Here is a 57,671-nt window from a genome sequence, read left to right on the forward strand (position 1 = left end):
AGCAGTGCCGCTTCGCTTTTTCTCAGCGGCGCGGGGTGTGCATAATACGCTTTCCCGCTTCAGAGTCAAGCATTTATTTTTGCTTTTCTCTGTGGGTATTCATCGCTGAATCCCGCTGACCCGGCGGCTTGCGTGCCGTTGTTCCGTGTCAGTGGAGGCGCATTATAGGGAGTTATTTCGGGCTGACAAGTCAAAAATACAAAAAACTTATCAACTGCTCACTTTCCAGGCAAATCACTCTATAAACCGCCATTTTAGCCTGGTTTTTAAACAAAAATGGGCTCCGAAGAGCCCATTTATTATTCCATCAAGAATTACTGTACTGCGACAATCCGATCGCCGTTGGCTTCAAGGCGTATCGTTTTACCTGGAATTAACTCTCCAGACAGAATTTGCTGCGCCAGCGGGTTCTCAATCTGTTGCTGGATTGCACGTTTCAACGGACGAGCCCCATACACCGGATCATAACCATTGGCACTAAGCAGTTTCAGCGCTTCATCAGAGATGTGGATTTCATAACCACGTTCTTCCAGACGTTTGTACAGCCGCTGCAGTTGGATCTGCGCAATAGACGCGATGTGTTGTTCACCCAACGGATGGAATACCACAACCTCATCTATACGGTTGATGAATTCCGGGCGGAAATTGTGACTCACCACACCTAACACCAGATCTTTCATATGGCTGTAGTCGAGATCGCCGAAGCGTTCCTGAATCAAATCGGAACCCAGGTTAGAGGTCATAATGACCACCGTATTACGGAAGTCGACCGTTCTCCCCTGTCCATCGGTCAGACGACCATCATCCAGTACCTGCAGAAGAATGTTGAACACATCAGGATGCGCTTTCTCAACTTCATCAAGCAGAATAACGGAATAAGGACGACGACGAACCGCTTCGGTCAGATAACCGCCTTCTTCATAACCGACATATCCCGGAGGCGCCCCTACCAGGCGAGACACAGAGTGTTTCTCCATAAACTCGGACATGTCGATACGCACCATCGCGTCGTCGCTATCAAACATAAAGTTTGCCAGCGCCTTACACAGTTCGGTTTTACCGACCCCGGTTGGACCGAGGAACAGGAACGATCCAATCGGACGGTTTGGATCGGCAAGACCGGCACGGCTACGACGAATCGCGTTCGATACGGCCTCGACCGCTTCATTCTGCCCGATCACGCGACTATGTAACTCTTGCTCCATACGCAACAGTTTTTCGCGCTCGCCTTCCAGCATTCTCGCGACCGGGATACCGGTCCAGCGCGCCAGCACTTCGGCAATTTCCGCATCCGTCACTTTATTACGCAACAGACGCATGGTTTTACCTTCCGACTGTGTCGCGGCTTCCAGCTGTTTTTCCAGCTCAGGAATTTTGCCGTACTGCAGTTCGGACATCCGCGCCAGGTCGCCCACACGACGCGCCTGTTCAATAGCAATCTTCGCCTGTTCCAGCTCGGCTTTGATCGTTTGTGTTCCGGAGAGCGACGCTTTTTCCGCTTTCCACTCTTCTTCTAATTCAGAGTACTGACGCTCTTTGTCGTCCAGCTCTTCATTAAGCATATCGAGACGTTTTTTACTCGCCTCATCAGACTCTTTCATCAACGCCTGCTGCTCCAGTTTGAGCTGGATAATGCGGCGGTCGAGTCTGTCCAGCTCTTCCGGCTTAGAGTCAATCTGCATACGGATGCTGGATGCCGCTTCATCGATCAGGTCGATAGCTTTATCCGGCAACTGGCGATCGGCAATGTAACGATGAGACAGCGTGGCTGCCGCGACGATTGCCGGGTCAGTAATCTGCACATGGTGATGCAATTCATAACGTTCTTTCAGACCACGCAGTATCGCAATGGTATCTTCCACTGACGGTTCAGCCACGAACACTTTCTGGAAACGACGTTCCAGCGCCGCATCTTTTTCGATGTACTGGCGATACTCGTCGAGCGTTGTCGCCCCGACGCAGTGCAGCTCCCCACGCGCCAGCGCCGGTTTCAGCATGTTCCCGGCATCCATTGCCCCATCGGCTTTACCTGCGCCCACCATAGTGTGCAGTTCGTCGATGAACAGGATGACATTACCTTCCTGTTTCGCGAGATCGTTGAGTACGCCTTTTAAGCGCTCTTCAAATTCACCGCGATATTTTGCCCCAGCCACCAGCGCGCCCATATCCAGCGCCAGTACACGGCGGCCTTTTAAGCCTTCCGGGACCTCTCCATTAATGATTCGCTGTGCCAGCCCTTCAACAATCGCCGTTTTACCCACGCCAGGCTCACCAATTAACACCGGATTGTTTTTAGTACGGCGCTGCAGTACCTGAATAGTACGGCGAATCTCTTCATCACGGCCGATAACCGGGTCAAGTTTGCCCTGTTCGGCACGCTCGGTCAGATCGACGGTATATTTTTTCAAGGCCTGACGTTGGTCTTCAGCCCCTTGATCGTTCACGCTTTCACCTCCACGCATTTGTTCAATTGCCTGAGTAATATTGGCGGTCGTTGCGCCAGCCGATTTCAGCAAATCGGGCAATGTCCCGCGAGACTCAAGCGCCGCCAGAACGAACAGTTCTGACGAAATAAAGTTGTCCCCTCGTTTTTGCGCCAGCTTGTCGCAAAGATTCAATACACGCACCAGATCCTGAGACGGCTGTACGTCGCCACCGGTGCCTTCCACCTGCGGTAAACGACTCAGCGCCTGATCGATGGCGGTGCGTAGCTGCTCGGCATTAATGCCAGCAGAGGTTAATAAAGGACGTACCGATCCCCCTTCCTGATTCAGCAAGGCGCTCATTAAATGAAGAGGTTCGATGAATTGGTTGTCGTGCCCCAGTGCGAGTGACTGGGCATCGGCAAGAGCAAGCTGGAATTTGTTAGTAAGACGATCCAGACGCATAACTCCTCCCATAACAGGTCAAATTTGCTACTGGAGATTAAATGAGGTCATCCCTCAATTATTCAAGGTTAATGACCTGAATTATGTGAAAAGAAAATCACGCGTACCGGATCGTCTTGATTCTTTAGGTTATATCAGCCAAATAAAACTTGCCATACGCCCCGTGGTCTTGTCGCGACGATAAGAGAAGAAAGTCTCATTTTCACTAAAAGTACAGTGGTCGCCGCCATAAATTTGCTCAACGCCGACATTAGCCAGGCGCTGACGCGCAAGCTGATAAATATTCGCCAGATATTTTTCGCCGTGAGACTCAAAGGCTTCATGCGCATTAGCGTCTTTGTCGATAAACGCCTCACGCACTTCAGGTCCGACTTCAAAGGCCGCAGGACCAATCGCCGGGCCTAACCAGGCAAGAATATTTTCAGGCTTATCCGCAAAGCAGGCCACCGTCTCTTCCAGTACGCCTTCACATAATCCACGCCAGCCCGCATGGGCTGCCGCTACCTCCGTTCCCGCCCGATTACAAAAGAGTACGGGCAGACAGTCTGCCGTCATTACCGCACAAACGGTACCCGGCGTATTACTGTATGACGCATCCGCCCGTTTCGAGGCGTAAGGCTCGCCGGTCAGCTTCAGGACGTCTTTCCCATGTACCTGTTCCAGCCAGACCGGTTTTGAAGGCAGATTGCCCGCAGCAAACAGGCGTCTGCGGTTCTCTTCGACATGCTCTGGATTATCGCCACAGTGGGCCCCCAGATTTAAGGCATCATACGGCGGCAAACTCACACCGCCGGTACGGGTCGAACTGCAGGCCGCCACGCCATTTGGCAGAGGCCACTGCGGGACAATAAGCTTACTCATAGCCAGGCCACGTCATCCTTATGCTCTTCGAAATCCGCACGCATCGCGTCAATCAGTTCAACCATATCCTGCGGGATCGGCGCATGCCATTCCATTTCGATACCGGAAATTGGGTGATACAGACGCAGCATGGTGGCATGCAGCGCCTGACGGTCGAATTTACGCAATGTCGAGATAAATGCCTCCGACGCGCCTTTCGGCGGACGTGGACGGCCACCGTACACTTGATCGCCCACCAGCGGATGGGTGATATGCGCCATGTGCACGCGGATCTGGTGCGTACGCCCGGTTTCCAGACGCAGCCGCAGACGCGTGTGCACACGGAAGTGTTCCATAATGCGATAGTGCGTAACCGCCGGTTTCCCCATCGGATGCACCGCCATATGGGTACGCTTTGTCGGGTGACGACTGATAGGTTCTTCTACCGTGCCCCCCGCTGTCATATGACCGATCGCCACCGCTTCGTATTCGCGGGTGATTTCACGCAACTGCAGTGCCTCAACCAGGCGCGTCTGCGCCGGAACGGTTTTCGCAACCACCATTAATCCGGTGGTGTCTTTATCCAGACGATGGACAATACCCGCGCGCGGAACATCCGCAATTGGCGGATAATAATGCAGTAACGCATTCAAAACCGTGCCGTCCGGGTTGCCCGCGCCAGGATGAACAACCAGATCGCGTGGCTTGTTGATAACAATAATGTCATCATCTTCATAAACGATATCCAGTGGGATATCCTGAGGTTCGAAGCGGATTTCTTCATCGATTTCAGCATCGATGGCGACCTGTTCTCCGCCTAGCACTTTTTCTTTTGGTTTGTCGCAAATTTTACCGTTGACCAGCACGCGCTGATCGAGAATCCAATCTTTTATGCGCGATCGCGAATAATCAGGGAACATTTCGGCCAAAGCTTGATCTAAGCGTTGACCGAGTTGATTTTCGGAGACCGTTGCGGTGAGTTGTACTCGTTGTGCCATATACAGCTTCTTCGTTTAACGTTGGGTTTTACGGCTTTGCCGTTTAATATAGTGTGCTATTGTAGCTGGTCTTAACCGGGAGCAGGAACAGAGAATCTCCCGTAAAACATTTTGAGGAAAGTCAAAACGTCATGACGCGCATGAAATATCTGGTGGCAGCAGCCACGTTGAGCCTGTTTTTGGCGGGTTGCTCTGGTTCAAAGGAAGAGGTGCCCGATAATCCGCCTAATGAAATCTACGCGACTGCTCAGCAAAAGCTGCAGGACGGTAACTGGAAACAGGCAATAACGCAATTGGAAGCGTTGGATAACCGCTATCCATTTGGTCCCTATTCTCAGCAGGTGCAGTTAGATCTCATCTACGCCTACTACAAAAACGCCGATCTACCGCTTGCTCAGGCTGCCATCGATCGCTTTATCCGCCTGAACCCAACTCATCCTAACATTGATTATGTCATGTATATGCGTGGCCTGACCAATATGGCGTTAGATGACAGCGCATTACAAGGGTTCTTTGGTGTCGATCGTAGCGACCGTGACCCTCAGCATGCGCGAGCTGCGTTCAATGACTTTTCGAAACTGGTTCGCGGCTATCCGAACAGCCAGTACACCACAGACGCCACCAAACGTCTGGTGTTCCTGAAAGATCGTCTGGCGAAATATGAGTACTCCGTTGCGGATTACTACACCAAACGCGGCGCATGGGTGGCCGTGGTTAACCGTGTAGAAGGCATGCTGCGTGATTACCCGGATACGCAGGCAACGCGAGACGCCCTGCCGCTGATGGAAAATGCCTATCGCGAAATGCAGATGACGGCACAGGCTGACAAAGTGGCGAAGATTATTGCCGCCAACAGCAGCAACACCTGACCCCATTTTCAAATGCAGAACGGCAGCCCGCAGGCTGCCGTTTTTTTATCCGTTTTACGTCATGTTCCAGTACACTTTCCTATAACGCAACTCATCAACTATGGCCTGCTTTCGGGCTTTCCTCAAGTTAAAAATCACCTCTTCCTGCGATAACTCACAAAAAGGTTCCCTTGACAAAAAGTGACAAAATAATGTGATTTGAATCACACATTTTGACATTAGGAACGGTATGCTGGATTCACCAAGACGGGAAAGACAAGAGGTAAAATTTATGACAATGAACATTACCAGCAAACAAATGGAAATTACTCCGGCCATTCGCCAACATGTCGCAGACCGTCTCGCCAAACTCGAAAAATGGCAAACCCATCTTATTAATCCACATATCATTCTGTCTAAGGAGCCACAGGGTTTCGTCGCTGATGCCACCATCAATACACCAAACGGACATCTGGTCGCCAGCGCAAAACACGAAGATATGTACACCGCTATTAACGATTTGATCAACAAGCTGGAACGGCAGCTCAATAAAGTGCAGCACAAAGGCGAAGCCCGTCGTGCAACAACTTCAGTAAAAGACGCCAACTTCGTCGAAGCAGAAGAAGAGTAGTCCCTTACATTGAGTGTATCGCCAACGCGCCTTCGGGCGCGTTTTTTGTTGACAGGGTGAAAACAGTACGGGTACTTTACTGACATCACTTAAGGAAACTGACATGCAACTTACCCCGTTTTTCTTCGCATTCTTTTTTACCTTCCCCTGAACGGGAGGCTTTCGTCGTGTGAAAAAGAATGCGAAGACGAACAATAAGGCCTCCCACACCGGGGGGCCTTTTTTATTGATAACAATAAAGGCAACACTATGACATCGGAAAACCCCTTACTGGCGCTGCGCGATAAAATCAGCACGCTGGATGCAAAATTGCTGGCGTTACTGGCCGAGCGACGTGGGCTGGCAGTTGAAGTCGGCAAAGCTAAACTCGAATCCCATCGTCCGGTGCGGGATATCGACCGGGAGCGCGATCTGCTGGACAGACTGATTACCCTTGGCAAAGCGCATCATCTTGATGCGCATTACATCACCCGCCTTTTTCAGCTCATTATTGAAGATTCTGTTCTCACCCAGCAGGCGCTGCTTCAGCAGCATCTGAATAAAATCAATCCGCATTCCGCACGCGTGGCGTTCCTGGGGCCAAAAGGCTCTTACTCACATCTTGCGGCACGTCAGTACGCCGCACGCCACTTCGAACAGTTTATTGAGAGCGGGTGCGCCAGGTTTGCTGATATTTTTAATCAGGTTGAAACCGGTCAGGCCGATTACGCAGTTGTACCAATTGAAAACACCAGCTCCGGCGGGATTAACGATGTCTACGATCTGCTACAGCACACCAGTCTGTCGATTGTGGGCGAGATGACGGTGACTATCGACCATTGCGTACTGGTTTTGGGAACAACAGACCTCGACACCATCGAAACGGTTTACAGCCATCCGCAGCCGTTCCAGCAGTGCAGCAAGTTCCTCAGTCGTTATCCACACTGGAAAATTGAGTACACCGAAAGTACATCCGCCGCAATGGAAAAAGTCGCGCAGGCAAACTCTCCAGGCGTTGCCGCACTCGGCAGTGAAGCCGGAGGCGTGCTGCATGGTTTACAGGTCCTGGAACGTATCGAAGCGAACCAGACGCAGAACATCACTCGCTTCATCGTGCTGGCGCGTAAAGCGATCAACGTCTCCGATCAGGTCCCGGCCAAAACTACCCTGCTGATGGCGACAGGACAGCAGGCGGGTGCCCTGGTTGAAGCACTGCTGGTGCTGCGCAACCATAATCTGATCATGACTAAGCTGGAATCCCGTCCGATACACGGCAATCCGTGGGAAGAGATGTTTTATCTCGATATCCAGGCCAATCTGGAATCGTTGCAGATGCAGAAAGCGCTCAAGGAGTTGGGCGAGATCACCCGCTCAATGAAGGTGTTGGGCTGTTATCCGAGTGAGAACGTAGTGCCGGTTGATCCGAGCTAACATGCAACAAGGCCGGAGGGCGCTATGCCTGTCCGGCCTGCTGTTTATGTTGCGCAAACCGGATAAGACGCTTTAGCGTCGCCATCCGGCATAATCCTGCCATTACTGTCGACTGTCATTCGCCTGGCGTAACAGCGTACGACTTTCGCTCTGGAAGCGCTTCGCGTAGTCACCGAACCAGTGCTCTACTTTGCGAAAGCTGTCGATAAACGCCTGTTTATCCCCTTGCTCCAGCAGGCTAATCGCGTCGCCAAAACGTTTGTAGTAGCGCTTAATCAGCGCCAGATTGCTCTCCGACGACATAATGATATCAGCGTAAAGCTGCGGGTCCTGAGCAAACAGTCGCCCCACCATCGCCAGTTCAAGACGATAAATCGGCGAAGAGAGCGCCAGCAACTGTTCAAGCTGCACGTTTTCTTCTGCCAGGTGCAGACCATAAGCAAACGTCGCAAAGTGACGCAGCGCCTGAATGAACGCCATGTTCTGATCGTGCTCGACGGCGCTAATGCGGTGCAGCCGTGCGCCCCAGACCTGAATTTGCTCCAGAAACCACTGATAGGCTTCAGGATTACGCCCGTCGCACCAGACCACCACCTGTTTTGCCAGGCTACCGCTGTCCGGACCGAACATCGGGTGCAGACCGAGCACCGGGCCAGCGTGCGCCGCCAGCATCGCCTGTAAAGGACCGTTTTTCACCGACGCCAGATCGACCAGGATGCAGTCGGCGGGCAGCGGCGGTAATTGCGCAATCACCTGTTCCGTCAGATGGATAGGCACACTCACGATCACCATGCCAGCATCCGCAACGATCTCCTGCGCGCGATCCCAGTCATGCTGCTCAAGGATCCGCACCTGATAACCCGACAGCAGGAGCATTTTCTCGAACAACCGGCCCATCTGCCCGCCGCCGCCGACAATCACTACCGGGCGCAGGGAAGGACAAAGCGTCTTAAACCCTTTGTCATTCTCACTGGAATAAGACTCACGCATCACCCGACGCAGTACGTCTTCAATCAGATCCGGTGGTACACCAAGCGCTTCCGCTTCGGCACGGCGCGAAGCCAGCATCGAGGCTTCACGCTCTGGTACGTAAATCGGCAGACCAAAGCGGCTTTTGACTTCACCGACCTCAGCCACCAGTTCCAGACGGCGCGCCAGCAAATCCAGCAACGCTTTATCGACTTCATCAATTTGATCGCGTAACGCGGTCAACTCAGCAACCATAACGAACCTCTTAAGCCTGGCGCGCCGCCAACTGGCCGTTCAAGTCTTTGTTAATTTCACGCAGCAACGCGTCCGTCATTTCCCAGCTAATGCAGGCGTCGGTAACGGACACGCCGTACTTCATTTCGCTGCGCGGTTGCTCGGAGGACTGGTTGCCTTCATGAATATTACTTTCAATCATCAGGCCGATGATTGAGCGGTTGCCATCTTTAATTTGAGCAACCACCGACTCTGCCACGGCAGGCTGACGACGGTAATCTTTATTGGAGTTACCATGACTGCAATCTACCATCAGTGACGGCCGCAGTCCCGCCTGCTCCATCTCTTTTTCGCACTGAGCGACGTCTGCCGGGCTGTAGTTAGGCGCTTTGCCGCCGCGCAGGATCACATGTCCGTCCGGGTTACCCTGGGTTTGCAGTAACGCAACTTGCCCAGCCTGGTTAATACCGACAAAACGGTGCGACTGCGCCGCAGCGCGCATAGCGTTGATCGCCGTCGCCAGGCTGCCGTCGGTGCCGTTTTTGAACCCCACCGGCATCGACAGACCCGACGCCATTTCACGATGTGTTTGTGATTCCGTGGTGCGGGCGCCAATCGCCGACCAGCTAAACAGATCGCCCAGGTATTGAGGACTGTTCGGATCCAGCGCCTCTGTCGCCAGCGGCAGTCCCATGTTGACCAGTTCAAGCAGCAGTTGACGCGCAATTTTCAGACCCGCTTCCACGTCAAAAGAGCCGTCCATGTGAGGATCGTTAATTAACCCTTTCCAGCCAACGGTGGTACGGGGTTTTTCAAAATAGACGCGCATCACCAGATAGAGGCTATCGCTGACCTCTGCGGCAAGGGCTTTAAATCGACGAGCATATTCCAGGGCCGTTTCAGGATCGTGAATGGAGCACGGACCACACACCACCAACAGACGCGGATCGCGTCCGGCAATGATGTCAGAAATGGTTTTACGCGACTGGGCGATTTGCGCCTCTTGCGCCAGGCTCAGCGGGAATTCCGCTTTCAGTTGTTCCGGGGTCATCAGAACCTGTTCGTCGGTAATATGTACGTTGTTCAGCGCGTCTTTTTGCATGATGGCGATCCTGTTTTTGCTCGTTTGCGATAGTTTTCCTCACTGAGGATGACGTAACGATAACACAACGAGTAAAGATATCAATCCAAAATACGTAAACATTACGTTACATCAGTGAAATTAACTCGATTTAGCGCAAGATAATTTGTACGCAATAGTTTACACAAACTTATTTTGAGATCCGCTATGCTTTGAAAAAACAGGAGAACAGGCAATGACGAAAATAGTCGGTATCGCAGTGATTTTGCTGCTTAGTGGCTGTCAGATCGATCCTTACACTCACGCGCCAACGTGGACCAGCACCGACTGGTATGACGCCGGGATTGAAGATGCAATTGCCGGCATGGCGGTTAAAGATAATGAAACACTGGCCGATACCTTTAATGACCCGGAGGTGGATCGTTCGCAATACCTTAAAGGCTACGCAGAAGGCCAACGTAAAACCTGCCAGCAAAATTTTGCCTATGCCAGAGGCGTAACGGGGAAAACCTTCCCTGCCAGTTGCGATACGGTAGAAAATGCCAGCCTGTTGCGTGAGGCATGGCAACAAGGTGCCGATGAAAATGCCGCTTCAATACGTCTGAATTAATATTTAGTCAGATTTAGCTTAAACCGCATACGTTAATCTACAAGGTATAATGACGCTCCGCAAAAATAATGTTATTTTGCTTTAAACAAAACATGGATGTATTTTGATGACGGATAAAAGATGCTGGTGAGGAAATCGTTATGTTCGCTTCTCACCGATGCCTGATGCTGTTAATGCTATTACTGCTGGGATTGCCAGTACATGCTCAGGATTTCCCTGATGTGGCGAAAAATGTTCGTGCAATGGTCTCTGGCATCGTCAGCTATACGCACTGGCCAGCCCTCTCAGGGCCGCCCAGACTGTGCATTTTCTCGTCTTCCCGGTTCGCCAGCGTCCTGGAGGACAGCAGTGATATACCGCTGCCTTATCAACCCGTCATTATTCACACCGCCCAGGAAGCATTAACTGCGCGCTGTGATGGTGTTTATTTCGGCAGTGAATCTCCCACTGCTCAGGTTGAATTAACAAATAATTATCCGTCTAAGGCGTTGTTATTAATTGCAGAACAGAATGACGAATGCATTATAGGCAGCGCCTTTTGTTTGATTATTAACAATAATGATGTCAGATTCGCCGTTAATCTGGATTCTTTGTCGCGCAGTGGCGTAAGGGTCAATCCGGATGTATTGATGCTCGCCCGGAATAAAAAGCATGGATAAGGCTCATTCCTCTTCCCCCCGTCCAACGTTTAAGCGAGCGTTGCGACGCATCAACATGACAAGCGTGATCGTGACCATGACGCTGATCTGGCTGCTGCTGTGTGTTGCCTCAATAGTGACGTTAAAACAGTACGCGCAAAAAAACCTCGAGCTCACTGCGGCGACAATGACCCACAGTCTGGAAGCCGCGCTGGTATTCACCGATGATGCAGCCGCCGCAGAAACGCTGGCCGCACTCGGCCAACAGGGGCAATTTTCCGCCGCTGAGGTTCGCGACAACAATCAGAACGTAATTGCCTCCTGGCGCTATAACGAGCAGGAGAATGACGATAAGCTGGGCGATTTTATCAGCCACTGGCTCTTCCCCTTCCCCATCGCCCAGCCCGTCTGGCACAGTGGTGAGATTATTGGTGAAGTTCGACTTACCGCGCGTGACAGCCTTATCAGCCACTTTATCTGGCTTTCTCTGGCCGTGCTCACCGGGTCACTTCTGTTGGCTTCCGGTATCGCCATTTTGCTGACGCGTCATCTGCATCGTGGCATGGTTGAGGCACTACAAAACATCACCGAGGTGGTGCACGATGTGCGTACGAATCGTAATTTCTCCCGCCGCGTCTCTGAAGAACGAATTGAAGAGTTCCACAATTTTGCCCAGGACTTCAACAGCCTGCTGGATGAAATGGAGGAGTGGCAACTGCGTTTGCAGGCCAAAAATGCGCAATTACTGCGAACGGCACTGCACGATCCGCTGACGGGTCTGGCAAACCGGGCAGCATTTCGTAGCAGCATCAGCGCTCTGATGAACGACAATTCCGCCCGTAGCAGCTCCGCGCTTTTATTCCTGGATGGCGATAACTTCAAATTCGTGAATGACACCTGGGGGCATGCCGCAGGCGATCGCGTGTTGATTGAAGTCGCCAGGCGACTGGCTGAATTCGGTGGCAACCGCCATATTCCTTATCGCCTCGGCGGTGATGAGTTTGCCGTCGTGCTTTACGGCGTCCATTCAGACTATGAAGTCCAGCGAATCAGCGCCGCGCTGTCACAAGAGTTTAATCGTCCTTTTGACCTGCATAACGGGCATTTAGTCAGTATGACGCTGAGTATGGGTTACGCGCTGACCTGGGAGCACGCTTCCGCCGAGAAATTACAAGAACTGGCCGATCGCAATATGTATCGGGCTAAACATCAGCGCAGCGAGCGCTTGATAAAATAAAAAAGGAATGCACACATGCTTAAGCGTCTTTTATCCCCACTCATTCTTGCCACGCTATTGCTGGCAGGCTGCCAGACTCCACAGGGCAAGTTCACCCCTGCGCAAGTGGCGGCCATGCAATCGTACGGATTTACACAATCTGCGGGTGACTGGTCCCTGGGGCTTTCTGACACCATTCTGTTTGATAAGAATGACTACAAGCTGCGTGCGGAAAGTCAGCAACATATCCAGTCGATGGCAGCCCGTCTCGCCTCAGTGGGGCTGAACCATGCGCGCATGGATGGGCATACCGATAACTACGGCGAGGATAGCTACAATGAGGCGCTATCGCTCAAGCGCGCCAATGTCGTGGCGGACGCCTGGTCAGAAGGCGCAAAGATTCCGCGCGCCAATCTCACCACGCAAGGACTAGGGAAAAAATACCCGATCGCCAGTAACCAGTCGGCGAAAGGTCGCGCGGAAAATCGCCGCGTCGCCGTGGTCATCAGCGCGCCTTAAATTGCACTGCGCTCTGAAGCGTCTACCTAAAATACAGATGTCGCGGCAATAGCGACCAATATGAGGATAAAAAAAGGGCCAGCCAACTGGCCAGCCCTTCTAACAGGATGTCGCCTGAGCGATATCTTAGTTAAGACGCTCTTTGATACGAGCAGCCTTACCAGTACGCTCACGCAGGTAGTACAGTTTAGCTTTACGAACGGCACCACGACGTTTAACAGCAATGCTGTCAACAACCGGAGAGTGAGTCTGGAAGACACGCTCAACGCCTTCGCCGTTGGAAATTTTACGAACAGTGAATGCAGAGTGCAGACCGCGGTTACGAATAGCGATAACCACGCCCTCGAATGCCTGCAGACGTTTTTTGGAACCTTCAACAACCCATACTTTCACTTCCACGGTATCACCCGGACGGAAGGAAGGTACGTCCTGCTTCATCTGCTCTTGTTCAAGTTGCTTAATAATGCTGCTCATAATTTAATCTCTTATCCTGGGTAAACTGATAATCGGGGGCTTACGCCATCCCATCATGTTTATGTTGCTGTTGCGCGTGTTCCGTTTTGAACTCCGCCAGCAACCTTGCTTGCTCTTCAGTCAGAGCCAGGTTTTCCAGAAGTTCAGGTCTTCTAAGCCAGGTGCGACCCAGCGACTGTTTCAAGCGCCAGCGACGTATCTCAGCATGGTTTCCTGACAGTAACACTGCCGGGACGTCCATCTCTTCTAACACTTCAGGTCGGGTATAGTGCGGGCAGTCCAGCAATCCATCCGCAAAGGAATCTTCCGTTGCCGATGCCTCATGACCCAGAACCCCCGGAATGAACCGGGATACGGAGTCAATCAGTACCATTGCCGGTAACTCTCCACCGCTGAGAACGTAATCGCCGATTGACCATTCTTCGTCAATTTCGGTTTGGATCACGCGCTCATCTATGCCTTCGTAGCGACCACATACCAGAATCAACTTTTGATTCGTGGCCAGTTCGCTGACGCCCGCTTGATCAAGCTTGCGTCCCTGAGGTGACAGATAAATCACCTTAGCGCCTTCACCCGCCGCGCTTTTTGCTGCATGAATGGCATCCCGTAAGGGTTGAACCATCATTAACATCCCCGGTCCGCCGCCGTAAGGACGATCGTCCACGGTACGGTGCCGGTCATGCGTGAAGTCGCGAGGACTCCAGCTCTGGATGTTCAGCAGGCCATTTTTAACAGCCCGGCCAGTTACCCCGTAATCGGTAATTGCACGAAACATTTCTGGAAACAGGCTAACGATACCTATAAACACAAGCCAATCCCCATCACGCCGTCATTTACCGCTTATCCGGTGGTTTAAAAACCAGGATCCCAATCTACTTCGATAATTCGCGTAGTGAGATCGACTTTCTTGATAACCTGCCCATCGAGGAACGGCACGAGGCGTTCCTTGATACCAAACGCATCTTTCAGGTTTGCCTTAATGACGATGACGTCATTCGATCCGGTTTCCATCATATCGACGACTTTACCGAGATCGTAGCCTTCCGTGGTCACTACCTGGCAGCCCATCAGGTCTTTCCAGTAGTAGTCACCCTCTTCCAGTTTTGGCAGTTGCGTCGAATCCACGACAATTTCGCAATTAGTCAACAGATTCGCAGCATCCCGATCTTCAATGCCTTTCAGCTTGATGATCAGATCCTGATTGTGGTGCTTCCAGCTTTCCAGCTGTACTTGCTGCCACTGACCCGCCTTCTGGATAAACCAGGGCTGATAGTCAAAAATGCTTTCGGCGTCTTCAGTGGAAGAAAACACTCTGAGCCAACCACGAATACCGTAAGACGATCCCATTTTCCCTAAGACAATCGGGTCCACGGGTGCTTGCGCAGTGAGTTGCTTGCTCATCATGACCACCGTGACAGATTAAGCTGCTTTGCTTACTTCTTTGATCAGCGTAGCAACGCGATCAGAAATGGTCGCGCCCTGGCCAACCCAGTGAGCGATGCGATCCAGATCCAGGCGAGTGCCTTCTTCTTTTTCGCTAGCGATTGGGTTAAAGAAGCCAACGCGCTCAATGAAGCGACCGTTACGTGCGTTACGGCTGTCAGTAACAACAACCTGGTAGAACGGACGCTTTTTAGCGCCGTGACGAGCTAAACGAATAGTTACCATAACATCCTCTTGTGTGAATAAAACAACCGGGCCCCATCGAGGAACGGAGCCCGGTGTCATATTAAAAGCCCGAAAATTTTACTGATTTCTGGGGAAATTGCAATCAGCAGTTAAGAACTCTGCGGCAAAAGGCCGTCGGCGATGCGGTCAGTTCGGTGCCGGCGTGCGCACAGCCACCGGAGCGTACACGTAGTACGTGAGGATGGCGAGCACACCCCGGTGCCGAAATGACAAATAAGCCAGGCCTGTAAAGATCAGCGACCGGGGAATCCTGGCGGCATCATCCCCTTCATACTGCGCATCATTTTGGCCATCCCGCCCTTCTTCATCTTCTTCATCATGCGTTGCATGTCGTCGAACTGTTTCAGAAGGCGGTTAACGTCCTGCACCTGCATACCGCAGCCTTGTGCGATACGGCGTTTACGGGAGCCTTTGATGATTTCCGGCTTCGCACGTTCTTTCAGCGTCATCGAGTTGATGATCGCCTCCATGCGCACCAGCACTTTGTCATCCATCTGCGACTTCACGTTGTCCGGGATCTGCCCCATACCCGGCAGCTTGCCCATCAGGCTCGCCATGCCGCCCATGTTTTTCATCTGGCGCAACTGTTCCAGGAAGTCGGTCAGATCAAAACCGTCGCCCTTTTTCAGTTTGGTCGCCAGCTTCTCTGCCTGCGCGCGGTCAACCTTACTTTCGATATCCTCGATCAGCGACAGCACGTCGCCCATGCCGAGGATACGTGACGCGATGCGATCCGGATGGAACGGCTCCAGCGCCTCGGTTTTCTCGCCAACGCCGAGGAATTTGATCGGTTTGCCGGTGATGTGACGAATAGAGAGCGCGGCACCGCCACGGGCATCACCATCGACTTTGGTCAGCACCACGCCGGTCAGCGGCAGCGCTTCGTTAAACGCCTTCGCGGTATTCGCCGCATCCTGACCGGTCATTGCATCGACCACAAACAGGGTTTCCACCGGGTTGATAGACGCATGAACCTGTTTGATTTCGTCCATCATCGCTTCGTCAACGTGCAGACGACCGGCGGTATCCACCAGTAGCACGTCGTAGAATTTGAGTTTGGCTTCTTTTAGCGCCGCGTTAACGATATCAACCGGCTTCTGGCCGACATCTGACGGGAAGAAATCAACGCCAACCTGCTCGGCCAGCGTTTCGAGTTGTTTGATCGCCGCAGGGCGATATACGTCAGCGGAGACAACCAGCACTTTCTTCTTGTGCTTTTCGCGCAGGAATTTACCCAGCTTACCGACGCTGGTGGTTTTACCCGCACCTTGCAGGCCCGCCATCAGCACCACAGCCGGCGGCTGCGCGGCCAGGTTCAGGCTCTGGTTCTCTTCGCCCATCGCCGCCACAAGTTCGTTGCGGACAATCTTGACGAACTCCTGCCCCGGCGTCAGGCTCTTGTTAACTTCATGTCCAACCGCTTTCTCTTTTACGCGATTGATAAACTCTCGCACTACCGGCAGCGCAACGTCAGCCTCCAGTAGCGCCATGCGCACTTCGCGCAGTGTCTCTTTAACGTTGTCTTCAGTAAGGCGTCCGCGGCCACTGATATTGCGCAGCGTACGCGACAAACGATCGGTTAAATTATCAAACATTGTCTCTCGCCTGGGGTGGAAACGGTTGGTCGCACGGGCGACACATGAACAGAATTTTGTCGCAGTATAACATGAAGCCGTCTTTGTTGTTATGCAACGGTTGGAGCCACGGTCACGTAACGTTATACTGCTTCTCTTTCTCACTGGCCAACTGTCGACACCACTATGCCCGTTTTTGCTTTGCTCGCCCTTGTCGCCTATTCCGTCAGCCTTGCGCTGATTATTCCCGCTTTGCTGCAAAAAAACAGCGGCTGGCGGCGTATGGCTATTCTTTCTGCGGTTGTCGCGCTGGTGTGTCATGCTATTGCGCTTGAAGCCCGCATTCTGCCGGGTGGCGACAGCGGACAAAACCTGAGCCTGCTAAACGTCGGCTCGCTGGTCAGCCTGATGATCTGTACGGTGATGACGATTGTCGCCTCGCGCAACCGTGGCTGGCTGCTGTTGCCGGTGGTGTATGCTTTCGCGCTGATCAATCTGGCCTTCGCGACCTTCATGCCAAACGAGTTCATCACCCACCTCGAAGCCACGCCGGGGATGATGATCCACATCGGATTGTCGCTGTTCTCCTATGCAACGCTCATTATCGCCGCCCTGTACGCGCTGCAACTGGCGTGGATCGACTATCAGCTTAAAAACAAAAAGCTGGCGTTCAATAATGAAATGCCGCCGCTGATGAGCATCGAACGCAAGATGTTTCACATCACGCAGATTGGTGTGGTCCTGCTGACGCTCACTCTGTGTACCGGCCTGTTTTACATGCACAATCTGTTCAGCATGGAAAATATCGACAAAGCGGTGCTCTCAATCATCGCATGGTTTGTCTATATTGTTCTGTTGTGGGGACATTATCATGAAGGCTGGCGCGGTCGCCGTGTGGTGTGGTTTAACGTCGCAGGCGCAGTCATCCTGACGCTGGCCTATTTCGGCAGCCGGATTTTGCAGCAGTTTGTCAGCTAAGCCTTAAAGGAGGCGCCCCCTGGAACACATCTCCACCACCACGCTGATCGTCACATTGATCGTCATGGTGGTCATCTCCGCCTATTTTTCCGGTTCTGAAACCGGCATGATGACCCTGAACCGCTACCGCCTGCGCCATCTGGCCAAACAAGGGAACCGTCCGGCGAAGCGCGTCGAAAAGCTGTTGCGTAAGCCCGATCGCCTGATAAGTCTGGTACTAATTGGTAATAACCTGGTCAATATTCTCGCGTCGGCCATCGGCACCATTGTCGGTATGCGACTGTATGGCGATGCGGGCGTCGCCATCGCCACCGGTGTACTGACTTTCGTCGTGCTGGTGTTTGCCGAAGTTTTGCCGAAAACCATTGCGGCGCTTTATCCGGAAAAGGTGGCCTATCCGAGCAGCTTTCTACTGGCGCCATTACAAATTCTGATGATGCCGCTGGTCTGGCTGCTCAACACCATTACCCGCCTGTTGATGCGCATGATGGGCATTAAAACCGATATCGTCATCAGCGGCTCGTTGAGTAAAGATGAATTACGTACCCTCGTGAACGAATCCCGTTCGCAAATTTCCCGCCGCAACCAGGACATGCTGCTGTCAGTGCTCGATCTGGAAAAGGTCAGCGTGGATGACATCATGGTGCCGCGCAGTGAAATCATCGGGATTGATATCAATGACGACTGGAAATCGATTGTGCGTCAGTTGTCGCATTCGCCACATGGACGCATAGTGCTTTACCGTGACTCTCTGGACGACGCCATCAGCATGCTGCGCGTGCGTGAAGCCTGGCGGTTGATGTCGGAAAAGAAAGAGTTCACTAAAGAGACTATGCTGCGCGCCGCCGATGAGATCTACTTCGTCCCGGAAGGCACGCCACTCAGCACGCAGCTCATCAAGTTTCAGCGTAATAAAAAGAAAGTGGGCCTGGTGGTCAACGAATATGGCGATATTCAGGGGCTGGTCACGGTAGAGGATATTCTCGAAGAGATTGTCGGCGACTTTACCACCTCGATGTCCCCCACGCTGGCAGAGGAAGTGACGCCGCAAAATGACGGTTCGGTGATCATCGACGGCAGCGCTAACGTGCGGGAAATCAACAAAGCGTTTAACTGGCATCTGCCGGAAGACAACGCGCGCACGGTGAATGGCGTGATTCTGGAAGCGCTGGAAGAGATCCCGATTGCGGGCACTCGCGTACGCATCGGTCAATACGACATTGATATTCTCGACGTCCAGGAGAATATGATTAAGCAGGTCAGAGTGTTGCCTGTTAAGCCACTCCGGGAAAGTGTCGCGGAGTAATGAAAACGGCCCGCTGGTCTTCCAGTGGGCCGTAGACCGGATAAGCGTCAGTGCCAGCCGGCAATATAAATAGCCGAAAGATTAACCTTTCGCTTTCGCAACCGTCACCATCGCCGCTCGAATTGTACGACCGTTCAACGTATAGCCTTTCTGCATAATCCCCAGCACGTTGCCCGGCGCGACATCGTCGGACTCCACCATCGCAATGGCCTGATGCACGTTCGGATCCAGCGCCACGTTAGTTTCGGCAATAACTTCCACGCCAAACTTACGCACCACATCCAGCATCGATTTCAGGGTCAGCTCGATCCCTTCAACCATCGGGGCCAAATCCGGATTGGCTTTATCTGCCACTTCAAGCGCGCGATCGAGGCTATCAATCACCGGCAGCAGTTCGTTGACGAATTTTTCCAGCGCGAACTTATGCGCCTTCTCAACGTCCAGTTCGGTACGGCGACGCAGGTTTTCCATTTCGGCTTTGATACGCAGCACGGCGTCACGTTCACGGTTCTGAGCTTCAGCAAGCTGCGCTTCCAGATTCGCAATTTTTTCATCGCGCGGATCCACCTGCTCAGCAGAAGCCTCAGGTTCAACCGCCTCAACGTCTTCGTGCTGTTCCATGATAATTTCTTCCGGGGCTTGTTGCCCCTCAGGCGTTTTCTGTTCTTTACTACTCATGAATTTCTCCGCGTTTTTTTCGCATTCATCTCGCTAACTTCGCTTATTATGGGGATCAGATTCAGGGTTTCAAGGGAAGTACTCACATTGTCATCAATCTTCGTCACAAGGACCTCGAAAAAATGAATAATCATTTCAAGTGTATCGGCATTGTGGGACACCCCCGTCACCCCACGGCACTCACGACACATGAAATGCTCTACCGCTGGTTATGCACCAAAGGGTATGAGGTCATTGTCGAGCAGCAGATCGCTCACGAGTTACAGTTGAAGAATGTGAAAACCGGCACTCTGGCGGAGATTGGCCAGCAGGCGGACCTTGCGGTGGTTGTCGGCGGCGATGGCAATATGCTTGGCGCGGCGCGAACGCTGGCGCGATACGATATCAAGGTGATCGGCATCAACCGCGGCAATCTCGGCTTCCTGACGGATCTTGATCCTGATAACGCGCAGCAACAGCTCGCCGACGTGCTGGAAGGCCATTACGTCGCGGAAAAACGCTTTCTGCTGGAAGCACAGGTCTGTCAGAAGGACTGCCAGAAGCGTATCAGTACCGCCATTAACGAGGTTGTACTGCACCCCGGCAAAGTCGCGCACATGATTGAATTTGAAGTCTACATTGACGAAAGCTTTGCTTTCTCGCAGCGTTCTGATGGCCTGATTATCTCGACACCAACAGGTTCCACCGCTTATTCCCTGTCGGCTGGCGGCCCGATTCTAACCCCGTCCCTTGATGCCATCACGCTGGTGCCGATGTTCCCGCACACCCTTTCGGCGCGTCCGCTGGTTATCAACAGCAGCAGCACCATTCGGCTGCGTTTCTCGCACCGCCGTAACGATCTCGAAATCAGTTGTGACAGCCAGATAGCGTTACCGATTCAGGAAGGTGAAGATGTGCTGATCCGTCGCTGTGATTACCATCTGAATCTCATTCACCCAAAAGATTACAGTTATTTCAATACATTAAGTACCAAATTAGGCTGGTCAAAAAAATTATTCTAATTTAACGCCAACCTCTTTACTGTATAAAAAACCAGTTTATACTGTATGTAATCACAGTTATGGTTTTTCATACAGGAAAACGACTATGTTGGCACAACTGACCATCAGCAATTTTGCTATCGTTCGTGAACTTGAGATCGATTTTCAGAGCGGAATGACCGTCATCACCGGTGAAACCGGGGCGGGTAAATCTATTGCCATTGATGCGCTCGGTTTGTGCCTCGGCGGTCGCGCTGAAGCCGATATGGTTCGTGCCGGCGCCAACCGTGCTGACCTGTGCGCCCGCTTTTCGCTGAAGGATACCCCCGCCGCCCTGCGCTGGCTGGAGGAAAACCAGCTTGAAGAGGGGCGTGAGTGTTTACTTCGCCGCGTAATCAGCAGCGACGGGCGTTCCCGTGGCTTTATTAACGGGACTGCCGTCCCCCTCTCTCAGCTTCGCGAACTGGGGCAATTGCTTATTCAAATTCATGGTCAACACGCACATCAGTTGCTGACCAAAGCCGAACATCAAAAATCCCTGCTCGATGGCTACGCCAATGAATCCGTTCGGGTACAGGATATGTCTGCGCGTTACCAACTCTGGCACCAGAGCTGCCGTGATTTAGCACACCACCAGCAGCTGAGTCAGGAACGTGCCGCTCGTGCGGAACTGCTGCAGTATCAGCTTAAAGAGCTGAATGAATTTAACCCGCAAGTGGGTGAATTTGAACAGATCGATGAAGAATACAAGCGTCTGGCCAACAGCGGACAATTGCTCTCCACCAGCCAGAATGCACTGTCGCTAATGGCGGACAGTGAAGACGTTAACTTGCAAAGCCAGTTATATACTGCGAAACAACTGGTCAGTGAACTGGTCGGGATGGACGGTAAGCTCTCAGGCATTCTTGATATGCTGGAAGAGGCAACGATTCAACTCACCGAAGCCAGCGACGAACTGCGCCACTATTGCGACCGTCTGGATTTGGACCCCAATCGTCTGTTTGAACTGGAGCAACGCCTCTCGAAGCAGATTTCGCTGGCTCGTAAACATCACGTTAGCCCGGAAGCGCTGCCGCAATATTATCAGTCTTTGCTCGACGAGCAGCAGCAGCTCGACGATCAGGCCGATTCGCTGGAAACGCTGACTCTTTCTGTGAATAAACATCGCCAGCAGGCGCTGGAAGCGGCGAAAGCGCTGCACACGCAGCGTAAGCATTACGCAGAAGAACTGAGTACGCTGATTACTGAGAGTATGCACTCACTCTCTATGCCGCACGGTCGTTTCACCATCGACGTCACGTTTGATGAACATAATCTTAGCCAGGACGGTGCGGACCGGGTTGAGTTTAAAGTGACCACCAACCCAGGTCAGCCAATGCAGCCCATTGCTAAAGTGGCTTCTGGAGGTGAACTGTCGCGTATTGCCCTCGCCATCCAGGTGATTACCGCTCGGAAAATGGAAACACCGGCGCTGATTTTTGATGAAGTTGATGTCGGCATCAGCGGTCCAACCGCAGCGGTGGTCGGTAAACTGCTGCGCCAGCTTGGCGAATCGACCCAGGTGATGTGCGTCACGCACCTTCCACAAGTGGCGGGATGCGGTCATCAACATTTCTTTGTCAGTAAAGAGACCGACGGTGAAATGACCGAAACGCACATGCAACCGCTGGATAAACGCGCACGTTTGCAGGAGCTGGCGCGCCTGCTGGGCGGCAGCGAGGTGACGAGAAACACCCTCGCCAATGCGAAAGAACTGCTGGCGGCGTAAACTTTTTTGCACCTTAACGGTCAGAGTAGACAACAAAAACGCCGTCGGACCCGTAAGCAAAAGGTTTTAAAGTGGTGAAAGGTCTATTATCATCGGCATATTACATATGAGCCACGTACTGCTCGGGCCCGAAAAGGAATCAAATCACATGCGCTGTAAAACGCTGACTGCTGCAGCAGCAGTATTATTGATGTTGACCGCAGGCTGTTCCACTCTGGAGCGAGTGGTTTACCGCCCTGATATCAACCAGGGGAACTATCTGACCGCGAACGATGTATCCAAAATCCGTGTGGGCATGACGCAACAGCAGGTTGCCTATGCACTGGGTACACCAATGATGTCCGATCCGTTTGGTACCAACACCTGGTTCTATGTGTTCCGTCAACAGCCGGGCCATGAAGGCGTCACGCAGCAAACGCTGACGTTAACTTTCAACAGCAGCGGCGTACTGACCAACATTGATAACAAACCTGCGTTGACCGACAACAAATAAGCGGGTCTTCAGATATTAAAAAAGGTGCTCACTGAGCACCTTTTTTGTTACGACTCTTTGCCCTGGTTCGGCTATTTTTTCGCTGATTTCTCTGCCCGCTGTCTGCGCAACTCTTTCGGATCGGCTATCAATGGACGGTAAATTTCCACCCGATCGCCATCCTGTAACACATCCGCCAGTTTGACCGGACGGCTATAGATACCAACTTTATTTTTCGTCAGATCGATATCGGTACGCAGTTCCAGTAACCCCGATGCGCGGATAGCCTCTTCGACCGTTGCGCCAGGCTGTAACGTCACCCGCTGCAGGTACTGTTTTTCAGGCAGCGCATAGGCTACCTCAATAACAATCTTAGGCGACACGATAGACCTCTTTGGCGCGAACCGTAAAAGCCTGCACCATGTTGGCTGCCAGCTCTTTAAAGATACGGCCAAACGCCAGCTCGATCAGCTTGTTGGTAAACTCAAAATCAAGATGAAACTCAATGCGGCAAGCATCCGCACTCAGCGGAGTAAATTTCCAACCACCAATCAGCTTTTTGAACGGACCGTCGACCAGTTGCATCAGGATACTCTGGTTGCGGGTTAACTGATTTCGTGTGGTGAACGTCTTACTGATCCCCGCCTTCGAGACATCCACCGCAGCCGTCATCTGTCCCGGCGTTGACTCAAGGACGCGACTGCCGGTGCAACCCGGTAGAAACTGGGGGTAAGACTGAACATCATTCACTAACTGATACATCTGTTCCGCACTGTAAGGCACTAATGCGGTTCGACTAATCTGCGGCATAGCTCTTTCCATCAACAAAAATCGAACAAATAATACCATTTATCCCACGCTAAAAAAAACGCTATCCCACAACAGGGTACAACCTTGTTCATGCTAAGATATCCTCTTGCCCCCTGCAGGATGAAATGGGGTGTTTTTCGATTCCAGATTACCTATACTGAGCGGCACTATGACGAAGAAAAAAGCACACAAACCTGGCTCAGCCACCATCGCGCTAAACAAGCGCGCACGACACGAATACTTTATCGAAGAAGAGTTCGAAGCGGGTCTCGCCCTGCAGGGGTGGGAAGTAAAATCCCTGCGCGCCGGCAAGGCCAACATCGGCGACAGCTATGTGATCCTCAAAGATGGCGAAGCGTACCTGTTTGGCGCCAACTTTACGCCGATGGCGGTGGCGTCTACCCACGTCGTTTGCGATCCGACCCGAACCCGTAAACTGCTGCTGAATCAGCGTGAACTTGACTCGCTGTATGGCCGCGTAAATCGTGAAGGCTACACTGTTGTCGCCCTTTCTCTGTACTGGAAGAATGCCTGGTGCAAAGTCAAAATTGGCGTGGCGAAAGGTAAGAAACAACACGACAAGCGCTCTGACCTGAAAGATCGCGAATGGCAACTGGATAAAGCGCGCATTATGAAACATGCCGGACGCTAACCCTGTATTATGTGACCTATCTCTCATTCGGGATAGGTCATAATTATTTACCTGTTGAATCTCCAAAAATATATTCTCTTCTTTATTATTGCTATTTCCCAGAAACGTAAAACTGATAAGAATATATTTTCAGTGTCATTCACATTACGTCCATAGCCCAATTATTAAATACTTCAAACAAATTTTTTTACCTTTTTAAAACTCTAAAATACCAATACAATTTGTGTGAGAAATCATTACCCACCCTGACTAACAAAAACAAAAAAGTCCTTTTAATACATTTAGATAAATCACACGCACTCTCCACTCCTTACCGTTTCACTTCACCAACTGGTGCAAAACCGTATATATTTCACCGCAACTAAACAAATCGAAAATATACGTTAATTTGCAGAATGAGTCCTTTCTGACTATATCATCTAATACAAAAGTACCAGTGAATAAAAAAAGGGTCATTTAGCACAACAGAAACTTTCATCTGCACGGCCACAACATTGAAATCACCGGCAAGAATTCATCCACATGATGAACGGGATCGCTCGTCTGCATTTTTCCCTGCCCAGTGATTTTAAAGAATAAATGTATAAAGAAAGCCATCAGGAGTGAACCTATGCGTCTTCTCGCCGTTATATCTAAGTTGACGGGCGTTTCCACCCATGTCGAAGCCTCTGAAGTCACACTTAATGCCCCTTCCATTGTGAAATTATCCGCAGAGCGTAACGACATCAGTCAGTTCACTCGCGTGAATCAGGATCTGGTGATCACTTTTACTTCCGGTGAAAAACTGACCGTTAAAAATTTCTATGTGGCGAACGATCAGGGGGCCAGCCAACTGGTGCTTGAAGACAGCCACGGTGCGCTGTGGTGGGTGGAAAACCCAGAAAGCGGCCTGCATTTTGAACAAATTACAGGTATTGACGATCTGTTGGTTACCGCAGGTGAATCTCACGAAGGCGGTGCTATCTGGCCGTGGGTGCTGGGTGGCGCAGTTGCTGCGGGTGGGATCGCGGCCATTGCGTCTTCGGGAGGTGGGGGCAGTAGTCATCATGATAACGACAACAGCAATCCTGGTGAGGGTTCCGGTAACGTCAGCACGCCGGGGGATGGGGGCGGAAATAACGGAAGTGGAAATAACGGTGGCGGCGATAACAACACAAGCCCTCCGGGCGGGGAAAATCCCACACCACCGACAGCCCCTGTGATTGCCGGCGCAACAGATGCTGTCTCCGCTATTACGGGGGCGATTCAGGAAAACCAGAGCACCAACGACAGCCAGCCCGTCATTTCCGGCACCGGTGAAGCGGGCTCCGTCATCACCCTCTATGACAATGGGCAGGTCATGGGGACCGTTATCGTCAATGGACAAGGAAACTGGAGCTATAAACCCGACCTCCCGCTTTCCGAAGGCGAACATGTACTGACCGCCACCGCCACGGACGAAAATGGCAATACCAGCGCCATCTCCGGCGATTTCGTCTTTACCGTCGATACCGTTGCCCCGGATGAGGTCTCCGGGTTAATGATTTCCGAAGATGGGTTATGGGTATCAGGGATCGCAGAGGCGGGTTGCGTCGTCACTATTTTCGACAGCCAACATACTATCCTCGCCACCTTTCAGGTCGATGATACCGGTCGGTTTACCGTTCGCCTCAACTCGGCGCAAACCGATTCCGAACAACTCTATGCTGACATCTCTGACGCCGCCGGCAACGCAGGCGATGAAGCCTCCTTCCTCGGTTCCGACTCAGGTTTCCCCGATGCCCCCGCCATTACCGGCATCATTGATGATACGCAACCCACCGCCGTGACGTTAGGCAGCGGTCAGTTCACCAGGGATACCACCCCTACTCTCACAGGGACTGCGCTACCCGGCGCGTTGGTGACCCTCTATGAAAATGGTATCGCTATCGGAACGGCGAATGCTGACGATGGCACGTGGTCATTCGAGCTGAGCGGTGTGCCTGAAGGATTGCACAACTACACGGCCACACAGACCACAGAGGACGGCGTCAGCGGTCGCACGATAGAATTTGCGGTCACCGTGGATACGACCCCACCGGCTGCCCCCGACAATCTGCTCATCTCGCAAAACGGAACCGTACTAACCGGCAACGCCGAGGCGGGAAGTAAAGTCACCATTGCTGACGCCAGCGGCACCACGCTCGGCACCGTGACCGCAGACAGCGAAGGAAAATTCAGCTTCGCGCTCAATCCGGCACGGTTAAACGGGGAGGTTCTGACTGCAACCGCCACGGATAAAGCGGGGAACGACAGTTCGCCTGCTAATGCGACAGCGCCTGATACCACGCCCCCGCAGGCAGCAGGCAATCTGGATGTTTCTGATGATGGAACAACGGTGACCGGCACCGCCGAGCCCGGCACAACGGTGACGATTTACGGCAACGACAACACCCCGCTGGGATCTGAACAGGTTCAACCCGACGGATCATTTACTGTCACATTGATCCCGCCACAAACCAATGGTGAAATTTTAACGGCCATCGTCAAAGATCCAGCGAATCTGAGCAGTCCTCCGGCGACGACTCTCGCCCCGGACACCACCCCGCCGCAGCCCGCCGGAAATCTGGACGTTTCGGATGATGGCACGACCGTAACGGGGACAGCGGAGCCCGGCAGCACCGTGACGATTCGCGATCCAGATGGCAACCCGATTGGCAATGGTCAAACTGACGGCGAGGGTAATTTCACCGTCACGCTGGACACGCCACAAACCAATGGTGAAACGCTGACCGCCACGGTGATCGATCCGGCAAACCAGAACAGTACGCCTGCCAACGTTACCGCACCGGATACCACAGCGCCGCCGCCCCCCACAGGCGTGGTTTCGGAAGACGGGAGTACGCTGACGGTCACCGCTGAACCAGGCAGCGTGATCACGATTAAAGACAGCAATGGCAATACGCTGGGGGTCTCCGATCCGGTTCCGGCAAGCGGTTCTCTCGATATCGCTCTTACACCACCACAGGCTAACGGCGAAACGCTGACGCTGACCGCCACCGATGCCGCGAACAATACCAGCCAGCCAACTGACGTTACGGCCCCGGATATCACAGCGCCAGACGCCCCCGTCGTCAGTGCGATTATCGATGATGCCGGCGTACAGAAAGGCAATCTGAGTGACAGCCAGCGCACGGACGACAACACGTTGACCTTCAACGGTACCGGTGAACCCGGCGCAACCATCACCATTCTGGAGGGAGGTATCCCGCTGGCGGGAACCACCACCGTGGGCAGCGACGGGCGCTGGACCCTCACGACACCTGCATTGGGAGATGGGGACCATACCTTCACCGTCACCGCGACCGATGCGGAAAACCAGACCAGCACACCGTCTGCCCCCATCACCATTACCGTCGATACCACGCCGCCCGCGATTCCGGTTGTCACCCTGACCGATAACACCGGCAGCAATGCGGGCACCGTGCTGACGAACAACGACGTAACCGACGCCACGCAGCCGGTGTTAAGCGGAAGCGGCACCGCCGGGGACACCATTACGGTGTATGACGGAACGGCGATCATTGGCACAACAAAAGTTGCGGAAAACGGTAGCTGGAGCTTTACCCCGACTCCTGCGCTCGGTGAAGGCGACCACACGCTGCGCGTCACCGCCAGCGATCCTCTGGGCAATACCAGCGAGAAATCCTCTCCGATTACCATTACGGTGGATATCACCGCGCCAGATGCCCCTGCGCCGACGCTGACGGATGGCGCAAATGGCCCACTCACCGACGGCCAGGCGACCCGGGAAACCCAGCCGGTTCTGAGCGGTACGGGAACAGATGGCGATATCATCAGCATTTACGACAATGGCGATCTGGTTACCACCGTCACGGTGACTAACGGCGTCTGGAGCTACACGTCGGATGCCCTTGATGAAGGCGACCATGTTTTTACCCTCACCAGCACCGATCCGGCGGGCAATATCAGTGAACCTTCCGCGCCGATCGGCATTCTGGTAGATACCACCCCACCTGCCGTACCCAACCTGACCGTCATTGACCGCGTCGGCAATCAGACCGGCACTCTCGATAACGGTCAGTACACCGATGATACGCGACCGCTGCTGAGCGGAAGCGGTACGCCCGGTGACACGATCACTATCACGCTGGATGGCGTCGAGCTGCCATCACTGGTGATTGATAATTCCGGGAACTGGAGCCTCCCGTCGCCACTGCTGTCGCAGGGCGACCACATCATCCAGGTGACCGCGACCGATCCTGCCGGTAACAGCAGCACGTCTCCGGATCGCATTGTGCGTGTTGATACCCAGGCCCCTGGTACGCCGACGCTGACCGTCAGCGATGACGGTGGACCGTTGAGCGACGGTGAGCAGACTAATGACACCACCCCAACCCTGAGTGGGACGGGCGATACGGGTAGCATTGTCACCATTCTGAATAACGGCGTGCCAATTGGCACCGCCGAAGTCATTGATGGTGTCTGGAGCTTCACTCCGGATAGCGAACTGGTCGAAGGCAGCTACCACTTTACCGTGACGGCAAAAGATGCCGCAGGTAACACCAGTCAGCCGTCGGACGCGATTGGCATCACCATTGATACTCAGGCGCCCGACGCGCCGTTTATCACCTCGTTGGGCAGTCCGGCAGTCACCAATCAGCCCGAGTTACCCATTAGCGGCACCGGCGAACCCGGCAGCACCATCACTCTGTCGAATGGCGGCACGGTGATTGGCACGGCTGAAGTCGATTCCGCAGGAAACTGGACGATCACTCCGGATTCGCCGCTCACCGAAGGCAATTACACGCTGACGGCAACGGCCACCGATCCGGCGGGGAACGTCAGCACGCCTTCCGCCTCTATCTCGCTGAATGTCGATCTGACTAAACCGGCGGCACCGGAAGAGGTAACGATCACAGCCGATGGCGCAACGGTCAGCGGCACGGCGGAAACCGGCAGCACGGTGACGATCCGCGATACCGACGGCAATGTTATTGGTACAGGCGTGGCAACGGACGGTACGTTCCAGATTCAGGTCACGCCAGCGCAAACGGGCGTCAATTCGCTGACCGCTACGGCGCAGGATGCCGCCGGTAACAACAGCGATCCCACTAACTTTACCGGCTCCGGCACCGGGCTGCCGGTCATCAGCGCCATCGTTGATGATACCGGCCCCCTCCAGGGCGATCTGAAGAGCGGACAAACCACTGACGATACGCAGCCGGGGCTGCGCGGCTTTTCCACACCGAACTCAACCGTCGATATTCTGGTCGATGGCGTCGTTGTCGCCTCAAACGTCCCGGTTGACGAGAACGGCAACTGGAACTGGACATCCACAGCCACGTTAACCGAAGGCCTGCACACCTTCGAGGTTATCGATACCGTGGATGGCAGCAAAGCGTCCGCCGTGGTTAACATCACCGTCGATCTCACTCCACCAGAACAACCGTCGATTGGCAGCGTGACGGATGATGTCGCTCCGGGTACGGGAACGCTGACCAGCGGGCAGACAACCAACGATCCCCGCCCCACCCTGAGCGGAAACGGTACCAACGGCGAAACCATCACGATTTATGATGGCAGTACGCCAGTCGGTCAGGTACAGGTCGTCAACGGCACGTGGAGTTTTACGCCTCCCACCGGTCTGGGGGAAGGCAGCCACAATCTGACCATCACTGCCACCGATGCGGCAGGGAATACCAGCGTTGCGTCAGAAGCATTTGTCGTGGTGGTGGATACCACGCCACCCCTTGCGCCGCTCATTGCCTCGGCAACCGATGACAGCGAGCCGCAAACGGGCGTCATCAGTAATGGCGGCAGCACTAATGACACTACGCCTGCCTTTACCGGTAGTGGTGAAGAAGGCAGTACGATTACCGTCTATGACAATGGGGTGAAAATCGGCACCACGCAGGTCACTAACGGTAGCTGGAGTTTTACCTCTCCGACGCTTGCCACAGGCTCACATGCGATTACCGTCACCGCCACCGATGCAATGGGTAACGTCAGCGCGCCTTCTGCTGCGTACACCGTGAACGTCGATACCACCGCGCCACGGGTTCCGGTGATTCAAAGCGTCACCGATGATACCACCCCGTCAACCGGCGTACTGGCGAACGGGCAAAGCACCAATGATACTCAGCCAACCCTCCGGGGAACGGCAGAGCCGGGCTCCACCGTTACGCTGTATGACGGCGGACTCGCCGTTGGTAGCGTGGTGGCAGGCGCAGACGGAAGCTGGTCGCTCTCACCGGATAACCCGTTAAGCAGCGGCCCACACAATCTGACCGTGACGGCTACGGACGCGGCTGGAAACGAAGGTCCGTCCGCCGCCTTTTCTCTGACCGTGGACACGCAGGCGCCATCCGCCCCTGTCATCAGTTCCGTTACGGATGATATCGCCCCCAATAGTGGCTCGCTGAGCAACGGACAAAGCACCAACGACACGCGACCAACGCTGACCGGAACCGCTGAAGCGAACAGCACCGTCAGTGTTTTTGACGGCTCCACACTGTTAGGCACCGTGCAGGCTGACGGTACAGGCGCCTGGACATTTACACCCACCACCGCGCTGGGCAATGGCTCACACACGTTCAACGTAACCGCCACAGACGCCGCCGGTAACGTCAGCCCTGGCGCCGCCTTTACTGTGATCGTCGATACCGTTGCGCCCGTAGCGCCGGTTATCGTCAGCGTCACCGATAACGTGACGCCAGGAACCGGCGCGATCACCAGCGGGCAAAGCACCAATGATACCCGCCCGATCATTACCGGAACCGGCGAGCCAGGCAGCACGATTAACGTCTACGATGGCAACGTTCTGCTTGGTACTGCTAACGTGACCGAAGGCGGAAGCTGGAGCTACCGGCCGGACGGGCTTTCCCAGGGAGACCACTCGCTTCGGGTCACTGCCACCGACAGCGCGGGTAATACCGGGCCCACGTCGGCGAATTTTACGCTGACGGTCGATACGGTCTCTCCCGGCGCGCCAATCATCAGCAATGTGCAGGATGACGTTGGCCCGGTCACCGGCAGTCTGAGCAACGGTCAAACGACTAACGACGCGCGTCCTGCTTTCACCGGCACCGGTGAACCGGGAACCACCATCAGCATCGCGGACAACGGCGTTTTCCTCGCCAGCGTGACGGTTGAGGCGAACGGAACCTGGACCTTTACCCCCACCAGCGATCTGGGCCAGGGGAATCATCCGCTGACCTTTACCGCCACCGATGCCGCCGGTAACGTCGGCCCTTCAGCCAGCTTCACCGTCACGGTAGATACCACCGCGCCGCTGGTGCCGGTGATCACCTCAGTGGTCGATGACAGCGCGCCGCAGACCGGCAATCTGTCACCCAATCAGAGCACCAATGACACTCGCCCAACGCTTAACGGCACGGCAGAGCCAGGCGCCACGCTAACCTTTACTGATAACGGCACGGTCATTGGTAGCCTGGTTGCTGGCCCCGACGGCAACTGGACCTTCACCCCTACCACCGCCCTGACTAACGGCGCGCATACCCTCGCCGTGACCGCGACCGACACGGCGGGCAACGTCGGTCCGGCGGCCAGTTTCGCCGTCACGGTGGATACGCTGGCGCCCACCGCGCCGGTGATCACCACCATTCTTGATGATGTCAGCAATATCACCGGTCCCGTCGGCAGCGGGCAAAGCACCAATGACACCCTGCCAGAGCTACGAGGCACCAGCGAACCTGGCGCATTCATCACGCTCTATGACGGTGCAACGTTACTCACGCCAACCCCGATTCAGGCGGATGCCAACGGCGCATGGAGCTTTACGCTAACCACCGCACTGACGGAGGGATCGCATAGCTTTACCGCGAAAGCCACCGACGCGGCGGGCAACGTCAGCGTATCGTCGGCGACATCGACCATCGTGGTAGATACCACGCCGCCTGGCGCCCCCACCAGTCTGGCGGTGATCACCAACGGCAGCCATGTGACCGGCACGGCAGAGGCCGGCAGCACGGTCACTATCACCAGCAGTAACGGCACGGTACTGGGAACCGGCGTGGCGGACGGCACCACCGGCAGCTTTAACATTCTGATTAACCCGGCGCAGGTCGGTGGGGAGACACTGCAGGTTGTCGCCCAGGATAAAGCGGGAAACATCGGGGCATCCGGCAGCGTGATTGCCCCCTTCAGCGGGCTGCCCGGTGCGCCGGTGATCGCTTCGTTGACGGACGATGTGGGCTCCATCACCGGTCTGGTGGCCAACGGTCAGGCCACCAATGACGCCAGACCGTTGTTAAACGGGACGGGCCAGCCGTTCTCCACCATCACGGTGTACAGCGACGGCGTCTCTATTGGCAGCACCAGCGTGGATGCACAGGGTAACTGGTCGCTGACCCCGCAGGCCACTATCGCCGACGGGACGCACATCCTCACCGCTACGGCCACTAACACCAACGGCACCAGTACTCTGTCATCAGGTTATACCGTCACGGTGGATACAGTCACGGCTGCGCCAACGGGCACGGTGAGCGCCGACGGCGCCAGCATCAGCGGCACCGCCGAAGCGGGCAGTACGGTGAGCATCACGCTCAGCACGGGCTTAACGGTAACCACGACCGCCAACAGCAGCGGCAATTACACCTATACCTTCGATCGCAAACAGACCAGCGGTGAGAACATCAGCATCAGCGCCACGGACGCCGTCGGCAACGCCTCGACTCCGACGCAGGTCACCGCGCCAACGCTGCCCATCTCGGCCAGCGATAACGTTGAGAATATGGAGTTAACCTCCAGCGCCACCGTCACCACCGAGCAACTGAGCGACTATGGTCTGTTGCTGGTGGGCGCGCTGGGCAACGTAGCGAACGTGTTGGGTAACGATACGGCAGCCGTGGAATTCACCATTCAGGACGGCGGCAGCGCCAGTCTGGTAATCGACGCCAGCGCTACCGGGGTTGTGCTCTCGTTGCTGAATACGCAGGAGGTGGCGATCCAGAAATATGATGCTGAGACTAACTCGTGGACCACGGTCATCGACACCGCGCAGGCGCAGTTTGCCAATTTACTGACGCTCGGCAGCAGCGGCGTCACGGTGAACGTATCCGGACTGGAGGGCGGTACTTATCGGGTTCTGACCTATAACACGGCGCTGCTGGCAACCGGCTCTTATACCGCGCTGAACGTCAGCGTCGAAGAGACCAGTGCCGGTACCATCACCACCGCCACACCGCAGACCGGCAACGTGCTGAATAACGACAGCGCGCCGCAGGATACGCTTGTTACCACGGTCACTAACGCCAACGGGCAAGTCTTTACGCTTAACGCTGGCAGTAACGTCATACAAGGCGTCTATGGCACGCTGACGATCAATCAGGACGGTTCCTACAGCTACGCGCTGAACCCGAACAGCCCGGCCTCGGTCATCGGTCGGACAGAGAGCTTCACCTACACCATCAACGGCGGCGGCAACAGCGCCTCGGCAAAACTGGTCATTACCCTCGGCAATGACGCGCCAGCCAGCAGCGTCACTGCTGTGGACAACGTCGCCACCCTGCCCTATGACACACATGTGGAAGCGATCAACAACGGGGCGTCCTCGCAGGGTGGCTTTACGGTGGTCAACGTCAGCCTGGGCAACGTGCTGGATCTGGGCGTGCTGGACAAACTGAGCAACCCGATTATTTTCGACGTTGAGCAGGGTTCAACGCGCACCATGACGCTGCAATCCTCCATTGGTGGCGTGGCGATAGCCTCCAGTTTCGATCTGTACATCTATCGCTTCAACGACGTCACCCAGCAGTTTGAGCAATGGCGAGTGGAGAAAAACTGGCTGAACGCACCGCTGCTGGGCGGTCAATCCGACAAGCTGACGCTGAATCTGCCGGGCGGTGAATACCTGTTCCTGTTGAACCCGGCGTTTGGCGTCACGGCGCTGACCGGCTATACCCTGAACGTGCTGGAGGATCATGTTTATAGCGTTGATAGCCTGACCACCAGCACACAGGGCAATGTGTTGAGCGACGATATTGCCCCCGCAGGCACGCTGGTCACCCAGGTCAACGGCGTGGCGATTGCCGCCACCGGCACGACCACCATTGTCGGCACCTACGGCACGTTAACCATTGATGCGAAAGGGAACTACACCTACACCCTGAAAAGCGGCGTAGGTGCGGACGGCACCAAAACACCGGACAGCTTCATCTACACGGTGAAAGCGCCAAACGGGGACACCGATACCGCCTCGCTCAATATCCAGCCGACCGCCCGCCCGCTGGATGCGGTGAACGATGTCAGCGATACCCTGCTGGCCCCGGCCGTTCAGGACACCGCGAGTTATCTGGATTCCACCGTTGGTAGCGCCAGTTGGGGAGTACTCGGCAGAACCGGTAGCGGCAGCGGAACCTTTGACGTCGCGGCAGGCACCATTCTGAAAGGCGCGTCCATCGTCTTTGATGTCTCGACGCTGGTCACGCTGGGCAACCTGACCATTAACTGGTCGATTCTGGAAAATGGGGTGATCATTCGCTCCGGCACCGTGCCGGTCGCTAATATCACGCTCGGCGGCGCCACCGTGACCGTCAATCTGAGCGGGCTGGAGCTGGATGGCGGCACCTACACGCTGAGCTTCACCGGCAATAACACCCTGGCAGGCGCAGCGACTATTACGCCGAAAATCACCGGTACGACGGTCGATCTGGATAACTTCGAAACCTCCGGCACGCACAGCGTCACCGGCAATATCTTTGACGGCAGCGATTCCGCAGGGGCGATGGATCAGTTGAATACCGTCGATACCCGCCTGACCATTACCGGCTTTAACGGCAGTACCGCCACGCTCGATCCTTACTCCAGCGCCACCACTACCATTCAGGGCCATTACGGTTCGCTGCAAATTCGCGCCGATGGCTCGTACACCTACACGCTGAATAACGGTGTGGCGCTCTCGTCCATAACCACGAAGGAGACATTCACTTACACGCTCAATGACACCCACGGGCATAGCGATACCGCCACGCTAACGGTGGATATTGCCCCGCAGGTTGCCAGCACGTCACAAAGCGATGTGCTGGTGGGATCGGTATATGGCGACACGTTGATCTACAACCTGCTCAACGCCAGCGATGCCACAGGAGGCAACGGCGCTGACACCTGGAAAAACTTCTCGCTGGCGCAGGGAGACAAAATTGATATCGGCGATTTGCTGGTGGGCTGGAACGGACAAACCGCCTCGCTGGGCAACTATCTCAGCGTCAGCACCAGTGGCGGCAATACCACCCTCTCTATTGACCGTGACGGGGCGGGCAGCACTTACCACTCCACACAACTGGTGACCCTGGAGAATGTACAAACCACGCTGACGGAGCTTATCGAACAAAACCATATTGTGACCTGATAAAGAACCTACAACGACCCCGGGCGCACGTTCGCCCGGGGCAAAAACAACGCGCAATTAGGGAAGAAAAATGGGAAAACGACAGCTTACTTTCTGGTGGCTGGCGGGCAATCTGTGCGCTGCGCCCGCTATCGCTGCCGTGGAAACGCCTCGCATCGCCCCGCAACAATGGGTTGAACAACAGGAACTGCCCGCGCTTGATGGCCCAATGCCATTCAGCGGCGACAGCGCCGCCCCCGGCGAACTGACTCTCTCTCAGGCGGTCAATCGTGCCGCCACCTGGCATCCGTCAATTGCGGAAGTGGTCGGCAAACTGTATGCGCAAATCGAGCAGGTCGATGTCGCAAAAGCCAAATACTATCCGCAGGTTAACGCCGGAATGAATAACGGCTATACCAACAGCTATTCCGACAGCGGATTCAGTCCGTCGCTGGTGCTTTCGCTTTCACAAATGCTGTATGACTTCGGCAAAGTCGCAAGCCAGGTGCGGGCCGAAAACGCTGGCGTGGCGCAGGAGCAGGCCAACGTGCTGGTCAGTATTGATACAGTCAGTCATGAAACGGCGACCGCTATTGTACAGGTGCAAACCTGGCAGCAGATGGTGGCGGTGGCAAAGGAGCAACTGGATGCCCTGAGCGCCATCGGCAGACTGGCGAATCAGCGCAACGATGAAGGGGCCAGCTCGCTGTCGGACGTGGTGCAGACCGATGCGCGCATTGAGGGCGCGCGCTCCCAGCTTGTGCAGTATCAGGCCAATCTTGAGAGTTCACAGGCGACGCTCATGACCTGGCTGGGCTGGAAAAACCTTAACACCATCAGCAACGACTTCCCGCAAAAGCTGGGCCGCAGTTGCGAACTGGCAACGCCGGACGACAAACTGGTGCCTTCGGTGCTCGCCGCCTGGGCGCAGGCCAACGTCGCCCAGGCCAATCTTGACTATGCCAATGCGCAGATGACGCCGACAGTTTCGCTGGAACCGGAGGTACGCCACTATCTCAACGATAATTACGCCGGGCATGAGTCCGTTGACCGCACCCAGTATTCTGCGTGGGTCAAAGTGGAGATGCCCATTTATCAGGGCGGCGGCTTAACCGCGCGTCGCAACGCCGCCAGCCACGCGGTGGAATCCGCCCAGTCAGCCATCCAGCGCACCCGGCTGGATGTGCGCAAGAAGCTGCTTGCCGATCGCAGTGAAGCGATGAACCTGGCGACCTCCTTACAGATCCAAAAGCGGCAGGAGACCTTGAGCGAGCGAACGCGCGAGCTGTATCAGCAGCAGTATCTCGACCTCGGCTCCCGCCCCCTTCTCGACGTGCTCAACGCTGAGCAAGAAGTTTATCAGGCGCGCTTCGCACAGTTACAGACGGAGAGTCAGTTGCATCAACTGCAGCTTAACTGCCTGTACAACACCGGTCTGATGCGCCAGGCCTTTGGTCTGGAAAATCGCACCATCCAGTCTGTGGAGATCCAGCCATGACCCACGCCGACATCCCTGACGACGAGCGCATCACCGCACCGGCGCTGGCCAACTGGGCGCGGGCAATGAGCCATATTGCCGCCCATTATCGTATTGCCTGCTCACCCGGTGCGCTACAGGCCAGCGCGCCCTGGTTTCAGGATAAGCCGATGCAGCAGGCGCTCAGCCAACTGGCCCGCCAGGCCGGACTCTCTTTTCAACCGCTGGCCCCCACTGAACAATCTCTCACCCGCTGGCGTCTGCCGGTAGTGATCCAGCTCCAGGAGGGTGAACTGGTGCTGGTTGAACAATTCGACGGCGAAGACCAGCTTGACGTCAGTTTTATCAATGGAGAACTCCAGCGCAACCGGATCGCCCTGCGCGACCTGCTGCCAACGGTCCGTTTTATTATCGCGTTACGTCCGCTTTCCGCTGTGAAAGACAGCCGGGTAGATGCCTACGTCTCGCGTTTCAAACCCGACTGGCTGAAAAGCCTGGTGCTAAAAGATCTTCGCCCCTATGGCCCGGTAATGCTGGCGGCGCTGTTGATCAATATTCTGTCGCTCTCCGGGATCGTTTTCTCGATGCAGGTGTATGACCGGGTGATCCCCGCACAGTCATGGCCGTCGCTGTATGTCCTCGCCGTCGGCGTATTGATCGCTATGCTATTCGGTTTTCTGCTGCGACTCGCCCGAGGTCATGTGATGGATCTGTTAGGTAAACGCGCCGATATGCGGGTGTCGGATCGCGTCTTCGGTCACGCGCTGCGCCTGCGTAACAGCGCGATCCCGCGCTCCACCGGCAGCTTTATTTCGCAGCTACGCGAGCTGGAACAGATCCGCGAGATGGTGACCTCTTCCACTATCTCCACCATTGTGGATCTGCCCTTCTTTTTCCTGTTCATCGTGGTGCTGGCGATCATCGCCCCACCGCTCGCCTGGATCGCCCCGGTCGCCGCGCTGCTGATGATCCTTCCCGGTCTGCTGTTGCAAAAAAAGCTCGCGGAGCTGGCGAATCAGTCGGCGCACGAGGCCACGCTGCGTAACGCCGTGCTGGTGGAGAGCGTTCAGGGGCTGGAGGACATCAAGCTGATGCAGGCGGAGAACCGGTTTCTGCAACAGTGGAACAGCTATATCCGCATCACCGCCGAGTCCGGACTGCGCACCCGCGAACTGTCGCAGGGGCTAATCAACTGGGGGGTGACCGTCCAGGGGCTGGTTTATGCGGCGATGGTGATGTTTGGCGCCCCGCTGGTGATTGAAGGCACACTGACCACCGGCTCAGTGGTTGCCGCCTCCATGCTTGGCTCAAGGATGATCGCCCCGATGGGTAATCTGTGCGGCGTGCTGGCACGCTGGCAGCAGGTGAAAGCCGCCAAAAAGGGGCTGGACAGCATTATGGAACTCCCCACCGAGACCCGGCGCGATGAAACGCTGGTGCATCAGGAGATCTTTCACGGTCATTATCTGTTCGAGAACGCACAGTTTCGCTATCACAGTGAAGACCAGCGGGTGCCACTGCGCATTAACCGACTGGAGATCGCCGCCGGTGAGCGCATCGCGGTGCTCGGACGCAACGGCGCGGGCAAATCCACGCTGTTGCAGGCGCTGGCAGGCGGCGTGGATCTGGTCGAGGGAGACGCCCGTCTCGATAACCTCAGCCTGCCGCACATCGATATGGCTGATTTACGCCGCAACGTTGGTCTACTGAGCCAGAACGCGCGCCTGTTTTTTGGCACCCTGCGCGAGAACCTGACGCTCGGCGCACCGCACGCCAGCGACAACGAGATTTTCGCCGTGCTGGAGATCTGCGGTGCGGCCAACTTCGTGAAACGGCTGCCGAAAGGGCTCGATCATCCGATCATGGAAGGCGGCAGCGGATTATCCGGCGGTCAGCGACAGTCCATCATGCTCGCCCGCATGCTGCTGCGCGGCCCCAATATCGTCCTGCTCGATGAGCCAACCGCCTCGCTGGATGAGCATTCCGAACGCGAGTTTATTCAACGACTGGGACAGTGGCTTGGCAACCGCACTCTGGTAGTCGCCACCCACCGCGTACCGGTACTGGAGCTGGTAGAACGGGTAGTGGTGCTTAAAGAGGGGCAACTGGTGATGGACGCGCCGAAAGCGCAGGCTCTGGGGCAAAGTCGAATGGCCGCGCAGGCCAACACGCGGGAGTGGAAAAATGAAAACCAGTCAGCCTGACGCGACCCAAGACGTGCTCGACGACAGCCGCGAGCGTGAATTTTCGGGCGCCAGCCGCATCATCTGGCTCACCGGGATCTTGTGTCTGATCCTCGCGGTATGGGCGTGGTTCGGCATTCTTGATGAGGTCTCAACCGGCACCGGCAAGGTGATCCCCAGCTCGCGCGAGCAGGTGTTGCAGTCGCTCGACGGGGGGATCCTTGCGGAACTGATGGTGCATGAAGGCGATCAGGTCCAGGCGGGACAGGTTCTGGCGCGAATGGATCCGACGCGATCGGAGTCTAACGTCGGCGAAAGCGCTGCGCGCTACCGCGCCTCGCTGGCCTCCAGCCAACGCCTGACGGCGGAGGTTAGCGACAAGCCGCTGGTCTTCTCTGACGAACTAAACGCCTGGCCGGATCTGCTGGCCTCGGAAACGCGGCTTTACACCAGTCGTCGCGCGCAACTCGCCGACGCGCAATCCGAACTGAACGAGGCGCTGGCGCTGGTGAATAAAGAGCTGGCAATTACCGAACGGCTGGCAAAAAGCGGTGCTGCGAGCCACGTTGAGGTATTGCGTTTGCAACGGCAAAAAAGCGATATTGGCCTTAAACTCACCGATCTGCGCTCGCAATATTACGTCCAGGCGCGCGAGGCGCTGTCTAAAGCCAACGCCGAAGTGGCAATGCTCTCTGCGATCATTAAGGGACGCGAAGATTCGGTGACCCGCCTGACCGTCCGCTCGCCGGTTCGCGGCATTGTGAAGAATATCCAGGTCACGACGATCGGCGGCGTGATCCCGCCAAACGGCGAGATGATGGAGATCGTCCCCGTTGACGATCATCTGCTGATCGAAACGCGTCTGTCGCCACGCGACATCGCTTTTATCCACCCAGGCCAGCGTGCGCTGGTGAAAATCACCGCCTACGATTACGCCATTTATGGCGGGCTGGAAGGCGTTGTCGAAACCATTTCACCGGATACCATTCAGGACAAAGTGAAGCCGGAAATCTTCTACTATCGCGTTTTTATTCGTACCCATCAGGACTATCTGCAAAACAAGCTGGGACGCCGTTTCTCCATCGTACCGGGCATGATCGCGACAGTGGATATAAAAACAGGGGAAAAAAGCATCGTCGACTATTTAATCAAACCGTTCAATCGAGCCAAAGAAGCGCTGCGCGAGCGGTAAATGCCTGATGATTGGGGGTGGCAAGGGCTGTCACAAGTCTGTTATACTTGTCTTAACACATTGGGGCTGATTCTGGATTCGACGGGATTTGCGAAACCCAAGGTGCATGCCGAGGGGCGGTTGGCCTCGTAAAAAGCCGCAAAAAATAGTCGCAAACGACGAAAACTACGCTTTAGCAGCTTAATAACCTGCTCTGAGCCCTCTCTCCCTAGCTTCCGCTCTTAAGACGGGGATCAAAGAGAGGTCAAACCCAAAAGAGATCGCGTGGATGCCCTGCCTGGGGTTGAAGCGTTAAAACTAATCAGGCTAGTCTGGTAGTGGCGTGTCAATCCGCAGGTGCCAGGCGAATGTAAAGACTGACTAAGCATGTAGTACCGAGGATGTAGGAATTTCGGACGCGGGTTCAACTCCCGCCAGCTCCACCAAATATTGATGTACTGAAGTTCAGTAAAGTCTACTAAGCCCGCATAGCACAAGCTCTGCGGGCTTTTTTGTGCCCTCAATTTTCCCGCGAAGTCAGAAGAGAACTCATTAAATCCGAACCTTTTAGGCCCATTGCCAGGCCCAACGAAAAGCTCTATTGTTTTTGGTCGCCTGGTCTGTCCGCTCCGTACCAGGAGCGGACGTTGATGATAGTAATGAGTGCGGGTGTGATTAAACTTCCGGGTTACGGACAGGTTGCCCCGGACATAGGATTAAAGTGGTGAGAAGGATTCAACAACATGCTGGAAAACGTAAGGATCAGAAAGTAGTTCAAACTCTTCGTCATCCGGATAGGTGACCGCCACGTGATAGTTTTCTCCAGCAAACGCCTTTACCGACTGGAGATCCTGCCAGTAGGTAGCAAGAAAAAAATGCTCCCAGCCACCCTGCGTTTCTCTACGAACAAACGCGCCTATGTTTCCTGGGATGCTTTTTGAATGCTCGACTCCTGTTTTCTCAAGATGCTTAGCAAAGCCATCCGCATGCTCAAGCGGAACGCAGCCGTGCCAGGTTCTTACAATCATTAGTTTTATCTCCTGTTATGGAAAAAATAACCCTATCACCATCAGGTATTTCATGATGTGGTTAACAAAGAGTATTCCTTGTGATAGCGAGTTTATCAGGCGCTTCTGACTTTGGTTTATTATTCCCCTCTTCGTTCATAGCAAACCTGGCTACTCTACTCATTGGTCACTTCAGGCCTTACCAGACGAGGTGTACCCTCTGTTAGCTCCCATCCGGAATCAGACTTTCGGACATTATCAATTTGTTTTGCGCCATGCCCTACGTAGTATTCTCCTTTCAATAAAACATTGGCTCTCCATGAGCCATTTATTCAAGGAATGAATATGTACGTTCTGGCACTGATTTTCGCCCTTTCCAATAACACAACGAAAAGTGAAGTAATTGGCGCGTTTAGCGATCTGGCGCAATGCGAGACGGCATCACTGGCCTATTCGTCAAAGACGAAATGCTATTTTATTGACCCGCAAAAAGGGATGCAGGAAGTGGATAATATCAATACGCAAAATTTACAGAAAAAATAACGCGCCTATTCAACGATCACTTTGACTTTCGGCTTCGACAAAATAATTTTTATCAGTTCGGTGAAGTTCACTGGTTTAAAGAAATAGTAACCCTGCTGGAAGGTAATATCGTTACGGTTCAGATAGTCAACCTGCTCCTTTGTTTCCACGCCCTCCGCCACGATGCTTAGCGACAGTTTTCGTGCCAGATCCAGTACACAGTCCAGAATCCGGGTGGAATCTTCTTCCATGCTGACTCGCGCCACAAAACTCTGATCAATCTTAATGTAATCAATGTGTAGATCGTGAAGGTAAGAAAGTCCCGAATAGCCTGTGCCAAAATCATCCAGGGCGATAACAAAACCATTCTCATGCAGAACATTCAGCGTCTTAACCAGGTGCTCATCGACATGTAAAGGTTCGCGCTCGGTGACTTCAAGCACCAGATTCAAATCTTTTCGGTGAAATCGCGCCTTATACTTCAGGCATTCCTCCACAAAGGTTGGGGAAGTAATATGTGAGGCGCTAAAGTTAATGCCGACATGAAATCCTTCCGGCAGCTTCGAGGCGATAGCATTCATATGGGTGACGACCTGCTCCATCAGGCTTTTGGTCAAAGGAATAATCAGCCCCGACTTTTCCGCCACCGGGATGAATGACGCCGGTGAAATATATCCAGCTTTCGGGTGTTTCCATCTCGCCAGAACTTCAACGCCTCGCAGGGTCCCTTCTTTGCCGTTAACTACCGGCTGATAAAAAGGCACGATTTCACCTTTCATGATCGCCCTACGGAGCGCTTCTTCCGGCGTGGTGCTTTTATTTAAATACTTAACCAGTGCATACGCGGCGATACAGGACATCAGAAAGATGAAAATCACGATTCCCATCCCCTGTTTGATCAGCCGGTGCACGCTAAAAATGGGGGGTTGGTTAAATCTGATGGCGTAAGGAAGGGTGGTCGAGGCAACGTATCCGACGTTAGGTTCTTTTTTCTCCGCGAGGTGTATATCGCCAGTGGGCCCCAACACAGCATTACCCACCATCAATGCATAACTCACCCCTTTTAGCGGCGTGCTCAGCGCGTCACGGATATGCTGATCGCTTATAGTGATAACAATTTGACTCGCGGCAAACGGCGTTTGATACAGCAATACCGGTCGTCCATTGACCACCTGACTGGCAGGCACCAACTGCAATACTGGCTCACGCATTCGTAAAGGTTCAGTCAGTAACGTGCGATTTCCCGGTAACGAGGAACACCAGGTCTCGCCGTGCTGGAGAATTAAAATGGTCCTGAGATGAGGTTGTAACGCGGCCTCGGTGCCAAGCCGGTATTGTCCTTCCCGATCGCAACCTTTGAGGGAGATATCTCTGGCGATCTCGCTGGCATGTCTGGCTTCGTCCATGATGACGTTCATATTACTTACAGCATAACGCGCCCCTGCGAGGCTATCGTTCTTTGCCGAATACCACAATTGCACATTCAAAATAGATACGCCAAAAATAAAGAGCAACGCAGCAACAAGGACAGGAAGAAGTAGATTGCGCATTGGCAGCCCCAAAGGAGATCTTAGTTTTATCATGTGGCTGGCAGCCTTCACGTCATGACTCTAAAAGCATGGTTGAAAGCACTGAAAATCACCATAGTCCCGGAGCCCTTTATTTTTTAAAGGCTAAAAAGAAGAATGACAGACGGGCAAATAAAAACAGCACCTTACTCAGTTGGGGAGCCAACGTTTGGGGTGCCGTTTTTGACGACAGGAAAATAGCGCCATTATGGTCTGTTGTCCCGCGTTCAGACGAGTATCAGAAATTCACTTTCAGCCCCAGCATCGCGCTGGTATCGCTGTAGCCAGCATCGCCAATTTGCTGGGCAACATTACCCCAGAGATTCACGTTACGGTTAAGCTGACTTTCCACACCGGCTTTCAGTTCGGCAATGTTGCGCGTTCCTGCCTGTTCAACATCGACACCGCTCATCGACGCACCAAAACGTTTGGTATTGTGGATCCAGTTCGCTTCGACGAAAGGTTCAAATATACGTTCTTTCCCTTCATCAATTTTGCTGTGCCCTTTGATGAATACACGTGCGCCAAGACGAGTCTGAAGATTACCGTCTCCTTCACTGGTCACCCGCGTACCATTAGCTTCACGGTGCGCATTGGCTTTCACGCCCATCCAGGTTAACTGGCCCACTGTCTGGAAATAGTAGCGTTCGCGCTCATTCTTCTCGCCGATTTTCCAGGTATATCCGGATTCCACAGACGCGGTAAATCCTTTCGATTTATACTCTTCCTGCGCCAGACTTTCACCGCTGACGGTGTTATCAAACCAGTTGTACATCAACCAGCTGTCCACGTAAGCGCCCGTTTTCTCTTCATTATTTTGCAACCACGTGCCGTAAACCCCGAGGCTATAACCCTCCACGCTGCCCCTGCTGTAATAGCGGTTCAACTTATTATGAGAGTTACTTTTTTGATTAGCATATCCACCCATGACGCCAAGGTGATAGCGGTCCTGTTCATCGCCGCTCCACTGTGCGATATCTCCGCCCAACTGGACGACATAACGGTTCGCCTGGGTGTTGACTTGCCCGCTGTTGTCTTTAAATCGCGTATGCCCGCCGACGTGGCGCATCCAGAGGCTGGAAACGTTCTCTGCTTCGCCTTTCAGCGCATCAACATAGTGAGGCTCGCCTAAACGGTCATGTAAACGATGCTGGAACAGCGTGTTCGCGGCCGCGATATTTGCCACGTATTCTCCCCCTTCAGGGCGAATCACGGGTGTAGGTTTCGGGCCAGGCTCCGGCGTCGGGCCAGGCTCAGGAGAAGGTTCCGGCGTTGGGTTCGTCGCAATACCGCTCACGAGGTACCAGTTTTCCCCTTTGCGCACCACATCATAGTCATAGGCGCCTGCGACAATACGCCCATGTTTGGTAAACGTACCGATCGACTCGCCGCCAACATTAACAATTTCGATCCCCTGCTGAGTCAGCGCGCCCTGCCCGCCAATATTGTTGATGCTGACCTGAGTATTCCCCGCTGCCACATCGCCCAGCACATACAGTTTATCGGTTAATGAATCGTCGCCGCCCAGCACCGTATTCAGCGTCAGGATGCCATTCGTACCGGAATAATCCTCGACGACATGCAGGAATTTAGGTCGATAGGAGGCAAAACTGATGGGCGCCGTGTACGTCAAATTCGCATCATGCAGATCGAGACGCGTAACGACAGAATCTTCCGTCATATTCCAGACGCTGTTGGTTCTGGACAGATCCAGGTAAATATAACCGTTATCTACGGTATTCAGGGACTTATCAGCATTGAGCTGGGTGGAGTTGGCGCTACCGGTAAACGCAGAGCCCTGGGTCATACGGAGATCGATAACTCCCTGTCTGTCCGCCAACAAATCACCGTTGACGATATAGGTTCCGCGTGACTGCTGTCCTCCCAGGTATGATGAGCCAATGTACGAACCGAAGCCAGTGGAATACATGGCGTGACTTCCGGTTCCTTCCAGATCAATATTCACGTTCCGGGTCAGGAAGATTTTCCCGCCTTCGTAGTTTTGCGTCTGGGCTCTGAGCATGCGCGTTCCCGGCGGTACATACTTATTGCCATCCTCCGCTTTCAGTCCCGTCGCCCTGTCGCCACGGGTAACGACCGCGATATCGCCAACCTGAATCATGCCCGTTTTATTGGCGTAAACCGCATGGGCTTCATCGCCATTGGTTTGTACGGAAACATGATTTCCCAGCGTAATGCGGGCGGTACTGTGATCGGGAATAAACCCCATCGCGTTCAGATAGTAGGCGGAACCGGCATAGACGCCATAACCCGTCCCCCTGTTAACATTACTGCCGGCGCCATCAGTAACAATGGTGACATTATCCCCCGCGGTTAAAATATTATTCTTGTTACTTCCCAGAGTCAGTTCCAGCGCAATTCCCATGCCATAACGTGCATAGATATTCGTGGCACCCGCAAGAGTGATATTAGCGTCCTCCACTTCCTGCAATAAAATACCGGAAGAGTATTCACCATACGTTTTAATCGTCAAATTACCGTCAATGGTCGTCGTTGCAATTCGGCCGAGGATCCCATCCGAATACTTTCCAAGTGTCGTAATTGTAATATCCTTCGGCGTCAAATGATGCGTTGTCTGGCGGAAATCAAACCCATAGCCTCGTTCATTCGCCGTCGTATTAATGGTGATGCTGTCATAACCGTTAATTTTACTGTCGATATCATTCACCAGCCCTGTGTCACCATTGCAGACGGCACTCACACCATCAGCAGAACTACACACGGCTTCGGCGGCAACTCCCTCGAAGGAAAATAAACCCATCAGTAAGGCATACTTCTTTATTGTCATAAACGACTCCATGTCATTATCAATTTTTCGTCACATCTTTACTGGCATTTAAATATATTTACACTCATAGGAATTTTCAGATTTAACATCCGGGGTCTTATAACAGACACCCCAAAATCAGACAATTCGCGTTTCATAAAAACCTTTAAAAACAAAAGGATATTTTTTTGACAATATTCTTAATAGTGAAATGCGTTTGTTCAAATGCCTGAATAACAGGGGCTGTCGCCATTGTTTTCACTTACAGTTTTTTCCTAGAGCCAGCGCTTCGTTAAGATGCCATGCTTAATCACGCTAATAACTTATAACGTAAAGCGAGGACATGATGAAAAAGACCCTAATCGCATTATCTGCACTTCTGCTGGCTTCTCCTGTTTTTGCCGCTACGACACACGCAACCGATAATGATGTTGCTGCCGCACATGAAAACGCAAATACAGCGAAAGAGAAATTACACCAGGCGCAGAATCAGGGTGAAGAGCAAAAACTGAAAGCAGAACACCGCGCCGAAGGTAAACAGGACAATATCAGCAGCAAAGTTAGCGAAGGCTCACAAGAAACCTGGCATAAAACTAAAGAAGGCACTGAAAAAGGCTGGAACGCCACGAAAGAAGGTGCTGAACAGGGTTGGAATAAGACCAAAGAAGGCGCAGCCAGCGTAGAGAAAAAAATCAGCGAATAAAACTTTCGCCCTGATCGTTAATCAATTAAAAAGCCGCTTACGCGGCTTTTTAATTTCTGCTTTTACCCGTTCAAACTTACCAGCTGTATTTTACCCCCAGCATGCCCTGGGTATCGCTGTAGCCCTTGTCACCCAGTTGTACACCGACGTTACCCCAGACGCTTAAACGGTTATTCAGTTTACCTTCCACCCCGGTACGCACTTCTCCCAGGTTGCGGGCACCATCACGGCTGATTTTCTCGCCGTCCATCTTCACGCCGAAGGATTCGGTATTGTGGATCCAGTTCACTTCGACATAAGGCTGGAACTCGCGCTGCTGTCCGTCATCCATTTTGTGATGACTGTTGAGGTACGTTTTCACTCCCAGACGCGTCTGAACGTTGCCATCACCTTCTGATTCAATGCGCGTCCCGTCATGCCGGGTATGCGTGTCAGCGTTCACGCCCATCCAGGTGACCTGTGCCTGCGGCTGAATGTACCAGGTGTTCAGAGAATCCTGGCTGCCGCTGAACGTACCGGCTTTCAGGGTGTAACCCGCTTCCAGCGAGGCCGTCAGCCCTTTTGAGTCGTAGCTGTCGCTCTCACGCGCATCCGCATCCACTGTATTGTCGAACCAGTTGTAGAGCATCCAACTGTCCACATACGCTCCCGTGTTATCCGCCTCGTTCTGATACCAGGTTCCGTAGAGACCAACGCTGTAGCCGCTGGTACGTCCGTCTGAACCGTATGCGGCACGGTTGCTGTGGGTGTTGCTGTGCTCATTGGCATACCCCCCCATCACACCGAGATGCCAGCGGTCCAGCCCGTCCATACTCCACTGTGCAATGTCGCCGCCCAGTTGCAGCACGTAGCGATTGCTCTGTGTTTTCAGTTGGCCGTCACCCGCAGAGGAACGTTCGTACCCGCCAACGTGCCGCATCCACATGCTGCCGGCCAGCCCGTCATCCTTCAGCGTATTGGCATACTGCAGCTCACCCAGACGATCGTGCAGACGATGAGCAAACAACGTATTCGCAGCAGAAAGATTGCTGATATAGCTGCCCGCTTCGGGTCGCAGAACATCCACCGCCTGCGGATCGACAACCGGCGGGTTGTCCGAATCAATCACTCCATCCCATTTGCTGGTCAGATACCAGTTTTTCGCTGCTTCGCCACTTCCCTTCGCCAGCGTGTAGACATACGCGCCGGCTTCCACGGAACCACGGGCCAGCGCGAATTGCCCCGCGGAATTGCCGTCCACGCGCACCAGTTCGATACCATTGCGGGTTTGCGCGCCTGTGCCGCCAACGTTATTGACATCCACCCGCGTGTTGCCGGAGGTATCGCCATGCACGGTCAGTTTATCCGTGGCTGAATCATCACCGCCGAGGGCGGTATTGAATACCATCAGACCGTCATTGCTGTGGTAGTTACCGTCCACATCCAGATAATTGCCCGGCTGTATGCCCGAACGCCCCAGGATCACGGTGCCGCTGTGAGTCAGATTGCCGCCAACCGTAAAATCGGACACCTGCATCGTCCCGCCATTCATCACGTCCACATCACCGGCGGTGCGGCCATACCCTGACAGGGTAGCGCCATCGTGAATATTCACCTGCTGGTTAGCCATATCAACGGCGGAATCGGCATCGCTACCCAGCGCAATCTCACCGTCGACAATGTCGGTGGTCCCCGTCCAGGAGGCAAAATCCTGTACCAGCGTCAGCACGCCGCGACCGGTTTTAGTCAGATCCCCTGCGCCGCTAATGACATTGTTCAGCGTCCAGTCCGTGTCCGTCGCTACCGTCAACAGGCCGTTATCCGTGACAGAGGCAGAGCCAAGGTTCTGCTGTTCACTGACGGTCAGTTTGTTGTCTGCATCGATATTGAACAGGCCGCTAAAACCGCTGTTATCTCCGCTGACGACCACATCTGACATATTCGCAACATCAATGCCGCCCGCTCCGCTGATGACGTTCGTCAGCGTGCCGACAATGCCATTCAGGGTCAGCGTCCCGTCATCGACGATATCGCCACTGCCTGCGCCCTGCACATCATTCACACGCACTTCCGCCCCGCTGCTGATGGTGGTTTTGGCTGTCAGCCCAGCATTGGGGCCGTCAATTGTTAACAGACCGCCGATAACATTCAGCGCACCGCTGCCGGTCAGCGTTCCCTCACTGAGCCCGCCGTTGCGCAGAGTCAGCGCGCCGCCATTCAACGCCAGGGTGGAATTGGCCTGCCCCGTCAGCGTCCCCGCTGTCTGGATTGTCCCGTTGAGATCGGCGTTTGCACCGCCGCTGATGGACAGTTCACTGGTGTCGCCCAGTGCGCCATTCGCGTCAGTACGTAACGTCCCGGCCTGTACCAGCGTGGCGCCGCTGTAGTCATTCAGTCCATTGGAGAGCGACACGACATCTCCCGTATTCACCGCCAGATTGCCGCTGCCGGAGATCGCCGCCGACATATCCGCGCCGGCGCCCGTCACACCGGCATACGGCGACAGCACCAGCGTTTGCCCGGAGAGAATATCCAGCGCCTTCAGACCGTAGTTCACATACAGTCCGTCACCCGGCGCGGTGGTCAGGCGAAAACCATATTGCCCGTTCGCCACCGTCGCCCCACCCTGCGCTATCTGAAGGGTTTTATCTGCCGCAATCGGCGTGCCGTTTTGATCGGCAAGCGTCAGCGAACCACCGGTTCCAAGAACAACCGACGATCTCACCAGTTGTACGCCAATCCCGGTATCATCCTGCTGAAGCAGGTTTACGGTCGTGTTCGGATCCCCTGCGGCGCCCGTATCGTTCCAGGGGTCAGCAAGGTTCACTTTCACCGTGCCGGTTCCATCTGCATGCCAGCCACGTCCGTTGTATGATACCCCTTCCGCTCCGGCAACCAGCGTGTTGACCTCAATCAGACTGTCAGAGGTCTTTGAACCCGGAAAAGTCGCATCAAAAACCAGCGTCCCGCCATTGAAAAGTAACCCCACGAGATGCTGCGTATCACTGACAGTAGTGGTATTTCCCGCACTGCTGATTAGCATCGCTTGTTCCATTGCCGAGGCATTATCCCCGGAGAGAGCAAAGGTGCTATTGCGCAGCTCAACAACCCCGTGAAAATTGTCCCCGGTGCCTGGCGCAAAGGAAAAAACATCATCTCCGGCGTTCAGATTAACGGACAGCAGCCCCGTGCCGTTCAGCACATTACTGAAGGCAAAGTCATGGGTGCTGGCGTCGGTTGCGCCGACAATTTCGAGTGTGCCATTGTTGCCCATCGTCACTTCACTGCTGCCGAGGCCCGTTCTGTTGTCATTAGATTGCAAAGCCGAGGTGAGCGTCCCGCCATTAATAAGCGTCTTCCCGCTGTAGGTATTGTCGCCTGTCAGTACGGTATGCCCGGCCAGATGAACGATGGATCCCTGACCCGTAATCGGCATGGCGAGCTGATATCCTCCCGCTGTGGAGGGATCGTTGGTGGTGTGGTTGAGCACAAGCGACCCCGTTCCCGAGCCGAATGTCACACCGGTGGCACCGGAAATCACGCCCGCGCCGGCGGCGGCCTGCCCCTCAGCCGCGCCAATGTTCACCACTCCCGTGCCCGAGGCATTCTGCGCAATGAACAGTTTACCGTTCAGGTTAAGCGCGCCGCTGTTACTCAGGGTGAGGGTTCCGTCACCCACGGCGCCGACGGTCACTGAGGTCGTATCCAGCCGCGATCCGGCACCATTGATATTCACCGTCCCCTCACCACCGTTTGCCGCCAGGCTCACCGCGCTGGCAACCACTTTCCCACCCGACTGGATATCCAGTATCCCCGTCGAGGAATGACCTACATTCAGTTTTTTGGTGACGTTACTGGCGTCGGCGATCCGCCATTCCCCGCCGTTGCTGATATTCACTCGCCCGTAGCCAGCAGGCGAACGCCCCAGCATGCTGTCGGCGCTCGAATGAACTACTGCAGAGTCAGTGATATTCAGCGTTCCCGAACCATAATCCCCGACCCGCAGCGCGCCGGTGCTCATTGTTGAATTCTGACCGCTAACGCTGACGGTTCCCACTCCGGCGTCAAAACTGCCAATCGTTGTCATACCGGCGTTCAGCGCACCGCCCTCTTCAATGTTAATCACGCCTGTGCCGCCATAACCAATATTCAGGTCCTGGAGCGCCCCCGAGGGATTCACTAAATTCCACTGTCCACCCGTGCGGATCGTGGCGGATCCGTGACTGCCGTTTGAACCACCCAGTACGCCAAGTCCTGCCGTGTTAACCACTGCGGAGTTGGAGATGGTCATGGTGCCGACACCGGACTCGGCAATGGCGATCGCCCCTGAGCGTAACGAAGAGCCGGAACCGTCGACGTTCACCGTACCGTTCGCCTGGGTGTTATCGCCAATAGTGAGCTTGTAGACATCCGATCCTGCCACCACACCGCCCGCGAGGATATTTAGCGTGCCCACGCCGTCCATGCCGACAAAAGTGTAGTAATCCAGTGAATACCCTGCCGACACGTTGACGACCTCGCCATTATCGATAATGGCCGAATAAGCGGGCAAAGAGGCCAGCAGTATCAGTGACAGGGCACTGCGTTTAAAAAGAGATTCAAAAGAAGATTGTCGTTGCGCGGAAGAGGACGTTGTTTTCAAAGATGAATGGGCTGACGATTGGCTTTTCCCTCGCACCAGCTCAGAACAAACCTGGAATACATGCAGAATGTCATTCCATATAACGCGATAATTGATATTCATGTTAAATGCTCATAATCAGATAAAATGTTTATATGCGGTGTAATAGTTTTTAATACGCAACATAGAATCGATAAGCTTCCCTCATCTGGAAATGGGTAACAGAGGGCCATTCAGAAATAGAATCTGAGCAGTCTTAAATTAAATACATTATTGAGGCTTTATAATGATTTCACATATTGGCTCCGACAATAATATCCATGTTCAGTTTATTAACACCCAGGATCCACAATTCGCCCTCCGGGGAGAGCATTGATGGAATCACAGACAATTGTCAGAAATTAAATCAGTGCTATGCAAAATATAAAATATCACTCTGTGCAAAATAGAGGTTGATGCCAGTTTGATACTGACACCACGATTTCGACTCAGAGTTTCTGATGACGAACCGATAGGGGTTCAACAACCGCCATTGCAGCGCGTTGTTTGATTAATAATCCTTATGTATTTATTGCACTCAGTTTTACACCCGCCTGAAAAGCTGTCAATACACCCACCGGACTATTAGCTGGGTCATTAATTTGAGAAAATAATAATTAGTGAGCATAAATTCCTGGGAGGGTCACATTACATAATTCGATTTTTCCGTATCAGGAAAGGGGAAGTCGCGATGAGCTCAGGATATTTATAGTGAGTAATAAGATTTTTAACGTTTTTCAGGTTCGTAAAAATAGCCTTTCAAGAGCACTTTTTGCTAAAAACTTTAAAGTGTAATGGGATAACCGTTTGTATCCGATTACCTACAAAGGCTATTCATGTTTTTGTAGAAAAGTGTGAAGTCCTTAAAAAGCGGACCCGGACGAGAAGACCGCCTAACGTAGCGCTACGCGTAAGATGCGGATGGGTGCGATGCAAACGGGCAATATCATTAACCAGCGCCAGGCCAATGCCCGCCCCGGCTTCTGATCCTACATTTTCAAGGCGATGGAACGGCAGCATCGCCTGATGAACCTGTTCATCCTCAATGCCGGGGCCGCTGTCTTCTACCTCCAGCACGACGGCATCCCCTTCCTGCCTTAACCTGGCGGTGACAGTGCCGTCCTGCGGCGTATATTTCAGAGCGTTATCCAGTAAATTGCCGCACAGTTCACCCAACAGGACATCATCACCGTCAGTCCATATCGCCTCCTGTGCGCCTTCATAGCCCAGATCGATGCCTTTGCTACGCGCCTGCGCCAGTCGGGTAAAGCAACTCTCTTGCACCACCTCGAACAGATTAACCGGTAAAAATTGCCGTTCCCCTTGCTCTTTTCGCTTCACGGCGGATAGCTGTAGCAGTCTTTCCGTCAACAGGATGGTGTTGTCCAGCGTCGTGCTCATCGCCCGTAAGCTCTCGTGCCACTGCTGAGGTTGCTCACTGGCGAGCGCCACGGCAACCTGCGTTTTCAGTACCGCCAGCGGGGTTTTCAGTTGATGAGACGCATCGGCGCTAAAACGTTCCTGCCGGGAGATGAGGGCACGCAGGCGATCCAGATAGCGGTTGAAGGCGACAATCAGCAGGCGCGTTTCCGACCAGGGCAGCAGCTCAGGTAACGGCGTCAGGCGTTCCGGTTCACGGCGCACCATCAGTGAAGAGAGCTGACGCATCGGGCGCAGTACGCGACGCAGCAGCCAGCCGACCAGCACCAGCGTCAACATGACCAACAATCCCTGCGTTACCCATGATGAAAACAGCAGTTGTCCTGCCAGGTAACGCCGCGACTGCAGCGTCTCAGCGACATAAATTTCGGCCATCCCGACAATGCCACCTTCATTCACCGGTTGAAGCAAACGCGCCACGCGAATGGCCTGCCCCTGATATTGCGTATGATAAAACCAGGCCAGCGCAGGGTAGAGTTGCGTGCGAGAGGTGGAAGGCGGCATCGCCGGCAGATCGTCATAACCCGAAATCACCTTCCCCGCCGGATCCACCACTTTATAGTATAACCGGTCGTTCATATTCAGCTCGAAGCTGTCGAGCACCACCCAGGGGACATTCACTTCCAGCTTCGCATGGCGAACCACCAGCCGTTCCGCCACCGTTCGCGCGGACGAAAGCAGCGTGCGATCATAAGCCTGCGTCGCCGCCTGCAGGGCGCTGACGTAGCTGTTAAACGCCGACAGCCCCCACAACAGGATCAGCGGTAGACCAAGGAACAGCAGCAGTTGCAGGTATAACGACTGGGGTTTAGCCCACCTCATCAATACACTCCAGCACGTATCCCAGACCGCGCAGAGTGGTGATCCGCACATTACTGCCCTGCAATTTTTTCCGCAGACGATGAATGTACAGTTCAATACTTTCAGGGCTGACTTCATCGTTCAGGCTGAAAACCTGCTCGAATAACTGCTGGCGCGATACCGGACGGGTTCTGCGATACATCAGCACCGTTAACAGCGCCAGTTCACGCGGGGTAAGCGCCAGCGGTTGCTGCTGAAGCAAGAAATAACCTTCATCATGGAATGCCAGGTCGCCCAGTTGCTGCAACTCCTGGACCTGTCCCGCGCTGCGCCGGAGCAAAGCCCGTAGCCGGGCGTCCAGTTCCTCGAGTTCGAAGGGTTTGGGCAGATAATCATCCGCTCCGGCATTAAGTCCTTTGACCCGATCCGCCACCGCGCTACGCGCTGTCAGCAGCAGCACCGGCAGCGTCTGCGCACGCTTACGCAGACGCTGCACCACTTCCAGTCCGTCGATGCCGGGCATGTTGATATCGAGAACCGCCAGCGCATAGGTTTCGCTGTGCAGAAGATGATCGGCCGCCAGCCCATCGAATACGCAGTCCACGGCGAATCCGTTTTGCACCAGCGCTTTTTCCAGCCAGTGAGCCAGCTCACGGTTATCTTCCGCCAATAAGAGACGCATATCACATCCTGTAAAGTTTCTGCCGCATTGAAAGGGAAATGAAAGGTTAATGTTTTAACAATCACGCAACCGAACCGCTACATGCAGGTTCACATAATCAAAAAATAATCTTCCGAACCCTACAGTCCGGTCGTCCGACGTGAGGATAAATAATGAAAAAACAGTTCGTTCGTACCCTTGCTGCAAGCCTTTTACTGATGAGCACCTCTGTCCTGGCGCAGGAAGCGCCGTCGCGTACTGAATGTATCGCCCCGGCGAAGCCCGGCGGCGGCTTTGACCTCACCTGCAAACTGATTCAGGTGAGCATGATGGAAACCGGCACCATCGAAAAACCGATGCGCGTGACCTACATGCCCGGCGGCGTAGGTGCCGTCGCCTATAACGCGATCGTCGCGCAACGCCCCGCCGAACCGGGAACGGTCGTCGCGTTTTCCGGCGGGTCGCTGCTTAACCTTTCGCAGGGCAAGTTTGGTCGTTACGGCGTGGATGATGTGCGCTGGCTGGCGAGCGTCGGCACTGACTACGGCATGATCGCCGTGCGCGCTGACTCGCCGTGGAAATCGCTGAAAGATCTGCTCACCGCGATGGAAAAAGATCCCAACAGCGTGGTGATCGGCGCCGGTGCGTCAATCGGCAGCCAGGACTGGATGAAATCAGCGCTGCTGGCCCAGCAGGCTAACGTCGATCCACATAAGATGCGCTACGTCGCTTTTGAAGGCGGCGGCGAACCGGTCACCGCGCTGATGGGCAACCATGTACAGGTGGTTTCCGGCGATCTCAGTGAGATGGTGCCCTATCTGAGCGGCGATAAAATCCGCGTCCTCGCGGTCTTCTCCGAAAACCGTCTGCCTGGACAACTCGCCAATGTGCCTACCGCCAAAGAGCAGGGTTACGACCTGGTCTGGCCCATCATTCGCGGCTTTTATGTCGGCCCGAAAGTCAGTGATGCCGAATATCAGTGGTGGGTGCAGGCGTTTGAAAAACTCCAGCAAACCGACGCATTCAAAAAGCAGCGCGACCTGCGTGGCCTGTTTGAGTTCAATATGACGGGTCAACAGCTTGATGAGTATGTCAAAAAACAGGTGACCGGTTACCGCGAGCAGGCGAAAGCCTTTGGCCTGGCGAAATAAGCGTGGAGACTCCAATGAGCGATCGTATTTTCGCCGGTATCTGGCTGTTGCTCTGTATCGCCGGGCTGTTTATCGCCTGGCAAATTCAGAGTGAATACAGTTACGAACCGGTCGGCCCGCGTCCGTTTCCGCTGGGGATTATCGGCCTGATGGCGCTGTGCGCGCTGGCGCTACTGCTACGCCATCCTGACGTTGTGGACTGGCCGCGCCGGCACGTCCTGCAAAAACTGTTAACCATGGTGATCGTCCTGCTGATGTACGCCTGGGGATTTGAATGGCTGGGCTTCCCGGTTGCCACCGCGATTCTGACGCTGGTGATTGGCATTCTGTTTGGCGCCACATTACCCGCCGCGGGCATTTCCGGCGCCATTCTTGGCATCACCCTGTGGTATGCCTTTGACCGCCTGCTTGATGTCACCCTACCGCTTGGCGCCTGGCTGAGTTAACGGAGAAATGATGGATACCTGGATATATCTTTCTCAGGGTTTTGCGGTGGCGATGACCCCGGAAAACCTGGTGATCGCGCTGATTGGCTGCTTCGTTGGCACCATTGTTGGCCTGCTGCCCGGTCTGGGGCCGATTAACGGCGTGGCTATCCTGCTGCCGCTGGCCTTTGCGCTGCACCTGCCGGCGGAATCGGCGTTGATCCTGCTGGCGACGGTTTACATTGGCTGCGAATACGGCGGACGCATTTCGTCAATTTTGCTCAACGTGCCCGGTGATGCGGCGGCAATTATGACCGCGCTGGACGGATACCCGATGGCGCAACAGGGGCGCGGCGGCGTCGCGCTCTCTATTTCTGCGGTCAGCTCCTTCTTTGGCTCACTGATCGCCATCGGCGGGATCATTCTGTTCGCCCCTTTACTGGCGCAGTGGTCGCTGGCGTTTGGTCCGGCAGAGTACTTCGCGCTGATGGTCTTCGCTATCGCCTGTCTTGGCAGCATGATGGCGCAAAATCCGCTGAAATCGTTTCTGGCTGCGCTGATTGGTCTGGGACTGGCGACCGTCGGCGTCGACGCCAACACCGGGGTGTATCGCTTTACCTTTGACAGCGTGCATCTTTCTGACGGCGTGCAGTTTATCGTCGTGGTGATCGGTCTGTTCTCGGTTTCTGAAATCCTGCTGATGCTGGAACATACCAGCAGCGGGCAGAAACTGGTGCGCAAAACGGGACGCATGCTGTTTAACGCTAAAGAGGGTGCGCAGTGCGTCGGCGCGACGCTGCGCTCGTCGGTGATCGGTTTCTTCGTCGGCGTGCTGCCAGGTGCGGGCGCCACCATCGCCAGCGCCATCACCTACATGACCGAGAAAAAAATCAGCGGCAACAGCGACAGCTTCGGCAAAGGCGACATTCGTGGTGTCGCCGCGCCGGAAGCCGCCAACAATGCGTCGGCCTGCGGCTCGTTTATTCCGATGCTGACGCTGGGCGTTCCCGGCTCCGGCACGACGGCAGTGATGATGGGGGCGTTAACGCTCTATAACATCACGCCCGGACCGGCGATGTTTACCGAACAACCGGATATCGTCTGGGGTCTGATTGCAGCGCTGCTGATTGCCAACGTGATGCTGCTGGTGATGAACATTCCGCTGATCGGCCTGTTCACCCGCATGCTGACCATTCCCCTGTGGTTTCTGGTGCCGGCTATCGCGGCAGTTTCCGCAGTCGGCGTGTATGCCGTACACAGCACCACGTTTGATCTGGTACTGATGGTCGCGCTCGGCGTGCTGGGCTATATTCTGCGCAAAATGCACTTCCCGATGTCGCCGCTGATCTTAGGCTTTGTGCTGGGCGAAATGCTCGAACAAAACCTGCGCCGTGCGCTGTCGATCAGCAACGGCAATATGGCGATTTTGTGGGAAAGCAGCGTCACCAAAGTGCTGCTGGTGATGGCGGTGGCGGTCATAGTGATCCCGCCACTGTTACGGATCCTCCGCAAACGCAACACCAAACCGCAGGTGGATGTGGGG

41 protein-coding genes, 1 other RNA gene, 2 pseudogenes and 1 other annotated feature (1 of these 45 running past the window's edge) are annotated in these 57,671 nt (G+C 54.4%); of the genes and pseudogenes, 24 read left to right on the forward strand and 20 right to left on the reverse strand.

Annotated elements, in window-relative coordinates; genetic code table 11:
- Positions 1-314: 314 nt before the first annotated feature.
- From clpB to rluD, 3 genes are all read right to left on the reverse strand, one after another.
- Positions 315-2,888 (reverse strand): ATP-dependent chaperone ClpB, encoded by a 2,574-nt coding sequence (clpB, locus tag QNN88_RS20695; RefSeq protein WP_414241857.1) that lies wholly within the window; start codon positions 2,886-2,888, stop codon positions 315-317.
- A gap of 129 nt (positions 2,889-3,017) precedes the next feature.
- Positions 3,018-3,749 carry a purine nucleoside phosphorylase YfiH gene (gene yfiH / locus QNN88_RS20700; RefSeq protein ID WP_414241858.1) on the reverse strand — a complete coding sequence of 244 codons (732 nt, stop codon included), beginning with the start codon at positions 3,747-3,749 and terminating at the stop codon, positions 3,018-3,020.
- Positions 3,746-4,726, reverse strand: coding sequence for a 23S rRNA pseudouridine(1911/1915/1917) synthase RluD (gene rluD / locus QNN88_RS20705; RefSeq protein ID WP_414241859.1), 981 nt, complete (start codon positions 4,724-4,726; stop codon positions 3,746-3,748). Before rluD ends, yfiH begins: the two co-directional genes overlap by 4 nt.
- 131 nt (positions 4,727-4,857) lie before the next feature.
- Here rluD and bamD point away from each other — a divergent pair, with 131 nt between their 5' ends.
- The 4 genes from bamD (at position 4,858) to pheA (ending at position 7,615) form a co-directional block, all read left to right on the forward strand.
- Positions 4,858-5,595: an outer membrane protein assembly factor BamD gene (bamD, locus tag QNN88_RS20710; protein WP_414241860.1), complete on the forward strand. Its 738-nt coding sequence runs from the start codon at positions 4,858-4,860 to the stop codon at positions 5,593-5,595.
- A gap of 271 nt (positions 5,596-5,866) precedes the next feature.
- Positions 5,867-6,205 carry a ribosome-associated translation inhibitor RaiA gene (gene raiA, locus QNN88_RS20715; protein ID WP_103776976.1) on the forward strand — a complete coding sequence of 113 codons (339 nt, stop codon included), beginning with the start codon at positions 5,867-5,869 and terminating at the stop codon, positions 6,203-6,205.
- 102 nt (positions 6,206-6,307) lie between these two features.
- Positions 6,308-6,432 (forward strand) — a sequence feature (Phe leader region).
- A complete protein-coding gene (gene pheL / locus QNN88_RS20720) occupies positions 6,309-6,356 on the forward strand; it encodes a pheA operon leader peptide PheL (RefSeq protein WP_187375663.1) in 48 nt (15 codons plus the stop codon). Its footprint overlaps the feature before it by 48 nt.
- Positions 6,433-6,454: 22 nt before the next feature.
- The gene (pheA, locus tag QNN88_RS20725; protein WP_414241861.1) at positions 6,455-7,615 is read left to right on the forward strand and encodes a bifunctional chorismate mutase/prephenate dehydratase; all 1,161 of its coding nucleotides are present in this window, start codon (positions 6,455-6,457) and stop codon (positions 7,613-7,615) included.
- Positions 7,616-7,717: 102 nt separating this feature from the next.
- Here pheA and tyrA read toward each other — a convergent pair whose 3' ends face one another.
- Both tyrA and aroF read right to left on the reverse strand, forming a co-directional pair.
- Positions 7,718-8,839 (reverse strand): bifunctional chorismate mutase/prephenate dehydrogenase, encoded by a 1,122-nt coding sequence (tyrA, locus tag QNN88_RS20730; RefSeq protein WP_414241862.1) that lies wholly within the window; start codon positions 8,837-8,839, stop codon positions 7,718-7,720.
- A 10-nt stretch (positions 8,840-8,849) separates the two neighbouring features.
- Entirely contained in the window at positions 8,850-9,920 is a 1,071-nt protein-coding gene (aroF, locus tag QNN88_RS20735; RefSeq protein WP_042325901.1) for a 3-deoxy-7-phosphoheptulonate synthase AroF, read from the reverse strand.
- A 214-nt stretch (positions 9,921-10,134) separates the two neighbouring features.
- Between aroF and QNN88_RS20740 the strand changes: the two genes are divergently transcribed.
- From QNN88_RS20740 to QNN88_RS20755, 4 genes are all read left to right on the forward strand, one after another.
- Positions 10,135-10,509, forward strand: a complete 375-nt coding sequence (locus QNN88_RS20740; RefSeq protein WP_414241863.1) for a DUF2799 domain-containing protein — start codon at positions 10,135-10,137, stop codon at positions 10,507-10,509.
- Positions 10,510-10,649: 140 nt separating this feature from the next.
- Complete coding sequence (locus QNN88_RS20745) at positions 10,650-11,168, forward strand: YfiR family protein (protein ID WP_414241864.1); 519 nt, start codon at positions 10,650-10,652, stop codon at positions 11,166-11,168.
- A complete protein-coding gene (gene dgcN / locus QNN88_RS20750) occupies positions 11,161-12,384 on the forward strand; it encodes a diguanylate cyclase DgcN (RefSeq protein WP_414241865.1) in 1,224 nt (407 codons plus the stop codon). The genes QNN88_RS20745 and dgcN overlap by 8 nt, the downstream gene beginning before the upstream one ends.
- 15 nt (positions 12,385-12,399) lie before the next feature.
- The gene (locus QNN88_RS20755) at positions 12,400-12,882 is read left to right on the forward strand and encodes an OmpA family protein (RefSeq protein WP_414241866.1); all 483 of its coding nucleotides are present in this window, start codon (positions 12,400-12,402) and stop codon (positions 12,880-12,882) included.
- A gap of 126 nt (positions 12,883-13,008) precedes the next feature.
- Here the strand turns inward: QNN88_RS20755 and rplS are convergent, their stop codons facing one another.
- The 5 genes from rplS to ffh form a co-directional block, all read right to left on the reverse strand.
- A complete protein-coding gene (rplS, locus tag QNN88_RS20760; protein WP_414241867.1) occupies positions 13,009-13,356 on the reverse strand; it encodes a 50S ribosomal protein L19 in 348 nt (115 codons plus the stop codon).
- Between the two features lie 40 nt (positions 13,357-13,396).
- Positions 13,397-14,164: a tRNA (guanosine(37)-N1)-methyltransferase TrmD gene (trmD, locus tag QNN88_RS20765; protein ID WP_042999689.1), complete on the reverse strand. Its 768-nt coding sequence runs from the start codon at positions 14,162-14,164 to the stop codon at positions 13,397-13,399.
- A gap of 44 nt (positions 14,165-14,208) precedes the next feature.
- Positions 14,209-14,757: a ribosome maturation factor RimM gene (rimM, locus tag QNN88_RS20770; protein WP_414241928.1), complete on the reverse strand. Its 549-nt coding sequence runs from the start codon at positions 14,755-14,757 to the stop codon at positions 14,209-14,211.
- 18 nt (positions 14,758-14,775) lie between these two features.
- The gene (rpsP, locus tag QNN88_RS20775; RefSeq protein ID WP_042325918.1) at positions 14,776-15,024 is read right to left on the reverse strand and encodes a 30S ribosomal protein S16; all 249 of its coding nucleotides are present in this window, start codon (positions 15,022-15,024) and stop codon (positions 14,776-14,778) included.
- Positions 15,025-15,278: 254 nt separating this feature from the next.
- The gene (gene ffh, locus QNN88_RS20780) at positions 15,279-16,640 is read right to left on the reverse strand and encodes a signal recognition particle protein (protein ID WP_042325920.1); all 1,362 of its coding nucleotides are present in this window, start codon (positions 16,638-16,640) and stop codon (positions 15,279-15,281) included.
- Positions 16,641-16,805: 165 nt separating this feature from the next.
- Between ffh and QNN88_RS20785 the strand changes: the two genes are divergently transcribed.
- Complete coding sequence (locus QNN88_RS20785) at positions 16,806-17,597, forward strand: inner membrane protein YpjD (protein ID WP_414241868.1); 792 nt, start codon at positions 16,806-16,808, stop codon at positions 17,595-17,597.
- 19 nt (positions 17,598-17,616) lie between these two features.
- Entirely contained in the window at positions 17,617-18,903 is a 1,287-nt protein-coding gene (locus QNN88_RS20790) for an HlyC/CorC family transporter (protein ID WP_414241929.1), read from the forward strand.
- Between the two features lie 81 nt (positions 18,904-18,984).
- Here QNN88_RS20790 and grpE read toward each other — a convergent pair whose 3' ends face one another.
- Positions 18,985-19,581: a nucleotide exchange factor GrpE gene (gene grpE / locus QNN88_RS20795; protein ID WP_414241869.1), complete on the reverse strand. Its 597-nt coding sequence runs from the start codon at positions 19,579-19,581 to the stop codon at positions 18,985-18,987.
- 122 nt (positions 19,582-19,703) lie between these two features.
- Here grpE and nadK point away from each other — a divergent pair, with 122 nt between their 5' ends.
- The 3 genes from nadK to bamE all read left to right on the forward strand — a co-directional run bounded on the left by nadK (position 19,704) and on the right by bamE (position 22,822).
- Positions 19,704-20,582, forward strand: coding sequence for an NAD(+) kinase (gene nadK, locus QNN88_RS20800; RefSeq protein WP_414241870.1), 879 nt, complete (start codon positions 19,704-19,706; stop codon positions 20,580-20,582).
- Positions 20,583-20,667: 85 nt separating this feature from the next.
- Entirely contained in the window at positions 20,668-22,329 is a 1,662-nt protein-coding gene (gene recN, locus QNN88_RS20805) for a DNA repair protein RecN (RefSeq protein ID WP_414241871.1), read from the forward strand.
- Positions 22,330-22,477: 148 nt separating this feature from the next.
- On the forward strand, positions 22,478-22,822 hold the full coding sequence (gene bamE / locus QNN88_RS20810) for an outer membrane protein assembly factor BamE (RefSeq protein ID WP_045446389.1): 345 nt from the start codon (positions 22,478-22,480) through the stop codon (positions 22,820-22,822).
- 71 nt (positions 22,823-22,893) lie between these two features.
- On the opposite strand, the gene QNN88_RS20815 is transcribed toward bamE, so the two are convergent.
- On the reverse strand, positions 22,894-23,184 hold the full coding sequence (locus QNN88_RS20815; RefSeq protein WP_414241872.1) for an RnfH family protein: 291 nt from the start codon (positions 23,182-23,184) through the stop codon (positions 22,894-22,896).
- Entirely contained in the window at positions 23,174-23,611 is a 438-nt protein-coding gene (locus QNN88_RS20820; RefSeq protein ID WP_414241873.1) for a type II toxin-antitoxin system RatA family toxin, read from the reverse strand. The genes QNN88_RS20815 and QNN88_RS20820 overlap by 11 nt, the downstream gene beginning before the upstream one ends.
- 169 nt (positions 23,612-23,780) lie before the next feature.
- Between QNN88_RS20820 and smpB the strand changes: the two genes are divergently transcribed.
- The 6 genes from smpB to ssrA all read left to right on the forward strand — a co-directional run bounded on the left by smpB (position 23,781) and on the right by ssrA (position 40,869).
- Positions 23,781-24,263, forward strand: a complete 483-nt coding sequence (gene smpB / locus QNN88_RS20825) for an SsrA-binding protein SmpB (protein WP_046498167.1) — start codon at positions 23,781-23,783, stop codon at positions 24,261-24,263.
- Positions 24,264-24,873: 610 nt separating this feature from the next.
- Positions 24,874-35,613: a BapA/Bap/LapF family large adhesin gene (locus QNN88_RS20830; RefSeq protein WP_414241874.1), complete on the forward strand. Its 10,740-nt coding sequence runs from the start codon at positions 24,874-24,876 to the stop codon at positions 35,611-35,613.
- 70 nt (positions 35,614-35,683) lie between these two features.
- Positions 35,684-37,090 (forward strand): TolC family outer membrane protein, encoded by a 1,407-nt coding sequence (locus QNN88_RS20835; protein WP_414241875.1) that lies wholly within the window; start codon positions 35,684-35,686, stop codon positions 37,088-37,090.
- Positions 37,087-39,273, forward strand: coding sequence for a type I secretion system permease/ATPase (locus QNN88_RS20840; protein WP_414241876.1), 2,187 nt, complete (start codon positions 37,087-37,089; stop codon positions 39,271-39,273). Before QNN88_RS20835 ends, QNN88_RS20840 begins: the two co-directional genes overlap by 4 nt.
- Complete coding sequence (locus QNN88_RS20845; protein WP_414241877.1) at positions 39,254-40,444, forward strand: HlyD family efflux transporter periplasmic adaptor subunit; 1,191 nt, start codon at positions 39,254-39,256, stop codon at positions 40,442-40,444. Before QNN88_RS20840 ends, QNN88_RS20845 begins: the two co-directional genes overlap by 20 nt.
- A 62-nt stretch (positions 40,445-40,506) precedes the next feature.
- Positions 40,507-40,869: a transfer-messenger RNA gene (gene ssrA / locus QNN88_RS20850) on the forward strand.
- Between the two features lie 270 nt (positions 40,870-41,139).
- Here ssrA and QNN88_RS20855 read toward each other — a convergent pair.
- A complete protein-coding gene (locus QNN88_RS20855) occupies positions 41,140-41,451 on the reverse strand; it encodes a hypothetical protein (protein ID WP_414241878.1) in 312 nt (103 codons plus the stop codon).
- Between the two features lie 324 nt (positions 41,452-41,775).
- Here QNN88_RS20855 and QNN88_RS20860 point away from each other — a divergent pair, with 324 nt between their 5' ends.
- Positions 41,776-41,973: a hypothetical protein gene (locus QNN88_RS20860; RefSeq protein WP_414241879.1), complete on the forward strand. Its 198-nt coding sequence runs from the start codon at positions 41,776-41,778 to the stop codon at positions 41,971-41,973.
- A 5-nt stretch (positions 41,974-41,978) separates the two neighbouring features.
- Here the strand turns inward: QNN88_RS20860 and QNN88_RS20865 are convergent, their stop codons facing one another.
- A complete protein-coding gene (locus QNN88_RS20865) occupies positions 41,979-43,502 on the reverse strand; it encodes an EAL domain-containing protein (RefSeq protein ID WP_414241880.1) in 1,524 nt (507 codons plus the stop codon).
- A 256-nt stretch (positions 43,503-43,758) separates the two neighbouring features.
- Complete coding sequence (locus QNN88_RS20870) at positions 43,759-46,329, reverse strand: autotransporter outer membrane beta-barrel domain-containing protein (RefSeq protein ID WP_414241881.1); 2,571 nt, start codon at positions 46,327-46,329, stop codon at positions 43,759-43,761.
- Positions 46,330-46,654: 325 nt separating this feature from the next.
- Between QNN88_RS20870 and QNN88_RS20875 the strand changes: the two genes are divergently transcribed.
- Entirely contained in the window at positions 46,655-47,011 is a 357-nt protein-coding gene (locus tag QNN88_RS20875; protein ID WP_414241930.1) for a hypothetical protein, read from the forward strand.
- A gap of 76 nt (positions 47,012-47,087) precedes the next feature.
- Here the strand turns inward: QNN88_RS20875 and QNN88_RS20880 are convergent.
- From QNN88_RS20880 to tctD, 4 genes and pseudogenes are all read right to left on the reverse strand, one after another.
- Positions 47,088-51,461, reverse strand: a pseudogene (locus tag QNN88_RS20880) (autotransporter outer membrane beta-barrel domain-containing protein); the annotation flags it as partial.
- Between the two features lie 156 nt (positions 51,462-51,617).
- A pseudogene (locus tag QNN88_RS20885) lies at positions 51,618-51,734 on the reverse strand (ESPR-type extended signal peptide-containing protein); the annotation flags it as partial.
- 750 nt (positions 51,735-52,484) lie between these two features.
- Positions 52,485-53,912, reverse strand: a complete 1,428-nt coding sequence (locus QNN88_RS20890) for a sensor histidine kinase (RefSeq protein ID WP_414241882.1) — start codon at positions 53,910-53,912, stop codon at positions 52,485-52,487.
- Positions 53,899-54,573: a transcriptional regulator TctD gene (gene tctD / locus QNN88_RS20895; protein ID WP_414241883.1), complete on the reverse strand. Its 675-nt coding sequence runs from the start codon at positions 54,571-54,573 to the stop codon at positions 53,899-53,901. Before tctD ends, QNN88_RS20890 begins: the two co-directional genes overlap by 14 nt.
- Positions 54,574-54,725: 152 nt before the next feature.
- On the opposite strand from tctD, the gene QNN88_RS20900 reads away from it, so the two are divergent.
- The 3 genes in view from QNN88_RS20900 to QNN88_RS20910 are tightly spaced (at most 14 nt apart) and all read left to right on the forward strand, a layout consistent with a single transcriptional unit that may run on beyond the window.
- A complete protein-coding gene (locus QNN88_RS20900; RefSeq protein ID WP_414241884.1) occupies positions 54,726-55,703 on the forward strand; it encodes a Bug family tripartite tricarboxylate transporter substrate binding protein in 978 nt (325 codons plus the stop codon).
- Positions 55,704-55,717: 14 nt separating this feature from the next.
- A complete protein-coding gene (locus QNN88_RS20905) occupies positions 55,718-56,149 on the forward strand; it encodes a tripartite tricarboxylate transporter TctB family protein (RefSeq protein ID WP_414241885.1) in 432 nt (143 codons plus the stop codon).
- Positions 56,150-56,159: 10 nt separating this feature from the next.
- On the forward strand, positions 56,160-57,671 hold the 5' portion of the coding sequence (locus QNN88_RS20910) for a tripartite tricarboxylate transporter permease (protein WP_414241886.1). It continues 3 nt past the right edge of the window; only the first 1,512 of its 1,515 coding nucleotides appear in the window; it begins with the start codon at positions 56,160-56,162; its stop codon lies beyond the right edge, outside the window.

It is taken from the genome of Citrobacter sp. ANG330, from assembly GCF_047467925.1.
In the GTDB taxonomy this organism is placed as follows: Bacteria; Pseudomonadota; Gammaproteobacteria; order Enterobacterales; family Enterobacteriaceae; genus Citrobacter_A; species Citrobacter_A amalonaticus_G.

What these genes read in the sequence shown, in the direction of transcription:
- rpsP (WP_042325918.1), bottom strand. Translation starts at nt 15,024, where the DNA reads ATGGTAACTATTCGTTTAGCTCGTCACGGCGCTAAAAAGCGTCCGTTC.
- QNN88_RS20860 (WP_414241879.1), top strand. Translation starts at nt 41,776, where the DNA reads ATGTACGTTCTGGCACTGATTTTCGCCCTTTCCAATAACACAACGAAA.
- nadK (WP_414241870.1), top strand. Translation starts at nt 19,704, where the DNA reads ATGAATAATCATTTCAAGTGTATCGGCATTGTGGGACACCCCCGTCAC.
- QNN88_RS20900 (WP_414241884.1), top strand. Translation starts at nt 54,726, where the DNA reads ATGAAAAAACAGTTCGTTCGTACCCTTGCTGCAAGCCTTTTACTGATG.
- QNN88_RS20835 (WP_414241875.1), top strand. Translation starts at nt 35,684, where the DNA reads ATGGGAAAACGACAGCTTACTTTCTGGTGGCTGGCGGGCAATCTGTGC.
- dgcN (WP_414241865.1), top strand. Translation starts at nt 11,161, where the DNA reads ATGGATAAGGCTCATTCCTCTTCCCCCCGTCCAACGTTTAAGCGAGCG.
- QNN88_RS20745 (WP_414241864.1), top strand. Translation starts at nt 10,650, where the DNA reads ATGTTCGCTTCTCACCGATGCCTGATGCTGTTAATGCTATTACTGCTG.
- pheA (WP_414241861.1), top strand. Translation starts at nt 6,455, where the DNA reads ATGACATCGGAAAACCCCTTACTGGCGCTGCGCGATAAAATCAGCACG.
- bamD (WP_414241860.1), top strand. Translation starts at nt 4,858, where the DNA reads ATGACGCGCATGAAATATCTGGTGGCAGCAGCCACGTTGAGCCTGTTT.
- QNN88_RS20740 (WP_414241863.1), top strand. Translation starts at nt 10,135, where the DNA reads ATGACGAAAATAGTCGGTATCGCAGTGATTTTGCTGCTTAGTGGCTGT.
- tctD (WP_414241883.1), bottom strand. Translation starts at nt 54,573, where the DNA reads ATGCGTCTCTTATTGGCGGAAGATAACCGTGAGCTGGCTCACTGGCTG.
- smpB (WP_046498167.1), top strand. Translation starts at nt 23,781, where the DNA reads ATGACGAAGAAAAAAGCACACAAACCTGGCTCAGCCACCATCGCGCTA.
- yfiH (WP_414241858.1), bottom strand. Translation starts at nt 3,749, where the DNA reads ATGAGTAAGCTTATTGTCCCGCAGTGGCCTCTGCCAAATGGCGTGGCG.
- QNN88_RS20865 (WP_414241880.1), bottom strand. Translation starts at nt 43,502, where the DNA reads ATGCGCAATCTACTTCTTCCTGTCCTTGTTGCTGCGTTGCTCTTTATT.
- QNN88_RS20820 (WP_414241873.1), bottom strand. Translation starts at nt 23,611, where the DNA reads ATGCCGCAGATTAGTCGAACCGCATTAGTGCCTTACAGTGCGGAACAG.
- QNN88_RS20890 (WP_414241882.1), bottom strand. Translation starts at nt 53,912, where the DNA reads ATGAGGTGGGCTAAACCCCAGTCGTTATACCTGCAACTGCTGCTGTTC.
- QNN88_RS20840 (WP_414241876.1), top strand. Translation starts at nt 37,087, where the DNA reads ATGACCCACGCCGACATCCCTGACGACGAGCGCATCACCGCACCGGCG.
- recN (WP_414241871.1), top strand. Translation starts at nt 20,668, where the DNA reads ATGTTGGCACAACTGACCATCAGCAATTTTGCTATCGTTCGTGAACTT.
- rplS (WP_414241867.1), bottom strand. Translation starts at nt 13,356, where the DNA reads ATGAGCAGCATTATTAAGCAACTTGAACAAGAGCAGATGAAGCAGGAC.
- bamE (WP_045446389.1), top strand. Translation starts at nt 22,478, where the DNA reads ATGCGCTGTAAAACGCTGACTGCTGCAGCAGCAGTATTATTGATGTTG.
- aroF (WP_042325901.1), bottom strand. Translation starts at nt 9,920, where the DNA reads ATGCAAAAAGACGCGCTGAACAACGTACATATTACCGACGAACAGGTT.
- clpB (WP_414241857.1), bottom strand. Translation starts at nt 2,888, where the DNA reads ATGCGTCTGGATCGTCTTACTAACAAATTCCAGCTTGCTCTTGCCGAT.
- QNN88_RS20845 (WP_414241877.1), top strand. Translation starts at nt 39,254, where the DNA reads ATGAAAACCAGTCAGCCTGACGCGACCCAAGACGTGCTCGACGACAGC.
- QNN88_RS20870 (WP_414241881.1), bottom strand. Translation starts at nt 46,329, where the DNA reads ATGACAATAAAGAAGTATGCCTTACTGATGGGTTTATTTTCCTTCGAG.
- ffh (WP_042325920.1), bottom strand. Translation starts at nt 16,640, where the DNA reads ATGTTTGATAATTTAACCGATCGTTTGTCGCGTACGCTGCGCAATATC.
- grpE (WP_414241869.1), bottom strand. Translation starts at nt 19,581, where the DNA reads ATGAGTAGTAAAGAACAGAAAACGCCTGAGGGGCAACAAGCCCCGGAA.
- tyrA (WP_414241862.1), bottom strand. Translation starts at nt 8,839, where the DNA reads ATGGTTGCTGAGTTGACCGCGTTACGCGATCAAATTGATGAAGTCGAT.
- rluD (WP_414241859.1), bottom strand. Translation starts at nt 4,726, where the DNA reads ATGGCACAACGAGTACAACTCACCGCAACGGTCTCCGAAAATCAACTC.
- rimM (WP_414241928.1), bottom strand. Translation starts at nt 14,757, where the DNA reads ATGAGCAAGCAACTCACTGCGCAAGCACCCGTGGACCCGATTGTCTTA.
- QNN88_RS20875 (WP_414241930.1), top strand. Translation starts at nt 46,655, where the DNA reads ATGAAAAAGACCCTAATCGCATTATCTGCACTTCTGCTGGCTTCTCCT.
- QNN88_RS20785 (WP_414241868.1), top strand. Translation starts at nt 16,806, where the DNA reads ATGCCCGTTTTTGCTTTGCTCGCCCTTGTCGCCTATTCCGTCAGCCTT.
- QNN88_RS20855 (WP_414241878.1), bottom strand. Translation starts at nt 41,451, where the DNA reads ATGATTGTAAGAACCTGGCACGGCTGCGTTCCGCTTGAGCATGCGGAT.
- QNN88_RS20830 (WP_414241874.1), top strand. Translation starts at nt 24,874, where the DNA reads ATGCGTCTTCTCGCCGTTATATCTAAGTTGACGGGCGTTTCCACCCAT.
- QNN88_RS20905 (WP_414241885.1), top strand. Translation starts at nt 55,718, where the DNA reads ATGAGCGATCGTATTTTCGCCGGTATCTGGCTGTTGCTCTGTATCGCC.
- QNN88_RS20755 (WP_414241866.1), top strand. Translation starts at nt 12,400, where the DNA reads ATGCTTAAGCGTCTTTTATCCCCACTCATTCTTGCCACGCTATTGCTG.
- raiA (WP_103776976.1), top strand. Translation starts at nt 5,867, where the DNA reads ATGACAATGAACATTACCAGCAAACAAATGGAAATTACTCCGGCCATT.